This window comes from Mucilaginibacter dorajii (assembly GCF_024808255.1).
Lineage (GTDB): Bacteria > Bacteroidota > Bacteroidia > Sphingobacteriales > Sphingobacteriaceae > Mucilaginibacter > Mucilaginibacter dorajii.
Genome location: NZ_JANTYS010000011.1, coordinates 173015 through 216024 on the forward strand (window position 1 = coordinate 173015; position 43010 = coordinate 216024).

The following is a 43010-nucleotide window of genomic DNA, read 5'->3' on the forward strand; positions in this document are numbered from 1 at the left end:
TTTCCATAGCAGCTGTCATAGCCAGGTTATAGCCAATTACTTTGCCCTGGTGTAGTGCTATTACCTGGGGAATCTGTGTGGCCATTGTCTGCAGCAAGTCAAGCGTATGCTCTGCAAATACAAAGCCCTGCTGTTCCTGCTGATGGCTGCTTAATGATTTATATAGATTTTGATTCTGAAGCGCGATGATCTGCTCAAAATGTTCTGTAGTAGATGCTGCCTCAAAAGTTATTGCCGATAGTATATCCGTATTCATAGTGTGGCAAATGTCTTTATTTTGGTGGGAATTTGAGGGAAGTTGCTAAAATAATTCAACCAATCAGCGAATATTTTTGCGGATACGGCTGAGAGATTGCGGCGTAATACCCAAATAAGAGGCGATATCATTTAACGGTACCCGTAGCGCTACATCGGCCTGTTTTTCCATAAACAATTTATACCGCGCGGTTGAATCCTGCCCCAGGTAATTATTCCTGATCTGTATTTTTTCGAGCAGCGCTTTGTGGGTAATATCATCTATCAATTCCTTCAAATAAGGCAGCTGCTCATAAAGGGCAAACAATTTTGCATGGCTTGTAACCAGCACCGTTACTTTACAGGCAGCCTGTATACTTTCGTGCGCGGGCACCTGGTTTGTAAAACTATTTAAAATAGTACAAAAATAATTTTCCTTTAAAAAGTAGTGCGTAACCTCGTTACCCTTTTCGTTACGTACCATAATGCGCAACACGCCATCTGTTATAAAAAACAGCTGCCTGCAAACCTGCCCACCCTTAAACAGGTAGTCGCCTTCGTCAAATCTTTTCTGTTCAAACGCCGCAGTTATCAATTCATGGTCGGCTGCCGGGATGTGCCTGAAAGTTTGCAGAAATGAAATAAGCTGATGGGGCATAATGCAAATTTGCATCATTTATATTGATCGGCAAATACCTATATCAACGCTTTTGATCGCCTTCAGCGTCTATTTCTTCCAGCCAGCCATTTTCGTTAACAGCATACTTCGAAAATTCTTTTGGGGGTTTGACAGCCTGGGCGCTGTTAATTTTCTTCTTCGACGGTCCACGTAATGGAATTATCAATACGCACAGGAATATTAAGATCATCAATACAATCATCATACAATTGTTTTTTAAAAACAACCCGGCAGGTTGCAACTAATTGACTATTAAACATAATGATTGGTAGAGACATTGAATACCAGGCAACGGGGCGATTAATCCCGCTGATACTGGTTATCCCGTAGCCTAAAATAAAAATAATCCTGCAAAAGCGATAAGAAAAGATGTGACTTTATTTTTCCTTCTCGCTCATGGCTGTTATAGCCTGTAAAAACCAGGCCGCGTGCGGCAGCCATTGTTCTGTCCAGCGCCATTCGTTGCCGTTATCTTCGGTCCGGTAATCTATGCCGCTGCCGTCGGCATGATCTTTGGCACCGGTGATGCCGTTGGAGATCCCTCCCTTGCCAGAGCCGTGCCCAAAATTGGAACTCATGTAAGGCACGTTGTTTTTACCAAATTGGTACATAAAACACACGGAATATGGGTTACAGCCCAGTATCCATGATAGCTGGTGTGAAGCATATGCCGATAGATCTTTATTGACACCCCAGCCGCCTTTTGCCGGGTAAACCAACCTGCCGCCAACAATGGCCGCTGTAGCTAACGACCCTAAGCGGGCATTTTCACCCTGCCACCACCAGCCGGTTTCGTTTTCATGGGGAATAAAAAAGCCGTTCTGTATCTTATCGTCCAAACGAAATGTTTGCCGGGCGTAGCCAAATGGGTTATTTACCTCGGCAGTTACCCGCAGATTGTAATCTAATGCTTTTTTGATGGTGCTTAACGCGGCTGTTCTATCGGCCTGGCTTTTCTCCTTGCCCAAATACCTGCTTAAAGCAACAACCGGCATGCCCGCATCTGATGCATGCCAATACGGGCGGCCGCTATCATTAGCATAAAAATAGCCTTCCGGGCTTATCCGTTTTTCAATATTTTGGGCACGTATGCGGGCCTGCTGCTGGTAATAAGCACTATCGGTAGCTATCCAAAGTTCGGTTGCGGCCATCAGCGCGCAGTAATCGTCAATAACATTTTCCTTACCGTCATCATCATATTCGGTATTATGTACCACTAAATGGGCGTAAGCGCGCTCGGCGGCAGCCAGGTATTCGGCCGATTTAAAATCACCATCTTTTTTAAGTCGCGATGCACGTGCAAGGGCTGCCATGGCCATACCAGCACCTTCCCGAAAAGCACATTGATATTCATTGGTGGTAACACTGTTTGCTTTTAAGCCCACTACCCTACGCGCTTTAGGATCTTTATTAAAATAACTAAACACAATCATGTAAAAATACCCCTCTTTGGATAAAGCCCGCATCATGTAATCTGCACCGTACAAGGCCTCGTCAACGGTTTTATCATACATATCCAGCTTATTTAATGTGCCTGGAATATTTTGTATGGCATTGATCATTGACCAGGTAACTAATGGAATTTGCTGAGGCGACATATAATTGGCATAAGCCAGGTGCGAAAAGTATTTGCTTACATCGCCCGATGCATCGCACCAGCCGCCATGTAAGTCTACCGTTTTATCGCTGCCGAATAATTGCATTTGTTTATCAGCGGCAAGCTCAATTGGTGTATTGGCGCGCTGATGGTTGTAATAACCAATAATTGATGGAAGAGTCTTTATTGCTAATGCGTTTTCGCTGATGGTAAACGGATCTGACAGGTATTTTTTCCCTTTAACATTGACGCTGATTTGATAAGTACCCGATTTTACCACGGCCGAAAAATCAGCCTGGTAAAAGAAAACGCCTTTAACCCATTGCTCAATTTGTTGTGGCCCTTTGAGCGTTCCGGTAAAGCTTACTTTCCCGGCCGAATCAATGAGCGTAAATTTTGTAACAGGGTTAAGTTTTTCATCGTTACGGATCACAGCCATTTTTGCGCCGCGACTATCAAAAGCCACCTGGTTAACATAAATGACTGGCGCGGCATTACAAATACAGGCATATAACATGAACAGGCTAACAAGAACTATTTTTAACTGACGGGCTACACTCATAGGAAATTTTTGTTGTAGTACTTAACAAACGCAAATTACCATTATTAAACAGCAGCTTTTGCAGTACAGGTTATAAATATCTATGTGCGTAAACCCTATATTAACACTACAGCATTGAGGCAATAGATCTTTAATGATTGAATAACAATAAATTACGCCCCTGATATTAATAAAAATTTAAATTGCCCCGGTACACTTTTATTTAGGTAGCTTTGAACTATCATGTGGTAATATTATTCCGGGGAGTTTTATCCTCTGCTGCCATGATGATAAAACAGCAAATCGCAATTTATTGATAATAAGGGCAGGTAAGTAAAACCTGTTCTTGAAGATAGTTTGAAGCCCCTGTAAACGAATACCTACAGGGGTTTTATTTTTTTATATAGATAAGTATATCATGGAAGAAAGAAAGTATTTAACTACCTGGAGAAGGTACATGCCCGTTATCCGTTTGCATTTGAAGAAAAGCCTGAACGAAGATCAGCAGTTTAAACTGAACATTACTGATTTTGAATCAGCCGGTGATCGTGGTAAATCTGGTTATACCTTCAATATCAATATGGAAAATGGTAAGGTTACCAATAATATCAGTGGTTCGGCGGTCGCGCGCGATCTGTTTGAAGCCATTAAAGGAGATGATGCTGTTAAAGCGATGTTGTTGGATAAAAACGTTAAAATAAGCGTGGGCAAATCTTTTGTACTTAGCATTAAAACCACCCACCTTTCTACCTATAGATAGTACAAACCGAGCGTTGATAAAAAAAGGAAATAACATTACGTTATTTCCTTTTTTTATGCCCTTTACTTTTTTGCGATTTTGAAGAACTTCTATGACTGCTTCCCGAAGATTTAGATTTCTTTGACGCTTTATGGCCCTTCTTCTCCCCTTTTGAATGTGACCTTTTCTCGCTGTGGCGACGGCCATGTCTTTCGGCCCGTACTGGTCTTTCAATTATCCGTGGGGCGAAATCAATAGCTTCGGGATGGGCGGTAATATCAAATGGATTGAAGTAGTATATACCTTCTGCATCCCAGTTCTTGAAACCAGCCTGCAGGCGTTGGGTAAAATTAAGTTCGTTTTTAACCTCCGGGGCCGTCCAACCGGCTTCGGCTAAACCGGCTATACGCGGGAAAAGCACAAAATCAAGTCGCTTTTCCGATGCGATCTTCTCCGTCCAGATATTGGCCTGTACGCCAAGAATATTGGGCGCGCTTATAGTTTGGGGCGATAATTGTTTTTCGGGGAAGTTGTAAAGATCCGTCACCGGGTTAAATTGTCCATTCCATTTACGGCCCGATACCTGGCTGGCATCCTGTACAAAATCGAGGTAAAAAGGTAAACGCGGACAAAGCACCACCTGGTAGCCTTTTTGCAGGGCCAAACTTAGCTGCCCCGGCAGATTTTGACGCCACCAGAAAATGATCGTTTTATCGGCCGGCATATCGGTTGGTGCTGCCTCATCCCAGGCAAGTATCTTGCTGCCCAGGCTGGTTACCGTATCAGTCATCCGTTTAAAAAAGTACCGTTCAAGCTCGCCTACATCCGCAAAATTTTTCTTCTGCATCATACGGGCAATGGTGGTATCTAATGACCATGCTTTAACGCCCAATACCACTTCATCGCCACCTAAGTGCATCATTTTTGATGGGAACATGGCGCTGGTTTCCCTAATGATGTCGCCTAAATACTGGTATGTTTTTTCATTAGCCGGGTTAAAAGTAAAATTGGGAAATCCGGCTACGCTGCCACCGGAATATTCGGGGTAAGCCCTGTTTGCAGCAGTGGCATGGCCGGGCATATCAATCTCGGGGATCACCGTTATGAAGCGTTGCGCGGCGTAGGCCACTATCTCGCGAATGTCGTTTTGGGTATAGTATTTTGGCTGTGCATTTCGGGTGGTGTCGCTATAGTCGCCCATACCGCCTTCAAAGGCCAGTTTAGGATATTTTTTGATCTCGATGCGCCAGCCCTGTACATCGGTAAGGTGCCAGTGAAATTTGTTTAGCTTATAATAAGCCATCTGATCCAGGATCTGCTTCACCTTTTGCTTGCCGAAGAAATGCCTGGCCTCATCAAGCATTAAGCCACGCCACTGGTAACGCGGCGCATCGGTAATTTCTGCCGATGCCAGTGTAATACCGGTGCCATCGCCCTGGGGCTGTCCTTTGATGATTTGCAATAAAGATACCAGGCCATAAAAGATACCCTCTTTATTGGATGAAGATATGGTAATACGATCTGGTGCTATTTTAAGCGAATAAGCGCCGGGTATCTGCTGGGTTTTGAGCAACTGTAGCTTTATTAAACTAACCGAATCGCTGTTAGCTACAGCAATTGATAAGCCTTTTGCTTTAACAATTTCCTTTTGGAAATAAACAGCCAAAGAAGTTAAAGAGGTGTCATTTACACCAACGGTGGCATGGTTATTAAAATTAAACTGCCCGGTACCATTTACCACAGATCGTGGCTGAGGGATTATATTTAAGTTTTGCGCCTTTAAGTATCCTGAGATTAAAAGAAATACTGCTAATAATTTAAATTTCATTCAAAAAACAAGTTCTAATTATTGGGGGAGCGCTATGATAGGGATTTTTCTGCTAAATCGATGTAATTTATTTGTAATAAGTAAATGACGATGCTTCCAGCGCAGGGAAATCGTTTTACCCACCAATGTAATGAATTCGTGTTATCAGTAAAGCATCTTTTTTTTAGTTAGACATGAATGCCCGCCGGCTTGGTTACAATTTAATCGAATTTCAGGAATTTTGGAATTGTGATCGATAACAAATCAGGGCAAACGCATCTAACTAATTAACTGGTCCTGGTTAAATGATCCAGGTATCGAAGGGACTTGTATTGGCCAATAACAGGCACAAATATTTGGATGCACCTAAATTGCGCGGCACATCAATTTTGTGTTAACCATGTAAAAATACAACATATTAATTATTAGATAATTAAATGGTATTTTATCTAAAATATGTTAAGTTATGTTAACCCAATTAGATACGCCATAAGCTATCTTACGGGTAGTTAAATTCGTGTTTACCCGACGCTCAGCTTGTGGGAAAATAAAGTTAAACCGAATAAAAACTATCATTTTTCCCCTTCTAAAAGATTCATGATTGCCCCTACAATCGCACCATAAGCAAGCACAGGGGTAGCTGCATAAGAGATCTTCTTTTTCCAGTTCACATAGCGGTCGTTAATAAAATTGTTCCAGTTATAGGTATTAAGCTGGGCGCGTCCGTAAGTGATACTTGGTTCGGTGATTTTGGTGGTATGCCACCATCCCGAAGGGAAAAATAAGGTTTCGCCTTCTAACAGGTGAAGTATTATTGGCTCAGCCTCTTTGTATAGCGGAAACCTTTCGTAATCCGGCTCCAGGAAATTGATCTGTGAAAACTTAGGGTTATCAGGATACGGGTACATATTTGGCGTTTGTGACGGCGGATACATGTAAAACACCTTTGAGCCGTATACCTGGGTGATCTGTGTATGCATAAACAAGGCATCGTAATGCAGGTAAGGAAAGCTTGAGCCATTACCACCTAAAAACAATTCATGCACGGTAGTGCCCTGCAGCAATTGTTTAGGCATCAGTTTGCTATGGATCCGGTCGCTTTTGCCATAAACCAATTGGGGCGAAAAATCGGGCATCAATTCTGGAAATACTTTTTTGATATCGAAATTGAAAGGGTACGGCGCACGGTTTTCGGCTGTAGATACCAGGATGCGGTCAATAGCCTCTGTCATGGTATAAGTTACACCGTCGATGGTTTTCTTAACATGCCCGTAATTTTTCTTGTAAAATTGGGGGGTATGCTTGCCCATGGCAGGCCAGTTTTTTGCAGCATCGGTAATAACAACGGGTAATGATTTATCTACATATTCTTTGATAAACTCTGCCCGCGAAAGATTAGTTCGTTTATCAATAGTGCTTGGCTTTAATGCACTTGTTGCTTCTAATACAGGGGTTTGTGACATAAAATTGCGTAGGTTAAGTCAGGTTGAACTAAGCAACAGTAAACGTACACAATTTATTAGCTATCAATATCTTGATTGATTTTTATTCATCAAATATTCATCTTTGGAGTAAGGAAAGCCTGGTATATTAATAATGGATGTGGATATCCTCCTTGCCCATAAAGTCGTGTGCTCGACAACACCACCCCGCCGAGAGCATCATTAGCACTGAAATAGCTTATGCTTTAACGCGGGAGACGCATGTAATTCGTCTCTACAAAAAAAGCCGGTCGTATTCTCGACCGGCTTATACATTCGATAATGACTAATTGTAAATGGAGGACCAAATCACCCACTTAATAAACTCAATCAGCCAATTATTTCCAACCACCACCTAATGACCTGTATAGATCGGCGGTAGCGCTTAGCTCATCTCTTTTGATAGATGCTAACTCAAGTTCACCCTGCAATACATTGCCCTGGGCGGTAATTACCTCCAGGTAATTGGCCAGGCCATTTTTAAATAGCATGCTGGCATTGCTTGTTGCCTGCTGCAATGTTTTAACACGGTTGGCAGCTATGGCTTGCTCTTGTTTTAGTTTTTCTATCTTAACCATAGCGTCAGATACCTCGCCAACAGCGTTTAATACCGATTGCCTGAACTGTAAAACCGTTTTTTCGCGGTTAACTTTAGCAACTTCATATTGCGTGCTTAGTTCTTTGTGCTGTAACAAAGGCTGAGCGATACTACCTGCTACTATACCAAATAATGAAGCAGGTATGTTAAACCAGTTACTTGCTTTAAAAGAATTTACACCACCGCTTGCAGTGATCCTTAATGCAGGATACATTTCGGCTTTGGTGATGCCTACGTTGGCATTGGCAATGGTCAAATCCAACTCATGGCTACGTACGTCCGGTCTGCGGCTTACTACAGCCGATGGTACACCGGCTGATAACACTTCAGGGAACTTAACTTCACTCAGTGTTCCGGTTCGTTCAACGCTGTTTGGCAATGTTCCCGCTAAAACGCTCAACGCGTTTTCCTGTACGGCAACATTACGTTCAAACTGTGGTACTAATTGTGCAGCTGCCTGTTGTTGAGCATCAGCTTGTTGTACTGCCAATAAAGTAACCTGCCCTGCATCATATTGTAAACGGATGATGCGCAAGGTGCTATCATTTAACTTTACGTTCTTTTTGGCAATGGCTAATTGCTCGTCCAACATCAGCAAGTTATAATATCCTTGCGATACGCTTGATACGATGTTGGTTTGAATTGCCTTTTTTGCTTCGGTAGTTTGCAGGTATTGGGCTAAAGCAGTACGGCTTTGGTTCCGGATTTTACCCCAGATATCGGCTTCCCACGAAAGGGCAAGGTTTGCCGAATAGTCCTCAACGTGCTTGGTACCAATATTATACTGGGCTATACTTAAACCGGTTAAACTATTATCAGACGGGCGATTGGTACTCCCGGTTACATTTAATGCTACCTCTGGTACGTAATTCCATTTTACCTGTTTAAATAGTAGTTGCGCGGCATCAATGTTTTTTACTGCTATCTGCATATCGTAGTTTTTAGCTATGGCACTATCAATTAGTTTTTGCAGCGCTGCATCGGTAAAAAAGTTTTTCCATTGCAGATCGGCAATACTGCTGGTATCGGCAGTAGTTACTGCCGCTGTGCTCCTAAAACTTGCAGGAAGCTCGGGTTTGGGTGTAGCCACATCTTTTGATACTTTACAGGCACTTAAAAAGGCTGTAAGTAATACAAAAGCAGCGGCGTTTATATATCGTTTCATTGTTTATTTTTTTAGTATCAAGTAGTTAGTATCAAGTATCAAGACAGAAACTTTGTAGGCCTATTACGGTCGTTTTATTTTTGTCTTGATTCCTGATTCTTAACCCTTGACTCTGATTAATTAATTTCCTTGCAGTTCTAACTCCTCTGATTCAACGTTGTGGCCGTTGATGGATTTACCAGATCCGTTTCCGCCTGATATTGCTACCGGTACACCAGTAACCTTTTCCTGCAATGCCTGGAATATTACAAACAGTACCGGGATGATGAACAATCCTAAGATCACACCTGAAACCATCCCGCCTGCGGCACCAATACTTATAGAGTGGTTACCTTGTGCCGATGGGCCTGTTGCGATACTCATCGGGAACAAACCGAATACAAAGGCCAGCGAAGTCATGATGATTGGACGGATCCTGAGCCGTGCTGCTTCAATAGCCGACTGAACCAGGCCGTGCCCCGCCTTCCGGCGCTGTACCGCGAACTCCACAATCAGAATGGCGTTTTTAGCCAACAGACCGATGAGCATGATCAAGGCCACCTGTACATAAATGTTGTTTTCGATACCGGTTAGACCTAATACAATGAACACCCCGAATAAACCTGTAGGTATTGAAAGTATTACAGCCAATGGCAATATGTAACTTTCATACTGTGCTGATAATAAGAAATATACAAATATCAAACAAAGCATAAAGATCACCGCTGACTGACCGCCGGAAGAAATTTCCTCACGGGTTTGGCCCGAGAACTCATAGGCAAAACCAGATGGCAATTGTTCTTTGGCTGTTTCCTGGATGGCCTTAATAGCATCACCAGAGCTGTAACCCGGTTTAGGAATAGCATTTACTTCAATAGAGTTAAACAGGTTATAACGCGAGGCTGTTTCTGAACCATACACACGGGTTAACTTAACCAGGGTATTGATAGGTACGTTTTCGCCCGCTTTGTTTTTAACAAACACACGGTCAATCGCTGATGCATCTGTCCTATCGGCAATATCTGCCTGAACAATCACGCGGTAATATTTACCAAAGCGGTTAAAATCTGATGCCTGGGCGGTACCAAAGTAAGCCTGCATGGTTGATAGAATGTCTTTAACATTTACACCCAACTGATTCGCTTTTTCATCGTCAACTTCTAATTGTAATTGAGGATAATCTGCTTTATATGATGTAAAGGCAAAGGCGATAGCTGGTTTTTGCATCAGCTTTCCGATGAAGTTATTGGCAACACCGCTAAATTTATCCAACCTGCCGTTGGTTTTATCCTGTAACACTACGTCAAGCGCCTCTACGTTACTAAAGCCAGGAACGGTTGGGAAGCTGAACACGAAGAAAGTACCACCAGGTATAGCACCTAATTTACCTCTTACTATGTTTTGTATATCATCAATATTCTTAACCGCGCCCCTTTCTTCATTAGGTTTCAACAATAGGAAGATTACACCTGCTGATGGACTGCTGGATTGTGTTAAAAAGTTAAAACCAGACAGTGCCGTAACAAACCTTGCTGATGGTAAAGTTTTCAGCGCATCGTCGGCCAGTTTAAACGTTTTGTTAGTACCGCTTAATGATGTACCAGATGGCGTATTAACGGCGATTGCCACGAAACCCTGATCCTCGGTTGGTATAAAGCCTGTTTTGGTTTTATTTACCATGAAAACCGTAGCAGCAACTATAAGGGCAAGGCCAATCATACTGATCCATTTATTACGGATCAGGATTTTTAAGCCGCCAATATACCTGTCGGTCATATAATTAAAACTACCATTAAAGCCGGCGTAAAACTTGTCTACAAATCCTTTTTTAGGAGCATCGTGACCATCCACGCTGTGTTTGTTCTTTAAGAACAAAGCAGCTAAAGCCGGACTTAAAGTTAAAGCGTTTACAGCCGATATAATAATGGCTATAGCCATGGTTAAGGCAAACTGGCGGTAAAATATACCTGTTGAACCCGTCATAAAGCTAACCGGTAAAAACACAGCCGCCATAACCAGGGTGATAGATATGATAGCACCTGTAATTTCGTGCATCGCCTCAGTAGTGGCCTCCTTAGGGGTCAAACTTGGATCATTCTCCATTTTGGCGTGCACCGCCTCCACTACCACAATGGCGTCATCCACCACAATACCAATGGCCAGCACCAGTGCAAACAATGTCAAAAGGTTAACAGAGAAGCCAAACAGGTTCATAAAGAAGAAGGTACCAATAATGGCTACCGGAACCGCAATGGCAGGGATCAATGTAGACCTGAAATCCTGCAGGAATATAAATACTACGATAAATACCAATATAAATGCCTCTACCAAAGTATGCTCGACCTGGTTAATTGACTCATCAAGGTCGGTTTTGGTACGATAGAACTGATTGTATTTAATGCCGGCTGGAAAATCTTTTGATAATTTTTCCATCAACTTATCAATGTTGATCTGAATTTCATTGGCATTTGAGCCCGACAGCTGTATAATACCGATAATGATACCATCATGTCCGTTCAGGTTACTTACACTGTTATATGAATAAGCACCTAATTCAACACGGGCAACATCTTTTAAATGCAATACGGAGCCATCAGCATTTGCACGGATAGCGATATTCTGATATTCCTCTGGCTTGGTAAGTTTACCTTTATATTTAATTACATATTCAAAAGCCTCGTTGCTACGCTCGCCAAATTTACCAGGCGCGGCTTCCAGGTTTTTGTCCTGTATAGCGGCCATCACTTCGGCGGGTGTAACTTTGTAAGTTGCCATTTGACCCGGATTAAGCCAAACGCGCATCGAATAATCCTTAACGCCACCAAAAATACTGGCAGATCCTACACCCTGGATACGTTTCATTTCGGGTACAATGTTGATCTGCGCATAGTTGGCCACAAAGGTTTGATCATATTTTTTAGGATCTTCTGAGTAGATGGCCATTGCGCCAATAAAGCTATTTTGCTGCTTGGTAGTTGTTATACCATATTGTACAACCTCGGCAGGCAGCTGGCTTGTAGCCTGTGATACACGGTTTTGTACGTTTACAGCGGCCTGATCCGGATCTGTACCTTGTTTAAAATAAACAGTGATACCCAATGTACCGTCATTACTGGCTGTAGAGGTCATGTAGGTCATATTTTCCACACCGTTAATCGCTTCTTCTAACGAAGGCGTTACGGAACGTAAAATGGTCTCGGCATTAGCGCCCGGATAAACGGCAGATACCAACACTGCCGGAGGGGCAATATTAGGGAACCGCTCTAAGGGCAGTTTGGTTAAACCAAGTACACCCACTATCACCAATAATATGGAGATAACAGTTGAGAGCACCGGTCTTTCTATGAATTTCTGAAACATGGTTTTATCTTTTATAATTTGATATTGGAGTCAAGAATCAAGAGTCAAGAATCAAGACAAAAACTTGTCTATCTCCTATCTTCCAGTCCTAGCCCGTTTGTATCTTAATTTTGTTTCTTACAGAGTCACAAGCCAAAAGAGAAATTAAAATACCACGATATTTTTGCAGCTTTCTTAACTCTTGATTCTTAACTCTTGACTCTTACTTTACTACAGCGGCAACTTTATCAGTAGTTTTTTGAGGTGCTATTACCATACCTTCCATTAGGTGATCCATACCGCTTAACACAATCTGATCGCCAACTTTAAGGCCGTCTTTAACCAGGTAGTTTTCACCGCTTTTACCAATGATGTTGATAGGTACCTTTTTCACTTTATTGCTATCAGCAACAGCGAAAACAAATACTTTATCCTGCATCTCAACAGTGGCCGATTCTGGTACGATCAAGGCATCGGTATGTTGCAGGCTTAAGCGAATCTTACCGGTGTTGCCTGCACGTAATAAACCTTGTGGGTTAGCAAAATTTGCCCTGATAGTGATAGCGCCTGTGTTTTTATCAAACTGACCGTCAATTACATCAATTTTACCTTGTTTGGCGTATTCGCTGCCATCGGCCAGTAATAACGATACTGAAGGCAATCTTTTAAGTTTGTCTTTCAAAGTTTCGCCCGGATATTGTTCTTTAAAGCTGATAAAGTCTTTTTCGCCTAAGGAGAAATAAACGTGTACATCATGTACATCAGATAACTGGGTTAATGCTTCCACATCTTGTGGCGTAACCAAACTACCCTGTTTTTTCAATAAGCGACCAATATAACCGCTAACAGGAGCTTTAATTAAGGTATAACCAACATTGATTTGCGCGGTAGCCACGTTTGCTTTAGCCGATTCGATATTGGCCTTAGCAACCTGGTAAGCAGCCTTTGCAGTTTTTAACTGGTAATCAGATACTACTTTGTTTTCTACAAGTGGTGTAAGCTTATCAACTTCCAGTTGCGCATTACCTGCAGCAGCTTCGGCCGCATGTAAGCTTGCAAGGCTGTTGTTTAATGCCGCGCGGTAAGGTTGTTCGTTAATTTTAAAGATTGGTTCACCAGCGCTTACAAAAGCACCTTCGTCAACAAATACTTTATCTAATGTGCCGCTTACCTGTGGCCTTACTTCTACGTTAACAGTGCCTTCAATTGATGCAGGATATTCCTGGTAAGTAGTTTGTGTGCCGGATGCAATAGCCGCAACCGGGAGTGATGGTGGAGGTGGCGCCTGTTGCGTTTGCGGCTTGGGCGAACATCCGTATAATGTGAGTGCTAATAGCGCTAATGGGATAATTTTCATGATGCTTAATTTTAAAAGGTGATGGGTAGAGTTTTTGATTTGTGTGCCTTGCGGCTTGTTATATATAGAGTTGATTGTTTTCATTGTGGAATGTGGATAATCAATTAAAATGCTTGTGTTTTATATTATTGACTATCAGTTTTTCACTTAAAATAGTCAATTGCTTGTCAGCCATATATCGCTGACCAGCGACGAAGAAAGCGCGTTAGTTACGCTAACGCTGGTTAGGTGCAGCTTTTAATTTTGTGGTGTTAGATAATTTAACACTGTTAATTAAAGCTATGTAGAATTCTAAATCCATGGTGATGTTATATTAACGTTATTTTTATTACTTAACAGTGTTAAATAATTTAACACTGTTTTATTTTAAGACAAAAAATTAATCCGGTTTGATGGATCTGATGATGCCTACGATAGCATCTGTTAAAACCTGGCGATTAATTTCGTCTGATGAGCCCCTGCTTAATAGGTTGATAGATACCAACCCATGTACAACCGACCAAAAAGTATAATACTTGGTACAGATCAAATCAGAATCGGGGTCTTCAATATGCATTACCTTGCCAATCACATCGGTAAATAAATCCCAGGGCATTACAGATTCTTCCAGCTTATTGATCTCTTCGCAACAACAATTGGTAGTAACGCCAAACATGATCTGGTAAAGTTCTTTATTGGCAAAAGCAAAGTTCCAGTAAGCCAGCCACATAGCTTCCAGTTGTTTTTCTGGCAAGGCATGTTCTTCGTGGGCCGCTCTAAGATCTTTCGCCAACAAAAGATAGCCCTTCCGGGCAAGCTCTAATAAAATGGCTTCCTTATTAGCGTAATACTCATATATAATGGGCGCTGTGTATTCTATCACATCGGCAATTTTACGCATACTTAAAGCTTGCCATCCCTCCTCTTTTACAATCTGAAGCGCGGCGTCCAGGATATTGATCCTGGTTTCGTCTTTTAAGCGTTGAATACGTTCTTTACTTGCCATTTTATTTACGCGATAAATCATTTAACAGCGTTAAGCAAATATATAACTGTTTAATGACCTATAGTACCATCTATTTGTAAAATTGAAATCATTTAATTGTCATGAGCGGTGCAAATTTCAACAAAATAGCCTCTTTAGTATGATTTTTTGAATATATAAAGCAAAACCCCGTGACGGTTACGTTACGGAGTTTAAAAAAGTGTCTTAATTCTTGACTCTAATCTCTTGATTCTATTTCAAAGATGGTTTCCATTTTTCCTGTAACTCTTTAATGAAGTACCCCCCTACTACACTGCGGGCCTGGAAACCTACTTGTTTGCCATCGGTAGTTTCGTGCCAGTCGCTAAGCGGTACACGGGTTGGGGTTTCCATGGCATATTTGTAAACCGGTGCTACAAGCGCTTCAAAATCCGATTTATCTTTTGCTAAGGTAGCTGTCCACATGATCCAATCGCTTTTTGTATAGGTTTTACGGCTATCTAATGGTATACCAAACTCATTTTGTTTGCCCAGGTAAAATTTAACCTCGCGATCATAAACCGACTGCGGGAACAGGTTTAAGCCCAGTATTTTATCCCAAACAATGTTGTATTTCTGGCTCCAGGTTTCTGGTTTTTCAAATACCAGCGAGTAGTGATCACCAGCATCTGCCAGTTTCATCCATTTGGTAACCATTTCTTTGGCAATAGCCTTGTATTTTGCAGCGGTGGCTTTATCGCCCATCAACTCGGCAAGGTGCGCGTAGCAACCAACGCCTACAATAGCTTTGGCAGATAAGTTTGAGTTACGCGCCAGGTGACCGGCAAAGTCATCAGTACATAGTTGATTAGCCGGGTCGCCGCCTTCACGTGCCAGGTAGTTAGTCCAGGCGGTTAATGTTGTCCAGTGTTTTTTGGCGTAGGCCGGATTGTTACCGTTTGCCCTGACAATAGCAGCCGTAAGTGCCAGCATATTACCCGATTCTTCGACAGGCATACCCTCGCCATAGGTTTGTCCGTTGGCTAAAGGATAGGTACCCAAATCGTGCGCGGCAAAATCATGCGCGAATTTGCCGGTTTCACTAAAGTAAAAGATACCATTAAGCATACCTTCCATCAGTTTTGGATTGTAGATCAGGAACAACGGGGCCGATGGATAAGTAACATCTACGGTGTTGATAGATCCATTGCTAAAGTTTTCTTTAGATAGGAAAAGCACTTCGCCCTGTGGGCTTTTCACCAAAATATGAGCTGCGATAGCCTGGCGATACGCCAGCACGCATAGCTTGGCATATTTTTCACCACCTGCTTTTAGCGCATCCTGGTACATGAACGCGTTAAAGGCAGCGCAGCTTTTCATAATCGATGCATAATCGGTAGTTGCCTTAGCTAATAATTGATCGAAGGTTTTGATCTGCGCGTTTTTCCACCAAGGCTGCAGGTTAACATGGAAGTATTGTACCGGGGTAATATCATCATAACCCAATTCTACAAAATGCTCAACGGCTGTTTTGCCAACTTTACCAAAAGGAATTACAGTGTTTAAGACAACATCTGTACCTTCTTTAACGGTTGATTTGCTGTCGTTTTTAAAGAATGAGGTAACTGCTTCATCGGCGGAGCTGATATATTGGGCAGCAGTTGCCGATTTTGGCGCAGCTACATACATGTAACCCCAGTCGATCCTTAAATCGTCACCGCGTTTTTGCAGGATGGGTTGCTCAACAGTACCGGCCTTTAATATAGACAAGGTGCTGGTGGCATATTTTTGCGTAGTTACAGGCTGCGTTGGTTTATTACGGGCAACATCTGCCGAAGCGCCAAAATATACCTGCACATTATGTGCCTGGCCATTGTTTGATTTTACACTGTAGGTAATGTATGATACGGGCCTTGCCATCAGGTCAAGGTTCTTCATCAATAATGGCGAGGTAAATGTCACCATCAGATCTACCTTGCCGCATTTGAATTTGTAAAGGGTTTGCGTAGCGGTAACATCAACCGCCGTTTGTTTGGCAACCAATACTTCGGCATGCTCGGTAGGTTTCAACTCGTCGGCAAAACCGGCATCAAGTGCTGCGCCACCGCCTGTATTGGTGCAATGCAGGGCCAATACGTTTTCGCCTTCTTTTAATTTGCCGGCAACATCGTCATTTAAAGTCATCATCTGCAGATCGCCGTTGGCGCCGCTGCTGGTGTTTATTTTTTCGCCGTTAAGAAACACTTCTGCTTCATCATCGTGATGAAGTTTCAGGAACAGTTTATTAATATCTGTTTTGTGAAAGTTAAACACACGGCGAACCCAGATGTCGCGGCTTGTCCATACGGTTTTACCTTGTTTGGGGTCGTCGCTAAATGGCGCAGTGCCGGTTTTCCATGTAGAGGCGTCAAATTTTTCATCGGCCCAGTTTTGCGATGGTTGGGTTTCGGTGTATTTTACTTCATATGGTTTTTCATCGCCGCCGGGCACCAATGTTTTATAATGTACGGGCTCTTTACCCATGAAGCGATAAACTTCGCCATCAACCTTAATTAATCCCAATAACGACTGGTCTTTACCTGTCCAATGGTGGGTTGTCGATGCGTTTAAATCGTCGGTAAACGACCAGATGCTGAAATAAGGATTGTGCGTAATAAGCGGATAAGCCGGCGCTTTAGTATCCTGTGCCCGGGCAAAAAATCCAAGCATTGCGATACATACGGTTAATGGAAACCTCTTCATGTGTTTTATTAGTATTATAATTTAGATAGATGAGATAATATTTGGCCGTAAATATTTGCTTTTCTTTCGAATAAATTAACCGTTTTATAAAAAAGCGTCAAATAGACGATTAATTGATACGATTTGTAGAAGAGGCGAATGTGCAGATTTCAAATGTGCAGATTTTAAATTCCAGATGTGCAGATTAATTAGTCTGGACCACGATTTATGGGATTAAGGGATTATTAGGATTAATAATGAATTTCAATTCTAATAAATCTACATAACCCAAATCAGATTTCCCCTATAGCAAAGTCAATGGCTGCCCTGGAATGAATGAGTGTGGTGTCAAACAACGGAATGGCAGTATCTGAGCTTTTGATGAGTAAAGGAATTTCGGTACAGCCTAAAATAATACCTTCGGCACCGGCCGCAACAAGTTTATCGATGATATTTAGGTATCGCTCCCTCGTTTCGGGTTTTAAAAGCCCTTTACCAAGTTCATTGAACACCGTTTGGTGGATAAACTCCCGGTCGTCATCATCAGCTGGAATAGTAGCCTCAATGTCCTGCTCTTTCAACTTTGCAGTAAAAAACAGCTGCTCCATAGTGAAGCGGGTGCCCAACAGACCAACCTTTTTAAGTCCTTGTTTGGAAATCTCATTAGCGGTAACCGTGGCGATGTGAATCAGTGGGATGTTCAACTTTGCCTGCAGTTCGTCGGCTATCATGTGCATGGTATTGGCGCAAAGCAAAATAGCCTGGGCACCGCTGTTTTGCAGGTGTAAAGCAGCGCCGCTTAACATGTTTAAGGTAGATTCCCAATCATTGGCATCATTATTCCGTTTGATATCGACGTAATTAAAGGAATGGATGATACACCGGGCAAAGTTTAAGCCACCAAGCTGCTCGTTAATGCCTTCGTTGATCAGTTTATAATATTCGGCGGTTGATACCCAGCTAATGCCACCGATAAGGCCCAATGTTTTCATGTTTTCAGATGTGCAGATTATAGATGTGCAAATATGCAGATTTCAGATGTGCAGATTATAAATTTCAGATGTATTAACACAAGGTTGAAGTTCATCTATGCTTTTATTAATTCCATTCATCTGAAATCTGCACATTTGAATTTTGCACATCTACCCTATTTAAACACCTCAAAACTATATTGCCCTACACTCCAAAAATCATCAAGGGCGATGATGCGGGGTTTGAAGAACGAGATGAGGGCGGGCCAGTCGGTTTGGTTAAAAACACTTACGTTGGGGAGTGTTTTGATGATGCGACTGATGGTTTTGCCATTTTCATCTACATGGTGAAGCTCCCAGTCCCATTCCTCTCCCACGCTGGCAGTTAGTACCGCCTTTAGTTCTTTAAACTGCTCAAACACCAGTTCCTGGATCCCCGGATCGGGATGGGTTATTTCGATAGCAATAAAAGCCGACTTTTTATCAGCCTGCATTTTAAAATAAAGGTGCTTAATGCCGGTTTTATAATTGATCCAGTTTATCCGTAAACCATCGGCCGATGATTGTGGTGCGATATACTGACCAAAAGCCGTCCAGAAAGCCTGTTTAATTTGTGATGCCTGATCGCGGGAGTACAATACGTTACGTTATTAAATGAGCCGCAAATATAGGTCATTTAGCATTTTGTACGAACTCTACCACCTGGTCGCGTTCTTTTGCCGATAGCTGTCCGCCGGTGTACTCCCATTTAGCGTCTGCCTGGTTAAAAGTCAGGCGACCTAAAAATTCAGGGTTCGCTTCGTCGGTCATGATGGGGTTGCTGTCGCCAATTTCAGGCGCTATGGGTTGCAGATCAAGCAAATGAGTCTCTCCTTTGCCATTGTCTTTATACAGGATATAAACCCCGGTAAAATCGGGATTGGGATTGCCCGAAAGGGTTTGAATAGGTTCAATGATGATGTTACTGGTTGATCCGTTGTCTTTTATAATATTGTGACTTACTGTGTGAGGCATAGCTAAATATGTTTTGGTATTGATAGTAGTACAAGCCGCGGGCAAAATTGTTCGGTGGATTAAAAAATCGAACATTTAATTGCTTAAATTTAAATACCAATTAATAACCATTTTATGATAGATAAGGATGAGCTTTTGATCAGGCGGCTCGCGTCTGACGATGTGATGATTGCCGAGCAGCTGATCGGAATTTTTAAGGATGTTTTTGATCATAACGATATGATTGCCGCCAAGCCATCCTATTTAAAAACATTGCTGCGCCGACACGAGTTTGTATGCATTGCTGCTATTTACAAAGGCGAAGTCATCGGCGGTCTTACCGCGTACGAGCTCCCGATGTATTATTCCGAATATACTGACCTTTTTATTTATGACATAGCGGTTAAAGCTGCTCTTCAACAAAATGGTATTGGCAGTAAACTGTTAGAGGCGATAAAAGACTGGGGCAAGCAAAATTATATCCGCGAAATTTTTGTTGACGCCGATGAAGAAGACGTGCAGGCACTGGATTTTTACCGCTCGACACAGGGATTTGAAGCAAAAACGGTGCAATTTACTTTCAAACTGAACAGGCATTGATGCAATTTAACAGCGTCACAAGCCCCTAACATTAAATTAATATCAAAGAAATGAGGTAGATATATAAAAAACGAAAATTATATTTTAGATTTTATCTTTAAACACTATCTTTGCGACCTGTAAAAATCCTAATGCGGAAGTGGCGTAATTGGTAGCCGCACCAGACTTAGGATCTGGCGCCGCGAGGCGTGGGGGTTCGAGTCCCTTCTTCCGCACAGCATGTAAACCCGGTCAATTTTTGATCGGGTTTTTTGTTTTAAATGGTGCGTCGACGCCACCAGTCATGGGCTGAAATTTTCAACTCAGGTAAATAAAATCATGAAAGCATCTGCCCAACTATGTCCATTCCTTACCACTAAACCGATCTTAATAATAATAACCTTTGCATAGTAAGTTGATTCTGTTTAAACAAAACCAAAAATATGCAGCGTAGGAATTTTTTAACAACAGCCATGGTAGCCACAGCTTTAGTTACTTCTGCTAAAAACTTTAACGGGGCCTCATCAAATAAAAAGGGCTTCGTAATAAAAAAAGGTAAAAATCGATTTGAGGAGAAAACCATGCTGATTAATAATAGTCCTGTTGATATTAAGGTGTCAACTGAAGATACAGACGGCACATTAAGTATAACTGAATATACAGGGTTTGCCAAAGGGGGGCCACCTCTTCATATACATCTTTATCAAGACGAGGTGTTTTATATTTTAGAAGGTGAACATCTTTTTCAATTGGGTGATAAACAATATCATTTAACTGCGGGCGATAGCATTTTTATTCCCCGTAACGTACCTCATGCGCCTGCCCAGATAAGTGATAAAGGTAAATACATTTTCTTTTTCACTCCATCAGGAAAAATGGAAGATTTTTTCAGAACTTTAGGTAATTTAAAGCAGAACGCTTCGCCAGAAGATGTAAAAGGAATTTTTGAAGGTCATGATATGAAAATTGTGGGTCCGCCATTATCTTTTAAATAAGTAATGTTGTAAAAAATGTCAATCTATGATTATCGAGCTCCGAGCCCGGCTTTGCGTGAATATGTAAAGCGGTACCAGATTTTAGGCTGTGAATTTCCGGTTTCGATGCTTGAATTACCCATAAAGGCTTATTGGCCCCGCGCCGAAAACTGCCTTACATTTTTACCCAGGGACCCTGAAAAAATTGAAAATAATTTTGACGGGAATCTAATCGAAAGTACACGTTCAAGGTTACAAGGGCAGTATTCTATATCCAGAAATATACATGTAGGTAGAGATTTTATGGTCTTTAATGTAGTATTTCAACCAGGGGGCTTGTTTCGGCTCACCAGTATTCCGTTACATGAGTTAACCAATACCTTTGCAGATGCGGAAGCGATTTTTTCAAAAGAAATTAAATTAGTTAATGAGCGGCTTAGCTACACAAAATATTATACAGAAATGATTGATATTATTGAGAGCTTTTTACAGTCACTGATCAATAAATCAAAAAAACAAGAATTACCAATTGATAAAGTAAGTCGTTTTCTGCAGGCGAACCCAAATTGTGCCTCAATGGATTGGCTTGCTAACCAGGCTTGCTTAAGTCAGCGACAGTTTTATCGTCAATTTATTGAACGGCAAGGAATAAGCCCCAAACTATACGCCCGGATTGCGCGTTTTGAAAATGTTATGAAAGCAAAAAATCTTAATCCATCAAAAGGCTGGCCCGGTATTGCTTATGATTTTGGATATTACGACTATCAACATATGGTAAAAGACTTTATAGAATTTACAACTATTACACCAACAGCCTTTTATAATGCATCTGCAAGGGGACCGGAAGTTGCCTTTGGCATGAGGGAAACTTATTAGGTGCCTTTTTATTCGGGCACGCCAGCAACCGTACACCTGTCGATTTGTAACAAACCCCGATTTGCTGGCGAATGATATTCGTAACGTTTTTACGAGTTTTGTATAAATTATCAGGCGCCAGCCACCATTCATGAGGATATTTTTTTAAGCGGGGTAAGAATTGTAAGTTTGTTTTTAGCAATAAGTAATAACATGCCTTTTTTATCCCGCATATCCCTCCCGTCTTTGCAGGATGGCAGTTACCTGCAACACATTCCAAGCCTTAGCAAGGGTTTGCACCTTACCCTCAAAGAAAATGTAACCTTTTTTGTTGGTGAGAACGGGTCGGGGAAGTCGACATTATTAGAAGGTATTGCCGAACAATGCGGATTTGCTTTGCGCGGTGGTAACCGCAACCATAATTTGAATACCGGGCACCGGTTTGAAGGCTATGAATCGCCATTGGCGAGGCACTTACAGTTGGGCTGGACACCACGCCGAATCAACGAAGGCTTTTTCATGAGGGCAGAAAGCTTTTTTAATTTTGCATCTTATATTGACGAATTGGCGATAGACAATCCCCGTATTTTTCAAGCCTACGGTGGTCGGTCGTTACATGAACAATCTCACGGAGAATCGTTTCTTTCGCTGTTCAACAATCAGTTTGAATCGGGTATTTATATCCTCGATGAGCCCGAGGCGGCTCTTTCACCCGCCAGGGTGCTGGCTTTTATGTCGGTAATCCATGAGCTTGAACAAAGTGGCCGGGCACAATTTCTGATTGCTACCCACTCACCAATGCTCATTTGCTATCCAGGGGCTACTATTTATCAGTTTGATGAAGATGGTGTGCGGGAAACGAGCTATGAAGATACCGAACATTTTTATCTCACCAAATCGTTCCTGGATAACCCAAAATTGTACCTTCGGCACTTGATGGAAAGGTAAATTATGAGTACTGAAGATAAAGCCGCTATTTTTGATTATCACCGTTCCATGATCTCTTTTCATGGTAATACCGGGCCAGCGGCTTTAGGCTGGCGCGACCGGGAAAGTCAATTGATCCGGTTTAAAGTTTTAGCCGGGATCGCGGATTTGGATAAATGCAGCATATTAGATGCCGGATGTGGGCATGCGGACTTTTTAGGTTTCCTTTTACCAAAATACCCCGATCTTGTTTATACGGGCGTTGAGCAAATCCCCGAATTACTAAATGAAGCTGAAAGACGTTATGGTAATCGACCTGACACGACGCTGATGCCAGGCGATTTTACTGATACCCCACTCTCATTGGCAGATTATGTATTTGCAAGTGGCTCGCTTAATTACTATCAAACCGATCCTGATTTCATTTACCGGGCAATCAAAATATTATACAATTGCTCTAAAAAGGGGCTGGCGTTTAACTTACTGCATACCATTATACCAAACGGCTTGCTTGCGGCGTATGAACCGGGAAAGATATTAGACTTTTGTAAAACGCTCTCTGATAGATGTATTTTAACAGATAATTACAGCGAGGAGGATTTTACGATATTTATGTATAAATAATATTCATATTAAATGCCCGGTAAAAAGCCTTGCGAGCTATTTACCGGGCATTTCTCCTATAACCGACCAGTATCGCCGCTTTCTACTTTTTTTCTATATGTCCAGAAAAACACTATCGGGAATACAAAAAGGTTGAATATGGTATTGGTGATCAAGCCACCTATCACTACAATTGCCAATGGTTTTGATGCTTCTGACCCTATTCCTGCCGATAACGCGGCAGGCAGCAGACCGATAGCTGCCATCATCGCCGTCATGATAACCGGGCGCATCCTATCGGCAACACCAGCCCTAAGTGCATCAGGGAAGTCAACGTACACGTTGTGGCGCAGGTCTTTGATGTTCACTTTAAATTTCGAGATCAGGATAACACCGTTTTGCACACATATTCCAAATAAAGCGATAAAACCTATCCCCGCCGAAATATTGAAGTTAACACCCGTGATCAGCAGCGCCAGAATGCCGCCCATAATGGCAAACGGTACGTTGTTTAAAACCAGTAGTGAATCCCTGAAATTACCAAACAAGATGAACAGGATAAAGAAGATGATGAGCAAACTTACAGGTACCGCTTGTGATAGCCTTTGGGTAGCCCGTTGCTGATTTTCAAAATCACCGGCCCATTCTAACCTATAATCTTTAGGAAGTTTGATCTGCTCGTTTACTTTGGCTTGCGCTTCGGCGATGGTACTACCCATATCCCTCCCCCTTATCGAGAATTTGATGGCTCCGTAACGACTATTTTTATCCCGATAGATCATGCTGATACCGGTTATTTTACCAATATCCGCCAGCTCCCGTAATGGCACGCTGCCCCCGTTTAGGGTTGGTACACGCAAATCGCCTATGGCTCGGGCATTGTTCCTGAAATCTTCAGGGTAACGGATCCGCAGGTCAAATTTCTTCTCGCCTTCATATATTTGTGTGGCTGCACGCCCGCCAATGGCTGTTTCAATTACAGCATTGGCATCTGCCGCCGTAACACCGTACTGGGCCATTTTATCCTGGTTAAGATTGATCTGTAACTCGGGCTGCCCCATATTACGCAATATGCCCAAATCCTCAATACCCTTCACCCCTTTCAGGATCTTGTAAATTTGTTCTTCGCGGCTTTCAATGTAGGGATAGTTATCGCCAAACATTTTAACTACGATGGAGCCTTTTACACCAGATACAGCTTCCTCTACGTTATCAGATATCGGTTGCGAAAAGTTAAGGTCCACACCCGGATAAAACTTCAGCTTATCCTGCATCCTGGCAATCAGCTCTTCCTTGGTTTCTTTACGTTTCCATTGATCCTGCGGATAAATATCTACGTGAAACTCAATATTATAAAAACCGGTAGCATCGGTACCATCATTTGGTCGGCCGGTTTGGGATATCACCTGTTTAACCTCATCAAAGCTCAGGAAGATCTTCCGCATCTCGTTTGATAACTTAACAGATTCTTCTAATGATGTGCTTAGCGGCCCTGTGGCCCGCACATATATCGATCCCTCGTTCAACTCCGGTAAAAACTCGGAGCCTAATAAGGTAAAGCAACCTAAGCTGATCACCAGCGAGATCAATGCTATCGGGAATACTATTTTACGGCCTTTAAAGCACACATTGTAAAAACTCAAGGCGTGCTTGGTAATAAACTCTACAAACACATTATGGCGCTCACGAACGTTTTTCCTCAGCAAAATACTGCACAGTGCCGGTACCAGGGTGAAGGTTAACAGTAAGGCTCCTAAAAGGGCGAAGCTCAGCGTCCAGGCCAGTGGCGAAAACATTTTCCCCTCTACCTTTTGAAAACTGAATATGGGCAATAAACCGGTAATGATAATAGCCTTTGCAAAAAAGATGCCTTTACCGTTCACCTGGCAGGCCTGACGTATTAGGCCCAGCTTGCTCAGCTTATTGAAGTTTTCCATCCCAACTTCTTTTGCCTTATGGTCAAGTAGCACAAAGATCCCTTCAACCATCACCACGGCCCCATCAATAATAATCCCAAAATCAATGGCACCCATAGACAACAGGTTGGCCGACATGCCCTTTAACTTCAAACACAGGAAGGCAAACAATAAAGCCAGCGGGATGATGATCGCTACAATAACGGTAGTACGCCAATCGGCCATAAACAGCAATACAATAACGGTGACAAATACAATACCTTCGGCCATATTATGCAACACGGTGTGGGTAGCGAAATCTACCAGGTTTTCGCGGTCATAAAAGGTATTGATCTTTACATCCTCTGGTAATATGCTACCATTCAGCTCTTTTATCTTATCCTTTAAGCCGGCAATTACTACGCTTGGGTTTTCGCCTTTACGCATTACTACAATACCTTCAACCACATCGGGGTCAACATCCCTACCCACCTGTCCTAAACGTGGTAAAGCAGATTCCGTAACTTCGGCAATTGTTTTTACATAAATAGGCGTGCCTTTTACATTGTTTATTACGATGTTTTTGATCTCGTTAATGTTATTCAGCAAACCAATTCCACGTACTACGTATGCCTGGCCGCTTTGCTGAATTACATCGCCACCTACGTTCACGTTGCTTTTTGATACCGCATCGTAAAGCTGCAAAGGCGTAATATTATATTGAACGGCTTTCTCGGGATTTATGGTGATCTGGTATGTTTTTACCTCGCCACCAAAACTATTTACGTCGGCTACGCCGGGCACTGCTCTTATTTCCCTGCTTACAACCCAATCCTGGATAGTTTTTAATTCCCTTACCGAGCGTTTATTACTGGTCAATGTATAACGATAGATCTCGCCGGTTGGGCCGTAAGGAGGCTCAATTTCGGGCGTAATACCATCGGGCAAATTGGCTTCATCTAAGTGGTTATTGATCTGCAGACGGGCAAAGGCATAATCTACGTCGTCGTCAAAAGTGATCTTTACTACCGATAAACCAAATAATGAAGATGAGCGAACGCTTGTCTTCTTCTCTGCCGGATTCATGGCCAGCTCTATAGGCCTGGTTACAAATTTCTCAACCTCCTCGGCAGACCGCCCCGGCCATTGGGTAATGATGGTTACCGATGTATTGGTTACATCCGGAAAAGCGTCAATAGCTATGGTTTTGAAACTGATGTAGCCTGCAACGGCCATCAACAGTGTTACAAAAAAGATAAATACCTTGTTTTTAAGTGCAAAAGACAGCACTCCTTTTATGAACTTGTTCATTTGTTCGTTTTTATAAAATCTTAGCCTCACCTAAATCCTCTCCAAAGGAGAGGACTTGATTTGCATTCTCAACTATTGGTTAATCACCTTGATTTTTAGAACCCTCCTTTGGAGAGGGCAGGGTGAGGCTTTTAGTCCTTTAACGACTCGTACAGGTAAACTTGCCTTGACGCCACTACACGTTGCCCCGGTTTTAACCCGCTGCTGATATAGGCCACATCTTCTACCCTTTTAGCTATTTCAATAGGCTGAATATGCACCTTAGCCGGGCCATCAATTACAACCACATAATTCTTGTTATTATCAAACACAATAGAATTGGTGTTGATAGCAGGCAGGTTCATACCAGATTTTGCCTGGATCTTTACATTGGTAAACATTCCTGGCTTTAACATATTATCAGGGTTATTGATCTGCACCCTTGCACGCATTACCTTGTTATCGGGGTCAAGCACATCAAAAAGTTTATCAATTTTGCCGGTAAATACTTTATCAGGGTAAGCGAGGGTTGTAATTTTCACCTCGTCGCCTACCTGTACGCTGGCTATATCACTCTCGTACATGTTAATGAGCACATAAACCGATGACAGATCGGCTATGGTAAACAGGTTTTGTGTATTATCGGCACGTACCTGCATGTTATCAGTCACGTTTTTTTCAATGATGTAACCGCTTAATGGTGCCTGTACCTCCAAACCATTACTATTGCTTTTATTAATGGCCAGTATTGAATTTGCCCGGCTGTTTTCGGCAACTGCTTTTTGATAGTCAGATTTTGATTGCTCTAAATCTTTTTCTGAAGCCAACCCGCTCTTGTATAGATCTTGTGTTGATTCCATCTGGCGTTTAGCATTACGCAAATCGGCTCCTGCCGAGATCAAATCGCGGTTAAAGCCTGCTATTTCGGCGCTACGCATAGTAGTTAATACCTGCCCCTTTTTTACCACATCACCCAGTTGCACATGTACAGCCTGAGCCACGCCACTTACCATGGGGTAAATTTTCACCATTTTGGTCTCGTCGGGAGCTACGCTGCCTGTAAGTGTAATTTCAGATAAGGCATTCTCTGCCTTTACCGTATCAATTACCAGGCTATGCAGTAAACTATCGGTCACCTCAAAATGGGCGTCCTTCTCCGTTTCTTCGCTATGATGTGTGCATGCCGCAAGTGACATCATGAGGGCAGGGATAATACTAAGGCTAATTATTTTATATGGGCGATACATGATCTGGGTGTTATTATTGATTAAAGAATGGTGTCCCGGTGGCAAAATTTAACTGCTCAAGCGAGCTGATACGGTTAAGCTGAAGATTATTGAGTTGCAGCGTATTGGTTTTATACGATTCATAAAAATCCAAAAACTCCAACAGGCTGATATTATGCTTCTGGTAGTTTTTAAATACCTCCTGTATCAGGTGGTTAAAATCCTGCTTAAATTTAGGGTCGAAACTGTTATACAGGTTTTCCAGTCGCAAAGCGCCTTTGTAGTCATTGGCTATATCGCTTTCTAACTGATCCTGCTGGCTTTGCAATTGTACCTTGCTTGCATCAACCGCTATGCGGGCCTGTTTAATACCACCCTGGTTGCGGTTAAAAAACGGAAGCGAAAACGCTATGCCGGCGCTTGAATAGTCGCGCACATAACTACCCTGTTTATCATAAGCCAGTGAAAAAGTAAGATCGGGTACGGCGTTGGCTTTTTGTAGTTTAAGGTTGATATTATTATAGTCGACCACAGAACGGGCAACTTTCAAATCGTAACGATTGGCATAGGCCGAATCTACCAAATGCTGATAAGGCACTTCAGAAACAACTGATTTGCCTTCAAGGTTAATGTCAACTACAGGTACCACAAAGCTTTGAGGGTTTGCCCTTATCATTAATTTCAGTTCGCTTTGCGTATCGTCAATGCCGTCCATCAGATCATTAAGTTCCGATTGTAATGAGTACAGCTGCGATTGAATACGCAGTACTTCTTTTTGGGCGATATTTCCCTTAGTGTATTGTTCCTGGAAAACCGAGAGTGTTTTAGCCAGCGAGTTGATCTCTTCCTGGTAAACTTTTGCAGATTGCTCCTGGAAATAGATCTTATAAAAATCGCTCCGCAGTGTGAACCTTAAGGTACGCAGCAGATCAAATAATTGATATTGCGCCTGCTGAACGCCAATTTGTGCCAGCTGGATACTTTTGTTACGCTTGCCTGCTGTTTGGAAAAGCTGGGATAATTGAGCCGAGTATTCGCCTCCGTCATGGCTGGTATCAAAAAACTTTTTAGTTTGCGGGTTATACAAAACATTGGCAAAACTAAAATCGGGGTTATTGAATAAGCGGGCTGTAATTATTTGCGCCTGGGCCTGGTCAATACTATAATGCTGAACAATGAGATCGAGGTTATTTTTCAGGAATTGTGCTTCTGTCTCTTTCAATGTCATCCTAAGGGTATCGCTGCCGGGGGATTGGCCAAAAGCCTTGCCCCCGACAGCTATACACCATAGTTGAATTGAAAAAAGAACGATAACAAATTTGGAGTGCATAGTATATTTGTTTGGAACAAAGCTATCCCACCCAAATTAGAGGCACATTAAAACGACATTAGAAAGAGATTAGAATGTTGGTGTAAAGCTGATGGTAAAAGAAGTACCCTCATTAATGGCCGACTGCATGGTTACTATTCCGTTAAATAACTGTATTATTTTGAAAGCCACGTATAGGCCTACCCCATTACCATCAAATACCCGCCCGTTTGCACCACGGTAAAATGGGGTAAATATTTTTTCCTGATCGGCAAATGGTATGCCTATACCCAGGTCTTTTATGGTGATAACTATGGTTTTACCATTGGCAAATAAACTACAGGTAACCGGTTTATTATTTGAAAATTTGAAACCGTTACCAATAATATTATTCAAGGCAATTTTTAACAGGGTTACGTTGGCGTTTATAAACAGGGCCTGCTGCTCATCTGGCAGCTCATCAATATGTACCTGCAACTGGGGGTGGTTTTGTGCCGATGCCCAATAATGCTGCAAATCCCATAACAGTTCATCAACCTGTACCGGTTCAAGCTGTGCCCGGGTGTACTCCATATCTGTTTGGGCCAGTTCCATCAGGCTATTGATAGTTTCCTTGAGCCTTTCCGAATCAACCAATATCGACCCCAGCAATTGTTCGTACTCGGCAGTGCTGCGTTGCTTATTTAACGTAACTTCAACCTCGCCAATAATGCTGGTTATGGGCGTGCGTAATTCATGCGACGCGTTAGCAACAAAGGTTTGCTGCAACTCAAATGAATTTTGCAGGTGACTTAAAAGGCGGTTAAAATTAAGGGCCAGCGCGCTTATCTCATCTTTACCTTTTCCTTCATCAACCCTTACATGTAAATTGCTGGCGTTTATTTGTTTCATCTGTTTTATTAACCCATCTATAGGTAATAATGACTGTTGTGCAAACCATCGCCCTATAAAAAACAAAACACAGTTCACCAGTATAAATATCACCGCCATAATTTTGATAATGCCCGATAAACGCATCGCGGCCTGCTGATCATACGCCGAAGCGAGGATTACAAAATTACCCTGGTTATCGTGGTAATAAATACCTACGGTTTGCCGGTTACCTTCCTTAAAGCTTACACTTTGTTTTTTACGAACATCTTCAATAGTGTTAATACTCCAATATTGGTCTCTATCTTTGATAAACGAAGCCATGTTATTACCATCATAAACGCGTATAACCTCGTTAGGGAGTTTCTCCAGCATCCGCTCCCGAACATGGTTCAGTGAATCAGAAGAGATTTCATCAGCCTCCAGGTATAATTGTGCAGCCACTTTGGCCCTGTCTCTTAAATGTCCATAAAAATCGCTGATAAAAAAACGCGCAAACGCAAGGTACATCAACGCCATGATCACCAATATCAAGGCTGAGCTAAGCAATGTAAAGTTAAGGGCAAGCCGGTTTTTTATTTTCATACGCCTTTATCCTTTAAAATATAACCCATACCAATCACCGTATGAATGAGCTTCATTTGGCCGCCCTTTTCTATTTTTTTACGCAGATAATTCACATACACATCAATAAAATTGGTGCCGGTATCAAACTGAATGTCCCATACTTTTTCGGCAATGTAATCCCTCGACAGTGTTTTATTGGCATTGCGCATAAAAAGCTCAAGCAGGTGATATTCTTTGGTAGTTAAGGTTATTTCTACACCGGCGCGCCAGGCCGTTTTAGTAAACGTATTCAATTTAAGATCGCTAAACATCAGCAGGCCCTCATCTTGCGGAACCACAGGTTTAAAACGCCTTAGTAAGGCGCTTATCCGGGCTAATAGCTCGCTAAAATGGAAAGGTTTTACAAGGTAATCGTCAGCACCGGCCTGTAAGCCGTTAACTTTGTCGTCAACCCGGTCAAGGGCGGTTAACATTAATATGGGGATGGTTGGGTTGTCTTTTCTTACCTGCCGGCAAAGGTCAAGGCCACTGATGTCTGGCAACATCAGGTCAAGTATGAGCAGGTCGAAAGATTGTGCGGCTATCACATCAAGTGCCGAAATGCCCTCATTTACATGAACCACAATATAATCATGCTCCTGCAAGCCTCTTGAAATAAAGGCTGCTACTTTTTCTTCATCCTCAACAAGGCAAATCCGGTTCATATAGTTAACACGATCAATAGCTGCAAATTAAAGGAATAAATGTGCAGGTTTTTATATTTTGTTTCTTCTAATCCCGATACTTTCCCCAAATGTTAAGATATTTACCAAACAGCGCCAGGAGAATTAAGTGGATACATTAACAGCTTACGAAGAGGACGATAGCCGGGAACACCTTTACATTTTTGATGATATCGCCTTTAATGATATCTCCGAAACCACTATATTTCAAAGGGCATCGGCCGGTTTTGATAATCACCCTTCTTTATATCGCCATGTTACACCGCAATTTATTGAGATAAACCATGCTTCCTTTTGCCATGATTATGATAAAGACTTCCCCATAGTCAGTATAGATCAGGAAGATGAAAAGCTAACCCTTAAGTGTAGGTGCGATAGTTATCCAAACAGGTTATGCGTTCACCAGGCGTTGGTTTTAACCGCCGTTATCAGAAACAATGACCTGGCAATATTTTTTAATAATACACTGCGACATGACCGGCTGAAAAAAGCAGCCGTTGATTACGGACTTGAAAACGAACCGGATTTAGACGAGTACCTGCAAATCACTTTTGATGATAAAAGAGCCTTCATTACTCCGCGGTTATCGTCGTTGATCCCAGTAACAAAAGAAAGCTTGGATGCCTATTCCGAACTTGTTTCCGTACCGGATGTTGCGCCATTACAAGATCAGGATACCGACCGTTCGGTATGCATCGTCATCAAGCAGCATAAGTATTATAAGTACCTGTTTATTGAACTTTACAACGCGCAAACAGCTAAAAACGGGAAGATTAAAAACCCGCTGGTATTGATGAATCCTATGGAGCACATTTGGGATACCGATGACCATGAACGGCTGAAATTTTTCTCCGCGGTAAACAAGTTTCAGAATCATATTAATGGTAAAAGATCTGCCGCCGATATTGTAGCCTTGCGCGCGATAGTCAAAAATCCTTTAGGGTATAATTTCTATTACCACAACAGCGAAATCTCTGAAAACATCACCGCTACATCTATCATACCCGTTAAAGTTGCCTTGCTCCCCAACAACATCAGCCTGAACGTAAAACCGAAGGGGCCGTTTTTTGAGTTTACGGGGCTACTCCGTTTGGAGCGTAGTACCTATCCTTTGAAAGACCTCCATGTAAAATTCACTTATTTTATCTTGCTGAACGATGTGCTTTACCTGGCCGATAACGTTCAATTGCTGGGGATCATCGACCTGATGAAAAAGCGACCGGAAAACCTGCTTATCCATCAATCAAAATACCAGGAATTTAAAAGTAAGCTGCTCACCAAAATTGAGGATAAGATCGATATTGTTTACCAGCACATTAAGCCGGCCACGCCTACCCAGCTCAAACAAGAGGGTTTTGATAAAGAAACCGAGCAGATCATTTACCTATCTGATTTTGGCAGCCACGTGATGATCATCCCCGTAATTCGTTATGGCGAAAGTGAAATTCCCATCCGCACCCAACGGCAGATTTTTGGGGTTGACCAAAAAGGCAACGAATTTCTGGTAAAAAGGAATGATCCAGCCGAAGTAGAATTTACCGCCATGTTGGTTAAACAACACCCCTATTTTGCCGAACAATTAGATAACGACCTGCATTATTTTTACCTGCATAAAAAGCATTTTTTAGATGAAGACTGGTTTTTAAACGTATTTGCCGACTGGATAAATCACGGTGTAACCGTATTAGGCTTCAATGAGCTGGAAGGCAATAAACTAAACCCCAATAAGGTAAACATCACCATAAGGGTACTCAGTGGCATCAACTGGTTTAATACCGAGATTGGCGTGAGTTTTGGCAAAAAGAAAACTACGTTAAAACGGGTGCATAAAGCGGTACGCAATAAAAGCAAATATGTACAGCTTGATGATGGTACCTTAGGCATATTGCCCCTGGAATGGATCGAAAAATTCGGCAAATATTTCAATGCCGGCGAGATCACGGATGATGATATTTTAAGTATCCATAAGATCAATTACCAGGCCCTTGCCGAGTTATTTGATCAGCAGTTTATGGACGAGGAAGTGAAAGCCGAATTGTTTACTTACCGCGAAAAACTCACCAACTTTGACAGCATTAAACCAGTTGAGGTATCGCCAGAACTGCTTACCCCCCTTCGCCCCTACCAGCAGCAAGGTTTAAACTGGCTTAACTTTTTGGATGATTTTAATTTTGGCGGATGCCTGGCCGATGATATGGGGCTGGGCAAAACCATGCAGATCATAGCCTTTATACTATTGCAACGCAAAAAGGTAAGTCACAAAACCAACCTACTGGTGGTGCCTACTTCGCTTATTTTTAACTGGCAGGCCGAGGTGCAAAAGTTTGCGCCATCTATCAGAATTCATACCATTTACGGGGCCGACAGGATCAAAAGTACCGCAGGCTTTGACGATTACGAGATCATACTTACCTCATATGGCACTTTATTGGCCGATATTACTTTTTTAAAGAATTACCAGTTTAATTACGTTTTTCTTGATGAATCGCAACAGATCAAAAACCCCGATTCACAACGTTATAAGGCGGCACGCTTGCTAAAATCGCGTAACAGGATCACCATAACCGGCACGCCTATCGAAAACAATACTTTTGATATTTACGGACAATTATCTTTCGCCTGCCCTGGCTTATTAGGTACAAAGCAATATTTTAAGGATATTTATGCCGTACCTATCGACAAATTTAAAAGCCACAAACGGGCCGCCGAACTTCAGCATAAAATAAAACCCTTTGTATTAAGGCGAACCAAGCAGCAGGTAGCGGCAGAGCTACCCGAAAAAACCGAAATGGTTTTGTATTGCGAAATGAAGGAAGAACAGCGGAAGATCTACGATGCTTACGAGAAAGAATTTCGCGAATACATATCGGCCACAACCAGTGATGAGTTAAGGAAAACGCCGATGAATGTACTTAAAGGTTTGACAAAGCTGAGGCAGATCTGCAATTCGCCGTTGTTGATTGAGGGAGAAAAGCCACCAGGAGCCGAATCTTCCAAAATTGAATTATTGATAGAGCAAATTCAAAGCAAGTCACATCGGCATAAAATATTGGTGTTTTCCCAGTTTGTATCGATGCTGGAGTTGATCAAAATTGAATTAACCGCACGTAAAATCAGCTTTTGCTGGCTTACTGGCAGCACCCGAAACCGGGAAACTGTGGTAAACGAATTTCAAAACAATCCGGATATCAGCGTATTCCTCATTAGCCTTAAAGCCGGTGGTACCGGTTTAAATTTAACCGAAGCCGATTATGTTTACCTGGTTGATCCATGGTGGAACCCAGCTGTAGAAAACCAGGCCATTGACCGCTCGCATCGCATTGGGCAAAATAAACCGGTAGTAGCGGTGCGCATGATTTGCCCCGATACCGTTGAGGAAAAAATAATGCAGATGCAGGAGTTTAAAAGAGGCCTGGCAGATAATCTTGTCAATACAGATCAATCGTTTATTCAATCGCTTTCAAAAAAAGACCTGCTTAATATCCTCGGTTAAAAGTTGGATTAATCTCGTTTTGAAAATATTTTATATGCTATTATGAACCACATATTTAACTTGAAACGATGTAAGTACAGGAAAAAAAGTAACGTAAATTAACGCTTTGGGGTTAAGTGGTTGATAGTGATAAATGGTGACACTGTTTTGTCAGTACCGGCGGGTAAATTGCGGTTAATTTTTTCTTTTTTAACTTAAGTTATTGATGCTCAACTATTAAGCTGTTCCGCGAGTATGTTTTTTTTATAAACATTAATGACTTGATTATCAGCAATAAAGGTGTTCGGGGTGTTCTATGCGTTCCACCCGTTCCGATGGAACACCCACTCACGTTCCATTATCTTAAAACGGTAACATAGCCGGTAAACCTCTTACTGTTTACCTTAGTGTCAACAATGTAGTAATAAACCCCAACCGGTACTTGTTGACCGTTACTGGTACCATCCCATGGGACACCGTAGCCCTTAGAATGAAAGACGAGCGCTCCGTAACGGTTAAATACATCAACCGTTGAGTTTTCGTAAGCTACCAGGCCAACTATTTCCCAGTTATCGTTGGTTCCATCGCCGTTGGGTGAAAAAGCATTAGAAACGGATAGCTGAGGAGACACAACGATATTGGTGATATCAGAGGTTACACATCCCAGTTTATCGGTAATTGTTAATATATAAGTCTGGTCGGTTTGCCCCCCGGTGATCACTGGGTTCTTAGCGTGGATATCGTTGATATTATTAGGGTCGCCGGTAGTTGTCCATAAATAAGTTACCGTTTCGTCCTGCACTGTTGGGTGTAGCGTAATGGTATTACCCTTTAATACATATCGTATGTGTTCTGTAATTAAAGCGGGTGGTGCCATAAATGTTATTTTCACATTGTCGGTAGTGGTATAACACTCTCCGGAGTCGTTTATATTAAACGTTAATATTACCGAGCCATTCTTTTTATCATTAACACCTGGCAAATAAACCGCGTTAGGCTGATTGCCCGCTTGAAATGTTCCATCGCCTTTCGCAGTAGACCAAAATCCTGTTGCCCCAGATAACAAAATCTTACCGGCCAATTGAACCCGTGTATCTTGTGAACAAACTTCCTGATCGTTACCGGCATCCACGCCTGGTGTCAGACCAAATTTTACTACTACGCTGGCTGTGGCAATTGTACAATCATCGGTACTGGTTGATGATAGGGTTAAAGTAACAGAGCCATTCTGCTTATCTTGCGCCGTTGGTGTATATTGCACATCTCCAACTGTTGTTATTGATGGCGAAAAGCCGGTTCCGCCGCTGCTACTGCTCCAGATACCGGTTGTGGTGCCACCACCAACAGTTCCGGTTAGCTGTATTGATGTTGCTGTTGTACAAACCAGCCCTGGTCCATTCGCGGTTACCATAGGTGGCTTATTCACCTTTACAGTAGTCGAGCCGGCGTCACTTGTGCAACCGCCCACAGTTACAAATAAGTTATAGATTCCACCAGCAGCCTCTGTTGCCGGGATATCGGGATTTTGCGCGGTTGACGAAAAGTTACCAGGGCCAGTCCACAGGTAAGTTGCTCTTGCAATAGAGGGTGTGCGTAATTGTATGGTACTGGCCACGCAAACCGGAGAATTGCTATTGGCTTTTGGAACATCTGGTTTGGGGTTAACGGTTACAATATGCGCAAAGGGCTCGCCCGTGCAACCATAGGCCGAAGGAGTTATTGTATAAACAACATTTATGGGAGCACCGGTTGTGTTTATAAGGGCTTCATCTATCAAAGCGCCTGTTTTTGTAACGGCAGGATTACTCACACCGGCAACAGCGGCCCGGGTCCACTCAAAGGTAGCCGCCGCAACGTTTGAAGTAATAGTATAACCCTGTGGTGTTTCGTTACAGGCCGGAGAAGCAGCGTCGCTGGTAATATTGATTTGTGGATTTACAGTCACTATATAATTGAAAGGCACCCCGTCACAATCATTGGTTTTGTAATTAATGGTATACGGAACATCAATAGGCTCGTTCGTGGTATTAAACAATACCTCTTTTATCACGGCCGACGCCTGGCCGGTAACCGTCGCATTAAAAATTCCAGGCAAAGCAGCTCTACTCCAGGTAAATGAAGTATTGGAGGTATTAAACTGTATAACATAATTAGCAGTAATACCATAGCATACTTTATCCTTTGCGGAGCCTGTTATGGCAGGTGTTGGATAAACAGTTACAACATAGTTAATAGGCTCACCCGAACAAGAGCCATTTACCGGGGTTATTACATAAGTTACATTAATGGGGTTGGCTGTTGTGTTAACAAGGGTTTCTGTAATATCGGTGGTAGTTTGATTTAATGCAGCAGGATTGCTTATACCCGCCACAGCTGCCCGGCTCCATAAAAATGTAGAAGAAGATATATTGGCCGTAATGGTATAACCTAAAGGATTACCGCTGCAAACAAAGTCTGATGATCTGCTGGTAATATATGGCGCAGTTGTTACGGTTACGGTAACTCTCTTGCGTTCGCTTACGCACTGCCCTATTGCCGCCTGAACGTCATAAAAGGTACTGCTGCTCAAAGGTGAAGTTATCAGCACATCTCCTGTGCCTACCGACTGTCCCGACTCGTTAAACCACTCATATGTACCAACAGAGCCACTTGCTTTAATCTGAACCACATTGCCGCTGCAGGTGGTAATAGGATCTTGCGATACAACAGGGGTCAATGGCACACCGTAAATGGAAACTGTGACTTTAGTTCGCGGACTGGTTAAACCATTTACTGTTGTTTCCACGTAATATGATGTGGTTGTGGTAAGCGCAGGTGTTTGGAAGTTGGCATCCTGTTTTAACGAACTCCCGCCAACAGGGTCGGCATACCAGTTATAAATTCCGCCCGGTGCTGTAGCCGTTAGCGTAACGCTGCTACCTATACAAGCTTCAATACCTTGTGCTGTTGGCGCAGGAGGCGTAGTATTAAAAGTTATAGTTACAGTTGCTGACTTAGCGCTACAGCCATCCGGAGAGGCGTTTGAGGTTAACGTTAACTTTGCCAGCCCTTCATCAACAGCGGGAGTGTAAACAGCATGAAGATCATGAATATCTGAAAATTTGCCTGCGCCGCCCGTCCAGGTGCCACCTATTGATCCGCTTATACTGCCATTTAAAGTAACAGGTGTATTAAGCGGAACACTTTTATTTGCCCCCGCGCTAATGCTAATTGCCTTATCAATTGTTATTTGTGACTGAGATACAGATCCCTGGAAAGCGCCGCTTGCAGGTATTGCATTGGTAACGGTATAAGTACCGGGATTGGTTTTCGAAAGATCTATTTCTCCGGTATAGTCACTTACAAAGGTAAGCCCCGACGGTGCCGAACTAAAAAAGCCGGCATTGGCACCGGGATCAAATATCGGCCTGGGGTTTTTGCCATCCTGGCAAACCGGCGTATCATATTTAAATGCTGTTGATGCTTGATCTGTTATCGTAATTATGGATGAATATGTACCTGTGCACGTACCATTACTGGTAAGTGTAATTTTATAAGTTCCGGGTTTGCTGGCACTCGCGTCTATTTGACCCGTAGCGGTGTTTATAAATACAATGCCAGCTGGCGCGCTAAACGTATTGGGCCCCGATGGGTTATCGATAACCGGAACGGGATCACCACCTGTGGTAATTATAGTACTTGAAGGATAATGGAAAGTAGTACCAGTGATATTTAGCGTTACATTAACCTGCGTGCGTGTACTTACACAAGTACCCAAGGTGCTTTGAACATAATAGCTTCTATCGGCGGAAAGCTTATCAGTTTGGTAAGTAGGGCCGGTATGAAGCGATACGCCTCCGGTAGGTACAGCAAACCAATCAATTGTTTGGCCGGAAGGTGCGCTGGCCGATAGGCTGGCGGCTTCTCCGGGACAAATTGTCGGTCCGGGGTTGACGGTCGGTGCCTGCGGTGATGCATTAACAACTACCTGAACAGGCGTTTGATTACTTGAACACCCATTGTTACTTACTTTTACATAATAGGTGGTAGTTGTTGTTAGCGCGGGGGTATTAAATGTTTTGCCCACCTGCAGCAGATCGCCGGCAGCGTTATACCACCCATAATCGCCCGTCGGGCCACTTGCAATTAATGTTGCAATATCGCCGGCGCAAATACTGGCACCGGTGGCAGCTGGCTGTGCTAAAGGTGCAAGGACGGGCACTTTTACAAGCGTCCGTGCGCTGGTACAAGACCCAACTGTAGTTTGAACATAATAGGTTGTGGTAGCACTTAAAGGAGGAGTTGTAAATTTACCATTTTCTATTGTCGGCAAAGGGGTCCCCCCTATGGCTGTACTAAACCATTGATAAGTGCCGCCTGGTGCAGTTGCTGTAAGTTCTGCTGTTGCCCCATTACAGATCATCGGCGGATTTACAACCGAAGGCGCCGGCACGGGAGCTGCAACAATAACATTCACCTGGCTTAATGTACTGTTACAGCCCGAGTTTACAGCCATTACGTAAAAAGTGATATCGTGGGTTAAAGCAGGCGAATCATAGGTATTACCTGTTTTTAACAAGTGTTTGCCATCAGCGTCGGAGTACCATTGATATGTTCCCGGTGTTGAACTTGCCGTGAGATGAACACTGCTGTTATAACAGCCATTAACGGTTTGGGTTGATGGAGCAACAGGTATTGGATTTACGTTCACAACAACGGGGACACGGCTACTTAAACAAGCATTTAAGTTGGTTTCAACATAGTAGGTAGTATTGGCCGTTAGCGCAGGCGTAGTGTAATCGGGGCTGATAATGAGCGGTGTGCCACCCGATGGTACATCATACCACTGAGCTACCCCGGCAGGCGCATCAGCATGTAAAGTGATGACATTACCTGAACACACACCCTGGTTGGGAGCAACAACAGGTGCTTGTGGGGCTGATGTTACAACGGCAGTAACCGGTGTACGTCCACTGGCGCAACCATTAGCAATCGACTCAACATAATAAGTAACTGTTTTGGTGAGTGAGCTAATGTTTAATGTAGTACCTGAATTTACCGATGTTGTTGAGGTTGAAGAAGTATACCATTGAAAATTATCGCCACCACTTACGGACAATGTTACCGGGCTGCCATAACAGGCACTCGCCCCATGTGCTACAGGTTTCGATACCACACTTACAACAACAGTTGACCTCGCACTTGTACACCCGTTAGTGGTAGTTTCTACATAAACTATAGCAAATGATGTAACAGGATCAGTATCGTAACTGGTGCCAGTATGAAAAGGAGTAATGTCTGTCGCGTTTTTATACCATTGAAAACTATCGCCAGATGAAGTAACAGCCAGGTGGGCACTCGTTCCCTGGCACACGATTCCACCACCAGTTACGGTAGGTGCATTGGGCGTAGGGGTTACATTTACCGCTGTATTTCCGGTAGCTGTACAACCGGTGGATTTATCGGTAACCGTTATGGTGTAATTGCCGGCTTTGTTAACGTGGGCAACATTTGTTGTTTCACCGGTACTCCAGGCGTAACTATAAGATCCGCTTCCCCCTGCAGGTGCTGCTGTTAATGCGATTGTATTACCAGCGCAGATGCCGGGTTCTGAAGATGTTATTTTTACACTTAATGAACATTGGGTGTAAGCCCGCAGCGATATAAACAGAAAAATAAATACAAGTAAACGGTTCTTCATTAACCTTAATATCTTTTAGTTTCGGCTTTTTTGATAATCAGGTGAAGGTTGAAACCAAACTCCTTAAGAGGAGTATATTATTTACAACCAGCGATATAAGGCCTTAAACATAGTTGTAGCTAAATTAATTTCGCTCTTTTATACGGCGAGACAGGTAAAATGGTTTCCTTTATATTAAAAATACCTGTGTGAATTGATGTTTTTTATACCTAAACTGGTTGAATTCAGTCAAAGCAGAAACAACCGGTTGTTGTCGCCGGTTGTTTCTGTTTAAAAAAGTGGAAATATTTCTTTTGCTTTGGGCTTGATAGTCAGGATGTTTTTGTTTTGCTTGTAATTATTCAATACAGTTCCACCGGAACAGGTGGAGCACGCGGAACGCTTTGGAACGCATTTATATTGACAGTCAATTAGTTAGACTTTTAAAAAAGTAAAAATATGGAACACTTTCCTATCTGGTTATCAGCAATCTGGCCTAACTTTAAAAGAAATCGTGTAAACTTACCACAGGACTAATCGGTAAAAGGCAAACTTTTTTTAGGACGATTCACCCTATCGTATTTCCGTGGTGCTCGCCGGCAACTATGTACTTAGCAGAATTTATTTAGATATTTTGGGAAGATTTTTAAATAGTTTCTTACAAAATACTTTTATTGAACCTATCCCCTTTCTGCCATAAAAATAAAGTATCCGTTCAATAAAACGTATATCCCAAGCAAAATCTGCGCACTTAGAAAATCAAACTTTATCGCTTTATCTATCTTTTCTTTTTTAATTAATTTAAGCGAATAAGAAGTGCAAATGATAATACATAAAATAAAAAGCAGGGTAATTCCGTGCAAAGTATCTACTAAGGTAAAGGTTGTAGATTCAGGCAGTGCCGAATCTACAATATATTTGTTGCCTATAACCGCGAATAATGCGCCTACACTTAATCCAAACCTGGAATCAATACTATCGGTATGAATGTAAAAACACATGTAGGCAATCAGGAATGCTACATACATGCCCAGGAACATTTTCCAAAACAGACCCATCGCATCGCGGTCTATCTGTATCTTTACTCTAAAATTACTGTATTCTGTATGGGGCTTGGCAAGGCTGTCATCGCCAAAACCTGTTTCATAAATCTTTGTACCCGCTAAAATACTAAGACTGTCAATCTTCCAACCTGGCAAAACAAAACGGGGATCAAAATGCTTACCTAAATTATCGGGCACAAAAATTAAGGAGTGCGAGTCAAATTGCGAATTCTCTATTGAAAACCTGAGTTTTTGCTTATCAAACGGGAAATTATTGATAGCCCACGAATCTTTCATCACACATTGCAGTTTCATGAGCATGTATACCCTGTTCTTACTTGAATCTATTGTTGAAAATGATTTAGTGACCGTTTTTGCCTGCGGCACTTCCAGATTTTGTAAAAAGTCAAATTTCTTGTTCTTGTATTTCAGCCAAAGCCAAAGATCAATGGTATATTCCTTGTCCTTAAAATTAACATCGTGGATACTGGTAATATAAATTCCTGTTTTTACAGTATCCGGAGCCGTTTGCTGCGCCATTACCCCTAAGGAAACAAAAAGCATGGCAATAAATATCAAAATTTTGTATTTCAAGGTGATGGGGATATGAAGGCTAATATAATCACATCTGGCCGATACGCCAAACCTTTAATTGGCAAAAGCATCTAAGGCGATAGTTGGCTTGCCCGTTGTATCAAAAGCGCCTAATCCGTACCCCTGCCAACTGTTGTAGCTTTCCGGTTCCCAATAAAATACACCTAATCCGTTATTCGTGTTAACTGATTTTACTTTACTGATCATATCTGTAAGGAAAGCTTTGGACTCAGCAGAAGCATTAGCCTCCATCCCTACTTCAACCACCATTACCGGCGTTGCGTAGCGCGTTACGATATCATTCATGTTGGTAAGGCATTGCGCATCCAGCGTTTGCCAATTGGTTTTGGATGGATACAACGACATACCTATAATATCCCATTGCGCCCCATTAGCCTTTAAACCATCAAACATCCACCTGAATAAACCATTATCGTACCCGTTAGAAATATGGACAATAACTTTTGTTGTTGGGCTTACTTCTTTAACCGCGGCATAGCCACTTTTAATAAGCGCAGCAAAGTTGGCCATGTTTTTTGATGCCCGGCCATCTTCCCAAAGCATACCATCGTTGGTTTCGTTGCCAACCTGTACCCAGTTAGGCGTTATGCCATTACTTTTTAAAGTGTTCATTACACTTTTTGTATAATCATGTAAAGTGGCGCTAAGTGTGGCAAAATCAAGGGAAGCCCAGGCGGCAGGTTTTGTTTGTTTACCCGGATCGGCCCAATCATCGCTGTAATGAAAATCGATCATGATCTTGAAGCCTTGTTTTTGGGCGCGAAGGGCTTTGGCTACAAGGTCGGCAGTGTTACAATAACCCGCGGTTGGGTTCACCCATGCCCGTAACCTGATGGAGTTGAATCCCAAACTCTTCAGCAAAACAAAAAGGTCTTTTTGAGTGCCATTTTTATCATAAAATTTAATACCCTTGGCTTCCATTTCGGTAACCCAGCTCACATCCGCCCCTTTGGCAATTGTTGCAGCTGTATCAGCGGGATCTGTTTTTATTTGGGTTTCACTTTTACCCTTTGAGCAAGAAAAACTCAAACAAAATATCAACAATAAACCCGGGCACAGTATCTTTTTCATCAAAGGGTATAATTTATAATTGGTAAACAAAGGTAGTAAGCAAACAGTAGATATAAAACGTTAAAACAACAATCATTCATCGGCATAAAACAAACGAGGCTGTATCATAAATCATGATCAGCCTCTTTTTTATTACTAATGTTTTATTGCTGTAAATTCAAATATCTATTTATTGTTTAATTTGTTTTA

Annotated in this window: 29 protein-coding genes and 1 tRNA gene (1 of these 30 cut by a window edge); 8 read left to right on the plus strand and 22 right to left on the minus strand. The window is 42.3% G+C overall.

Going from position 1 to position 43010, the window contains the following annotated elements:
* The 4 genes from FHS10_RS16560 to FHS10_RS16575 all read right to left on the minus strand — a co-directional run.
* Window positions 1-256 carry the 5' end (the start) of a GNAT family N-acetyltransferase gene (locus FHS10_RS16560; protein WP_259092542.1) on the minus strand. It extends 323 nt beyond the left edge of the window, so only the first 256 of its 579 coding nucleotides appear in the window; its start codon is at window positions 254-256; its stop codon lies beyond the left edge, outside the window.
* Between the two features lie 63 nt (window positions 257-319).
* Window positions 320-910, minus strand: a complete 591-nt coding sequence (locus tag FHS10_RS16565; protein ID WP_259092545.1) for a Crp/Fnr family transcriptional regulator — start codon at window positions 908-910, stop codon at window positions 320-322.
* A gap of 25 nt (window positions 911-935) precedes the next feature.
* The gene (locus FHS10_RS16570) at window positions 936-1118 is read right to left on the minus strand and encodes a hypothetical protein (RefSeq protein ID WP_259092548.1); all 183 of its coding nucleotides are present in this window, start codon (window positions 1116-1118) and stop codon (window positions 936-938) included.
* A gap of 172 nt (window positions 1119-1290) precedes the next feature.
* Window positions 1291-3072, minus strand: coding sequence for a glycoside hydrolase family 9 protein (locus tag FHS10_RS16575; protein WP_259092550.1), 1782 nt, complete (start codon window positions 3070-3072; stop codon window positions 1291-1293).
* Window positions 3073-3469: 397 nt separating this feature from the next.
* Between FHS10_RS16575 and FHS10_RS16580 the strand changes: the two genes are divergently transcribed.
* Complete coding sequence (locus tag FHS10_RS16580; RefSeq protein ID WP_259092551.1) at window positions 3470-3811, plus strand: hypothetical protein; 342 nt, start codon at window positions 3470-3472, stop codon at window positions 3809-3811.
* Between the two features lie 40 nt (window positions 3812-3851).
* Here FHS10_RS16580 and FHS10_RS16585 read toward each other — a convergent pair whose 3' ends face one another.
* The 10 genes from FHS10_RS16585 to FHS10_RS16630 all read right to left on the minus strand — a co-directional run bounded on the left by FHS10_RS16585 (window position 3852) and on the right by FHS10_RS16630 (window position 19165).
* The gene (locus FHS10_RS16585) at window positions 3852-5618 is read right to left on the minus strand and encodes a beta-N-acetylhexosaminidase (protein WP_259092553.1); all 1767 of its coding nucleotides are present in this window, start codon (window positions 5616-5618) and stop codon (window positions 3852-3854) included.
* 551 nt (window positions 5619-6169) lie between these two features.
* On the minus strand, window positions 6170-7060 hold the full coding sequence (locus tag FHS10_RS16590; RefSeq protein ID WP_259092554.1) for a cupin-like domain-containing protein: 891 nt from the start codon (window positions 7058-7060) through the stop codon (window positions 6170-6172).
* Window positions 7061-7416: 356 nt separating this feature from the next.
* Entirely contained in the window at window positions 7417-8841 is a 1425-nt protein-coding gene (locus tag FHS10_RS16595; protein ID WP_259092557.1) for an efflux transporter outer membrane subunit, read from the minus strand.
* Between the two features lie 120 nt (window positions 8842-8961).
* Window positions 8962-12180, minus strand: a complete 3219-nt coding sequence (locus FHS10_RS16600) for an efflux RND transporter permease subunit (RefSeq protein WP_259092560.1) — start codon at window positions 12178-12180, stop codon at window positions 8962-8964.
* A 202-nt stretch (window positions 12181-12382) separates the two neighbouring features.
* On the minus strand, window positions 12383-13600 hold the full coding sequence (locus FHS10_RS16605; RefSeq protein ID WP_310504188.1) for an efflux RND transporter periplasmic adaptor subunit: 1218 nt from the start codon (window positions 13598-13600) through the stop codon (window positions 12383-12385).
* Between the two features lie 295 nt (window positions 13601-13895).
* Window positions 13896-14501, minus strand: a complete 606-nt coding sequence (locus tag FHS10_RS16610) for a TetR/AcrR family transcriptional regulator (protein ID WP_259092564.1) — start codon at window positions 14499-14501, stop codon at window positions 13896-13898.
* Between the two features lie 231 nt (window positions 14502-14732).
* Window positions 14733-17201: a glutaminase family protein gene (locus FHS10_RS16615; protein WP_259092565.1), complete on the minus strand. Its 2469-nt coding sequence runs from the start codon at window positions 17199-17201 to the stop codon at window positions 14733-14735.
* Window positions 17202-17473: 272 nt separating this feature from the next.
* Window positions 17474-18172, minus strand: a complete 699-nt coding sequence (locus FHS10_RS16620) for an aspartate/glutamate racemase family protein (protein ID WP_259092569.1) — start codon at window positions 18170-18172, stop codon at window positions 17474-17476.
* Window positions 18173-18327: 155 nt separating this feature from the next.
* A complete protein-coding gene (locus FHS10_RS16625; protein WP_259092571.1) occupies window positions 18328-18789 on the minus strand; it encodes a DUF4268 domain-containing protein in 462 nt (153 codons plus the stop codon).
* Between the two features lie 34 nt (window positions 18790-18823).
* Window positions 18824-19165, minus strand: a complete 342-nt coding sequence (locus FHS10_RS16630; protein ID WP_259092574.1) for a hypothetical protein — start codon at window positions 19163-19165, stop codon at window positions 18824-18826.
* Window positions 19166-19279: 114 nt separating this feature from the next.
* Here FHS10_RS16630 and FHS10_RS16635 point away from each other — a divergent pair, with 114 nt between their 5' ends.
* The 6 genes from FHS10_RS16635 to FHS10_RS16660 all read left to right on the plus strand — a co-directional run bounded on the left by FHS10_RS16635 (window position 19280) and on the right by FHS10_RS16660 (window position 23103).
* Window positions 19280-19744, plus strand: coding sequence for a GNAT family N-acetyltransferase (locus tag FHS10_RS16635; protein ID WP_259092577.1), 465 nt, complete (start codon window positions 19280-19282; stop codon window positions 19742-19744).
* A 133-nt stretch (window positions 19745-19877) separates the two neighbouring features.
* Window positions 19878-19959 (plus strand) — tRNA-Leu (locus tag FHS10_RS16640).
* Between the two features lie 237 nt (window positions 19960-20196).
* Window positions 20197-20718, plus strand: coding sequence for a cupin domain-containing protein (locus FHS10_RS16645; protein ID WP_259092579.1), 522 nt, complete (start codon window positions 20197-20199; stop codon window positions 20716-20718).
* 15 nt (window positions 20719-20733) lie between these two features.
* Window positions 20734-21573 (plus strand): helix-turn-helix domain-containing protein, encoded by an 840-nt coding sequence (locus FHS10_RS16650; RefSeq protein ID WP_259092582.1) that lies wholly within the window; start codon window positions 20734-20736, stop codon window positions 21571-21573.
* A 192-nt stretch (window positions 21574-21765) separates the two neighbouring features.
* The gene (locus FHS10_RS16655; protein WP_259092585.1) at window positions 21766-22500 is read left to right on the plus strand and encodes an AAA family ATPase; all 735 of its coding nucleotides are present in this window, start codon (window positions 21766-21768) and stop codon (window positions 22498-22500) included.
* A 3-nt stretch (window positions 22501-22503) separates the two neighbouring features.
* Window positions 22504-23103, plus strand: coding sequence for a class I SAM-dependent methyltransferase (locus FHS10_RS16660; RefSeq protein WP_259092587.1), 600 nt, complete (start codon window positions 22504-22506; stop codon window positions 23101-23103).
* A 56-nt stretch (window positions 23104-23159) separates the two neighbouring features.
* On the opposite strand, the gene FHS10_RS16665 is transcribed toward FHS10_RS16660, so the two are convergent.
* The 5 genes from FHS10_RS16665 to FHS10_RS16685 form a co-directional block, all read right to left on the minus strand.
* Complete coding sequence (locus FHS10_RS16665) at window positions 23160-26288, minus strand: efflux RND transporter permease subunit (protein ID WP_259092590.1); 3129 nt, start codon at window positions 26286-26288, stop codon at window positions 23160-23162.
* Between the two features lie 131 nt (window positions 26289-26419).
* Window positions 26420-27514, minus strand: a complete 1095-nt coding sequence (locus FHS10_RS16670) for an efflux RND transporter periplasmic adaptor subunit (protein ID WP_259092594.1) — start codon at window positions 27512-27514, stop codon at window positions 26420-26422.
* Between the two features lie 13 nt (window positions 27515-27527).
* Window positions 27528-28823 (minus strand): TolC family protein, encoded by a 1296-nt coding sequence (locus tag FHS10_RS16675; RefSeq protein WP_259092597.1) that lies wholly within the window; start codon window positions 28821-28823, stop codon window positions 27528-27530.
* A 69-nt stretch (window positions 28824-28892) separates the two neighbouring features.
* A complete protein-coding gene (locus FHS10_RS16680; protein ID WP_259092600.1) occupies window positions 28893-30257 on the minus strand; it encodes a sensor histidine kinase in 1365 nt (454 codons plus the stop codon).
* Window positions 30254-30943, minus strand: coding sequence for a response regulator transcription factor (locus FHS10_RS16685; RefSeq protein WP_259092603.1), 690 nt, complete (start codon window positions 30941-30943; stop codon window positions 30254-30256). Before FHS10_RS16685 ends, FHS10_RS16680 begins: the two co-directional genes overlap by 4 nt.
* A gap of 127 nt (window positions 30944-31070) precedes the next feature.
* Here FHS10_RS16685 and FHS10_RS16690 point away from each other — a divergent pair, with 127 nt between their 5' ends.
* Window positions 31071-34454 (plus strand): DEAD/DEAH box helicase, encoded by a 3384-nt coding sequence (locus tag FHS10_RS16690; RefSeq protein ID WP_259092605.1) that lies wholly within the window; start codon window positions 31071-31073, stop codon window positions 34452-34454.
* Between the two features lie 337 nt (window positions 34455-34791).
* Here FHS10_RS16690 and FHS10_RS16695 read toward each other — a convergent pair whose 3' ends face one another.
* The 3 genes from FHS10_RS16695 to FHS10_RS16705 all read right to left on the minus strand — a co-directional run bounded on the left by FHS10_RS16695 (window position 34792) and on the right by FHS10_RS16705 (window position 42821).
* Entirely contained in the window at window positions 34792-40113 is a 5322-nt protein-coding gene (locus FHS10_RS16695) for an Ig-like domain-containing protein (RefSeq protein WP_259092607.1), read from the minus strand.
* Window positions 40114-40772: 659 nt separating this feature from the next.
* Window positions 40773-41729, minus strand: a complete 957-nt coding sequence (locus FHS10_RS16700; protein WP_259092608.1) for a ligand-gated ion channel — start codon at window positions 41727-41729, stop codon at window positions 40773-40775.
* Between the two features lie 54 nt (window positions 41730-41783).
* Entirely contained in the window at window positions 41784-42821 is a 1038-nt protein-coding gene (locus FHS10_RS16705; protein ID WP_259092609.1) for a glycoside hydrolase family 53 protein, read from the minus strand.
* Between the last annotated feature and the right edge of the window lie 189 nt (window positions 42822-43010).

Excerpts from the sequence above, each read along its gene's own strand:
- FHS10_RS16605 (WP_310504188.1), bottom strand. The coding sequence starts at position 13,600 with ATGAAAACAATCAACTCTATATATAACAAGCCGCAAGGCACACAAATC.
- FHS10_RS16650 (WP_259092582.1), top strand. The coding sequence starts at position 20,734 with ATGTCAATCTATGATTATCGAGCTCCGAGCCCGGCTTTGCGTGAATAT.
- FHS10_RS16695 (WP_259092607.1), bottom strand. The coding sequence starts at position 40,113 with ATGAAGAACCGTTTACTTGTATTTATTTTTCTGTTTATATCGCTGCGG.
- FHS10_RS16580 (WP_259092551.1), top strand. The coding sequence starts at position 3,470 with ATGGAAGAAAGAAAGTATTTAACTACCTGGAGAAGGTACATGCCCGTT.
- FHS10_RS16615 (WP_259092565.1), bottom strand. The coding sequence starts at position 17,201 with ATGAAGAGGTTTCCATTAACCGTATGTATCGCAATGCTTGGATTTTTT.
- FHS10_RS16685 (WP_259092603.1), bottom strand. The coding sequence starts at position 30,943 with ATGAACCGGATTTGCCTTGTTGAGGATGAAGAAAAAGTAGCAGCCTTT.
- FHS10_RS16705 (WP_259092609.1), bottom strand. The coding sequence starts at position 42,821 with ATGAAAAAGATACTGTGCCCGGGTTTATTGTTGATATTTTGTTTGAGT.
- FHS10_RS16595 (WP_259092557.1), bottom strand. The coding sequence starts at position 8,841 with ATGAAACGATATATAAACGCCGCTGCTTTTGTATTACTTACAGCCTTT.
- FHS10_RS16585 (WP_259092553.1), bottom strand. The coding sequence starts at position 5,618 with ATGAAATTTAAATTATTAGCAGTATTTCTTTTAATCTCAGGATACTTA.
- FHS10_RS16635 (WP_259092577.1), top strand. The coding sequence starts at position 19,280 with ATGATAGATAAGGATGAGCTTTTGATCAGGCGGCTCGCGTCTGACGAT.
- FHS10_RS16670 (WP_259092594.1), bottom strand. The coding sequence starts at position 27,514 with ATGTATCGCCCATATAAAATAATTAGCCTTAGTATTATCCCTGCCCTC.
- FHS10_RS16655 (WP_259092585.1), top strand. The coding sequence starts at position 21,766 with ATGCCTTTTTTATCCCGCATATCCCTCCCGTCTTTGCAGGATGGCAGT.
- FHS10_RS16575 (WP_259092550.1), bottom strand. The coding sequence starts at position 3,072 with ATGAGTGTAGCCCGTCAGTTAAAAATAGTTCTTGTTAGCCTGTTCATG.
- FHS10_RS16665 (WP_259092590.1), bottom strand. The coding sequence starts at position 26,288 with ATGAACAAGTTCATAAAAGGAGTGCTGTCTTTTGCACTTAAAAACAAG.
- FHS10_RS16675 (WP_259092597.1), bottom strand. The coding sequence starts at position 28,823 with ATGCACTCCAAATTTGTTATCGTTCTTTTTTCAATTCAACTATGGTGT.
- FHS10_RS16680 (WP_259092600.1), bottom strand. The coding sequence starts at position 30,257 with ATGAAAATAAAAAACCGGCTTGCCCTTAACTTTACATTGCTTAGCTCA.
- FHS10_RS16630 (WP_259092574.1), bottom strand. The coding sequence starts at position 19,165 with ATGCCTCACACAGTAAGTCACAATATTATAAAAGACAACGGATCAACC.
- FHS10_RS16610 (WP_259092564.1), bottom strand. The coding sequence starts at position 14,501 with ATGGCAAGTAAAGAACGTATTCAACGCTTAAAAGACGAAACCAGGATC.
- FHS10_RS16660 (WP_259092587.1), top strand. The coding sequence starts at position 22,504 with ATGAGTACTGAAGATAAAGCCGCTATTTTTGATTATCACCGTTCCATG.
- FHS10_RS16570 (WP_259092548.1), bottom strand. The coding sequence starts at position 1,118 with ATGATGATTGTATTGATGATCTTAATATTCCTGTGCGTATTGATAATT.
- FHS10_RS16565 (WP_259092545.1), bottom strand. The coding sequence starts at position 910 with ATGATGCAAATTTGCATTATGCCCCATCAGCTTATTTCATTTCTGCAA.
- FHS10_RS16600 (WP_259092560.1), bottom strand. The coding sequence starts at position 12,180 with ATGTTTCAGAAATTCATAGAAAGACCGGTGCTCTCAACTGTTATCTCC.
- FHS10_RS16590 (WP_259092554.1), bottom strand. The coding sequence starts at position 7,060 with ATGTCACAAACCCCTGTATTAGAAGCAACAAGTGCATTAAAGCCAAGC.
- FHS10_RS16620 (WP_259092569.1), bottom strand. The coding sequence starts at position 18,172 with ATGAAAACATTGGGCCTTATCGGTGGCATTAGCTGGGTATCAACCGCC.
- FHS10_RS16645 (WP_259092579.1), top strand. The coding sequence starts at position 20,197 with ATGGTAGCCACAGCTTTAGTTACTTCTGCTAAAAACTTTAACGGGGCC.